The sequence below is a fragment of the Mesorhizobium sp. WSM4830 genome (genome assembly GCF_055811495.1).
Genome location: NZ_JBVVQI010000015.1, coordinates 55412 through 112308 on the forward strand (window position 1 = coordinate 55412; position 56897 = coordinate 112308).

At 62.0% G+C, this 56897-nt stretch carries 53 protein-coding genes and 1 pseudogene (2 of these 54 running past the window's edge); 30 read left to right on the forward strand and 24 right to left on the reverse strand.

Translation table 11 applies throughout. The annotated features are described in order from the left end of the window. The 6 genes from AC0L2Y_RS19680 to AC0L2Y_RS19705 all read left to right on the forward strand — a co-directional run. On the forward strand, nucleotides 1-228 hold the end of the coding sequence (locus AC0L2Y_RS19680) for a respiratory chain complex I subunit 1 family protein (RefSeq protein ID WP_352488879.1). The gene continues 729 nt to the left of window position 1, outside the view; the window shows 228 of its 957 coding nt (coding positions 730-957); the start codon falls outside the window, past its left edge; the stop codon is at nucleotides 226-228. Then, nucleotides 228-890, forward strand: a complete 663-nt coding sequence (locus tag AC0L2Y_RS19685; protein ID WP_352488877.1) for a hydrogenase-4 component E — start codon at nucleotides 228-230, stop codon at nucleotides 888-890. Before AC0L2Y_RS19680 ends, AC0L2Y_RS19685 begins: the two co-directional genes overlap by 1 nt. Further along, nucleotides 887-2338, forward strand: a complete 1452-nt coding sequence (locus AC0L2Y_RS19690) for a hydrogenase 4 subunit F (protein WP_473558807.1) — start codon at nucleotides 887-889, stop codon at nucleotides 2336-2338. The genes AC0L2Y_RS19685 and AC0L2Y_RS19690 overlap by 4 nt, the downstream gene beginning before the upstream one ends. A 17-nt stretch (nucleotides 2339-2355) precedes the next feature. After that, on the forward strand, nucleotides 2356-3873 hold the full coding sequence (locus tag AC0L2Y_RS19695) for a hydrogenase large subunit (protein WP_473558810.1): 1518 nt from the start codon (nucleotides 2356-2358) through the stop codon (nucleotides 3871-3873). A gap of 12 nt (nucleotides 3874-3885) precedes the next feature. Then, nucleotides 3886-4425: an NADH-quinone oxidoreductase subunit B family protein gene (locus AC0L2Y_RS19700; RefSeq protein WP_352488872.1), complete on the forward strand. Its 540-nt coding sequence runs from the start codon at nucleotides 3886-3888 to the stop codon at nucleotides 4423-4425. A 337-nt stretch (nucleotides 4426-4762) separates the two neighbouring features. Next, the gene (locus tag AC0L2Y_RS19705; protein WP_473558812.1) at nucleotides 4763-5020 is read left to right on the forward strand and encodes a hypothetical protein; all 258 of its coding nucleotides are present in this window, start codon (nucleotides 4763-4765) and stop codon (nucleotides 5018-5020) included. 165 nt (nucleotides 5021-5185) lie between these two features. On the opposite strand, the gene AC0L2Y_RS19710 is transcribed toward AC0L2Y_RS19705, so the two are convergent. From AC0L2Y_RS19710 to AC0L2Y_RS19725, 4 genes are read right to left on the reverse strand one after another with little or no spacing between them, the layout of a single operon-like run. Further along, nucleotides 5186-6490, reverse strand: a complete 1305-nt coding sequence (locus tag AC0L2Y_RS19710) for an NAD(P)/FAD-dependent oxidoreductase (protein ID WP_473558814.1) — start codon at nucleotides 6488-6490, stop codon at nucleotides 5186-5188. Next, nucleotides 6490-7875, reverse strand: coding sequence for a glutamine synthetase family protein (locus AC0L2Y_RS19715; RefSeq protein WP_473558817.1), 1386 nt, complete (start codon nucleotides 7873-7875; stop codon nucleotides 6490-6492). The genes AC0L2Y_RS19710 and AC0L2Y_RS19715 overlap by 1 nt, the downstream gene beginning before the upstream one ends. After that, nucleotides 7868-9163 (reverse strand): nucleotide disphospho-sugar-binding domain-containing protein, encoded by a 1296-nt coding sequence (locus AC0L2Y_RS19720; protein WP_473558939.1) that lies wholly within the window; start codon nucleotides 9161-9163, stop codon nucleotides 7868-7870. The genes AC0L2Y_RS19715 and AC0L2Y_RS19720 overlap by 8 nt, the downstream gene beginning before the upstream one ends. A 5-nt stretch (nucleotides 9164-9168) precedes the next feature. Continuing rightward, nucleotides 9169-10248, reverse strand: a complete 1080-nt coding sequence (locus tag AC0L2Y_RS19725) for a GntR family transcriptional regulator (RefSeq protein WP_473558819.1) — start codon at nucleotides 10246-10248, stop codon at nucleotides 9169-9171. A gap of 94 nt (nucleotides 10249-10342) precedes the next feature. Between AC0L2Y_RS19725 and AC0L2Y_RS19730 the strand changes: the two genes are divergently transcribed. From AC0L2Y_RS19730 to AC0L2Y_RS19765, 8 genes are all read left to right on the forward strand, one after another. After that, entirely contained in the window at nucleotides 10343-11407 is a 1065-nt protein-coding gene (locus AC0L2Y_RS19730) for a polyamine ABC transporter substrate-binding protein (protein ID WP_473558820.1), read from the forward strand. A 105-nt stretch (nucleotides 11408-11512) separates the two neighbouring features. Beyond that, on the forward strand, nucleotides 11513-12355 hold the full coding sequence (locus AC0L2Y_RS19735; protein ID WP_473558940.1) for an ABC transporter permease: 843 nt from the start codon (nucleotides 11513-11515) through the stop codon (nucleotides 12353-12355). After that, complete coding sequence (locus AC0L2Y_RS19740; protein WP_352454154.1) at nucleotides 12348-13142, forward strand: ABC transporter permease; 795 nt, start codon at nucleotides 12348-12350, stop codon at nucleotides 13140-13142. The genes AC0L2Y_RS19735 and AC0L2Y_RS19740 overlap by 8 nt, the downstream gene beginning before the upstream one ends. Next, on the forward strand, nucleotides 13139-14212 hold the full coding sequence (locus tag AC0L2Y_RS19745) for an ABC transporter ATP-binding protein (protein ID WP_473558824.1): 1074 nt from the start codon (nucleotides 13139-13141) through the stop codon (nucleotides 14210-14212). The genes AC0L2Y_RS19740 and AC0L2Y_RS19745 overlap by 4 nt, the downstream gene beginning before the upstream one ends. 17 nt (nucleotides 14213-14229) lie before the next feature. After that, complete coding sequence (locus tag AC0L2Y_RS19750; protein WP_473558826.1) at nucleotides 14230-15504, forward strand: glycosyltransferase; 1275 nt, start codon at nucleotides 14230-14232, stop codon at nucleotides 15502-15504. Beyond that, nucleotides 15501-15848, forward strand: a complete 348-nt coding sequence (locus tag AC0L2Y_RS19755) for a cupin domain-containing protein (RefSeq protein WP_473558829.1) — start codon at nucleotides 15501-15503, stop codon at nucleotides 15846-15848. Before AC0L2Y_RS19750 ends, AC0L2Y_RS19755 begins: the two co-directional genes overlap by 4 nt. Nucleotides 15849-15871: 23 nt before the next feature. Beyond that, the gene (locus AC0L2Y_RS19760; protein WP_473558831.1) at nucleotides 15872-16216 is read left to right on the forward strand and encodes a cupin domain-containing protein; all 345 of its coding nucleotides are present in this window, start codon (nucleotides 15872-15874) and stop codon (nucleotides 16214-16216) included. Between the two features lie 20 nt (nucleotides 16217-16236). Next, a complete protein-coding gene (locus AC0L2Y_RS19765; RefSeq protein WP_473558835.1) occupies nucleotides 16237-17745 on the forward strand; it encodes an aldehyde dehydrogenase family protein in 1509 nt (502 codons plus the stop codon). 139 nt (nucleotides 17746-17884) lie between these two features. Here the strand turns inward: AC0L2Y_RS19765 and AC0L2Y_RS19770 are convergent, their stop codons facing one another. Continuing rightward, nucleotides 17885-19234: a PQQ-dependent sugar dehydrogenase gene (locus AC0L2Y_RS19770; RefSeq protein ID WP_473558836.1), complete on the reverse strand. Its 1350-nt coding sequence runs from the start codon at nucleotides 19232-19234 to the stop codon at nucleotides 17885-17887. Nucleotides 19235-19630: 396 nt separating this feature from the next. On the opposite strand from AC0L2Y_RS19770, the gene AC0L2Y_RS19775 reads away from it, so the two are divergent. Next, on the forward strand, nucleotides 19631-20590 hold the full coding sequence (locus tag AC0L2Y_RS19775) for a DMT family transporter (RefSeq protein ID WP_473558942.1): 960 nt from the start codon (nucleotides 19631-19633) through the stop codon (nucleotides 20588-20590). Nucleotides 20591-20659: 69 nt separating this feature from the next. On the opposite strand, the gene AC0L2Y_RS19780 is transcribed toward AC0L2Y_RS19775, so the two are convergent. Further along, nucleotides 20660-21898: an ROK family transcriptional regulator gene (locus tag AC0L2Y_RS19780; protein WP_352975041.1), complete on the reverse strand. Its 1239-nt coding sequence runs from the start codon at nucleotides 21896-21898 to the stop codon at nucleotides 20660-20662. A 101-nt stretch (nucleotides 21899-21999) separates the two neighbouring features. Here AC0L2Y_RS19780 and AC0L2Y_RS19785 point away from each other — a divergent pair, with 101 nt between their 5' ends. The 9 genes from AC0L2Y_RS19785 (at nucleotide 22000) to AC0L2Y_RS19825 (ending at nucleotide 30339) form a co-directional block, all read left to right on the forward strand. After that, entirely contained in the window at nucleotides 22000-23265 is a 1266-nt protein-coding gene (locus AC0L2Y_RS19785; protein ID WP_352664528.1) for an ABC transporter substrate-binding protein, read from the forward strand. A 57-nt stretch (nucleotides 23266-23322) separates the two neighbouring features. Next, a complete protein-coding gene (locus AC0L2Y_RS19790; protein ID WP_473558839.1) occupies nucleotides 23323-24261 on the forward strand; it encodes a carbohydrate ABC transporter permease in 939 nt (312 codons plus the stop codon). Then, nucleotides 24254-25156: a carbohydrate ABC transporter permease gene (locus AC0L2Y_RS19795; protein ID WP_352488851.1), complete on the forward strand. Its 903-nt coding sequence runs from the start codon at nucleotides 24254-24256 to the stop codon at nucleotides 25154-25156. Before AC0L2Y_RS19790 ends, AC0L2Y_RS19795 begins: the two co-directional genes overlap by 8 nt. A 10-nt stretch (nucleotides 25157-25166) precedes the next feature. Beyond that, nucleotides 25167-26261, forward strand: a complete 1095-nt coding sequence (locus tag AC0L2Y_RS19800; protein WP_352488850.1) for an ABC transporter ATP-binding protein — start codon at nucleotides 25167-25169, stop codon at nucleotides 26259-26261. A 4-nt stretch (nucleotides 26262-26265) separates the two neighbouring features. Then, the gene (locus AC0L2Y_RS19805; RefSeq protein ID WP_352488848.1) at nucleotides 26266-27039 is read left to right on the forward strand and encodes an SDR family NAD(P)-dependent oxidoreductase; all 774 of its coding nucleotides are present in this window, start codon (nucleotides 26266-26268) and stop codon (nucleotides 27037-27039) included. A gap of 37 nt (nucleotides 27040-27076) precedes the next feature. Further along, the gene (locus AC0L2Y_RS19810; RefSeq protein ID WP_352488847.1) at nucleotides 27077-28078 is read left to right on the forward strand and encodes a sugar phosphate isomerase/epimerase family protein; all 1002 of its coding nucleotides are present in this window, start codon (nucleotides 27077-27079) and stop codon (nucleotides 28076-28078) included. Next, nucleotides 28075-28887, forward strand: coding sequence for an SDR family NAD(P)-dependent oxidoreductase (locus tag AC0L2Y_RS19815; RefSeq protein WP_473558843.1), 813 nt, complete (start codon nucleotides 28075-28077; stop codon nucleotides 28885-28887). The genes AC0L2Y_RS19810 and AC0L2Y_RS19815 overlap by 4 nt, the downstream gene beginning before the upstream one ends. Nucleotides 28888-29109: 222 nt before the next feature. Continuing rightward, nucleotides 29110-29463, forward strand: a complete 354-nt coding sequence (locus AC0L2Y_RS19820; protein ID WP_473558845.1) for an FAD-dependent oxidoreductase — start codon at nucleotides 29110-29112, stop codon at nucleotides 29461-29463. A gap of 18 nt (nucleotides 29464-29481) precedes the next feature. After that, nucleotides 29482-30339, forward strand: a complete 858-nt coding sequence (locus AC0L2Y_RS19825; RefSeq protein WP_473558847.1) for an NAD(P)/FAD-dependent oxidoreductase — start codon at nucleotides 29482-29484, stop codon at nucleotides 30337-30339. An 85-nt stretch (nucleotides 30340-30424) separates the two neighbouring features. Here the strand turns inward: AC0L2Y_RS19825 and AC0L2Y_RS19830 are convergent, their stop codons facing one another. Then, entirely contained in the window at nucleotides 30425-30865 is a 441-nt protein-coding gene (locus AC0L2Y_RS19830; protein ID WP_473558850.1) for a DUF2267 domain-containing protein, read from the reverse strand. 301 nt (nucleotides 30866-31166) lie between these two features. On the opposite strand from AC0L2Y_RS19830, the gene AC0L2Y_RS19835 reads away from it, so the two are divergent. Continuing rightward, nucleotides 31167-31538: a VOC family protein gene (locus AC0L2Y_RS19835; RefSeq protein ID WP_352488841.1), complete on the forward strand. Its 372-nt coding sequence runs from the start codon at nucleotides 31167-31169 to the stop codon at nucleotides 31536-31538. Between the two features lie 74 nt (nucleotides 31539-31612). Here the strand turns inward: AC0L2Y_RS19835 and AC0L2Y_RS19840 are convergent, their stop codons facing one another. From AC0L2Y_RS19840 to AC0L2Y_RS19860, 5 genes and pseudogenes are all read right to left on the reverse strand, one after another. Then, nucleotides 31613-32809, reverse strand: coding sequence for a glycoside hydrolase family 172 protein (locus tag AC0L2Y_RS19840; RefSeq protein WP_473558852.1), 1197 nt, complete (start codon nucleotides 32807-32809; stop codon nucleotides 31613-31615). A 24-nt stretch (nucleotides 32810-32833) separates the two neighbouring features. Then, complete coding sequence (locus tag AC0L2Y_RS19845) at nucleotides 32834-33676, reverse strand: carbohydrate ABC transporter permease (RefSeq protein WP_352863338.1); 843 nt, start codon at nucleotides 33674-33676, stop codon at nucleotides 32834-32836. Next, nucleotides 33669-34595, reverse strand: a complete 927-nt coding sequence (locus tag AC0L2Y_RS19850; protein WP_473558855.1) for a carbohydrate ABC transporter permease — start codon at nucleotides 34593-34595, stop codon at nucleotides 33669-33671. The genes AC0L2Y_RS19845 and AC0L2Y_RS19850 overlap by 8 nt, the downstream gene beginning before the upstream one ends. 27 nt (nucleotides 34596-34622) lie before the next feature. Next, a pseudogene (locus AC0L2Y_RS19855) lies at nucleotides 34623-35977 on the reverse strand (ABC transporter substrate-binding protein). A 69-nt stretch (nucleotides 35978-36046) separates the two neighbouring features. Beyond that, the gene (locus AC0L2Y_RS19860) at nucleotides 36047-37051 is read right to left on the reverse strand and encodes a LacI family DNA-binding transcriptional regulator (RefSeq protein WP_473558857.1); all 1005 of its coding nucleotides are present in this window, start codon (nucleotides 37049-37051) and stop codon (nucleotides 36047-36049) included. Between the two features lie 894 nt (nucleotides 37052-37945). Here AC0L2Y_RS19860 and AC0L2Y_RS19865 point away from each other — a divergent pair. After that, a complete protein-coding gene (locus AC0L2Y_RS19865) occupies nucleotides 37946-38416 on the forward strand; it encodes a hypothetical protein (RefSeq protein ID WP_473558859.1) in 471 nt (156 codons plus the stop codon). 39 nt (nucleotides 38417-38455) lie between these two features. On the opposite strand, the gene AC0L2Y_RS19870 is transcribed toward AC0L2Y_RS19865, so the two are convergent. From AC0L2Y_RS19870 to AC0L2Y_RS19880, 3 genes are all read right to left on the reverse strand, one after another. Next, entirely contained in the window at nucleotides 38456-39130 is a 675-nt protein-coding gene (locus tag AC0L2Y_RS19870; RefSeq protein WP_473558861.1) for a LuxR C-terminal-related transcriptional regulator, read from the reverse strand. After that, complete coding sequence (locus AC0L2Y_RS19875; protein ID WP_473558864.1) at nucleotides 39127-40434, reverse strand: sensor histidine kinase; 1308 nt, start codon at nucleotides 40432-40434, stop codon at nucleotides 39127-39129. Before AC0L2Y_RS19875 ends, AC0L2Y_RS19870 begins: the two co-directional genes overlap by 4 nt. A gap of 283 nt (nucleotides 40435-40717) precedes the next feature. After that, complete coding sequence (locus AC0L2Y_RS19880; RefSeq protein WP_473558866.1) at nucleotides 40718-42235, reverse strand: S10 family peptidase; 1518 nt, start codon at nucleotides 42233-42235, stop codon at nucleotides 40718-40720. Nucleotides 42236-42513: 278 nt separating this feature from the next. On the opposite strand from AC0L2Y_RS19880, the gene AC0L2Y_RS19885 reads away from it, so the two are divergent. After that, on the forward strand, nucleotides 42514-43011 hold the full coding sequence (locus AC0L2Y_RS19885) for a hypothetical protein (protein ID WP_352488829.1): 498 nt from the start codon (nucleotides 42514-42516) through the stop codon (nucleotides 43009-43011). A 113-nt stretch (nucleotides 43012-43124) separates the two neighbouring features. Here AC0L2Y_RS19885 and AC0L2Y_RS19890 read toward each other — a convergent pair whose 3' ends face one another. Both AC0L2Y_RS19890 and oiaX read right to left on the reverse strand, forming a co-directional pair. Then, nucleotides 43125-44459: a four-carbon acid sugar kinase family protein gene (locus AC0L2Y_RS19890; protein WP_473558869.1), complete on the reverse strand. Its 1335-nt coding sequence runs from the start codon at nucleotides 44457-44459 to the stop codon at nucleotides 43125-43127. 4 nt (nucleotides 44460-44463) lie between these two features. Then, the gene (gene oiaX, locus AC0L2Y_RS19895) at nucleotides 44464-45726 is read right to left on the reverse strand and encodes a 3-oxo-isoapionate-4-phosphate decarboxylase OiaX (protein ID WP_473558871.1); all 1263 of its coding nucleotides are present in this window, start codon (nucleotides 45724-45726) and stop codon (nucleotides 44464-44466) included. 183 nt (nucleotides 45727-45909) lie between these two features. Here oiaX and AC0L2Y_RS19900 point away from each other — a divergent pair, with 183 nt between their 5' ends. Continuing rightward, nucleotides 45910-46623 (forward strand): transcriptional regulator NanR, encoded by a 714-nt coding sequence (locus AC0L2Y_RS19900; protein WP_292663135.1) that lies wholly within the window; start codon nucleotides 45910-45912, stop codon nucleotides 46621-46623. Between the two features lie 297 nt (nucleotides 46624-46920). Beyond that, entirely contained in the window at nucleotides 46921-47889 is a 969-nt protein-coding gene (locus tag AC0L2Y_RS19905) for a GlxA family transcriptional regulator (RefSeq protein ID WP_473558874.1), read from the forward strand. Nucleotides 47890-47939: 50 nt separating this feature from the next. Here AC0L2Y_RS19905 and apnL read toward each other — a convergent pair whose 3' ends face one another. The 7 genes from apnL to AC0L2Y_RS19940 form a co-directional block, all read right to left on the reverse strand. Then, nucleotides 47940-49847: a D-apionate lactonase gene (apnL, locus tag AC0L2Y_RS19910; protein ID WP_473558876.1), complete on the reverse strand. Its 1908-nt coding sequence runs from the start codon at nucleotides 49845-49847 to the stop codon at nucleotides 47940-47942. Beyond that, nucleotides 49844-50878, reverse strand: a complete 1035-nt coding sequence (locus tag AC0L2Y_RS19915; protein WP_473558878.1) for a Gfo/Idh/MocA family protein — start codon at nucleotides 50876-50878, stop codon at nucleotides 49844-49846. The genes apnL and AC0L2Y_RS19915 overlap by 4 nt, the downstream gene beginning before the upstream one ends. Nucleotide 50879: 1 nt before the next feature. Beyond that, the gene (locus AC0L2Y_RS19920) at nucleotides 50880-51944 is read right to left on the reverse strand and encodes an ABC transporter permease (RefSeq protein WP_352488819.1); all 1065 of its coding nucleotides are present in this window, start codon (nucleotides 51942-51944) and stop codon (nucleotides 50880-50882) included. Then, on the reverse strand, nucleotides 51941-53485 hold the full coding sequence (locus AC0L2Y_RS19925; RefSeq protein WP_352488818.1) for a sugar ABC transporter ATP-binding protein: 1545 nt from the start codon (nucleotides 53483-53485) through the stop codon (nucleotides 51941-51943). Before AC0L2Y_RS19925 ends, AC0L2Y_RS19920 begins: the two co-directional genes overlap by 4 nt. Then, entirely contained in the window at nucleotides 53482-54135 is a 654-nt protein-coding gene (locus tag AC0L2Y_RS19930) for a DUF2291 family protein (RefSeq protein WP_473558881.1), read from the reverse strand. The genes AC0L2Y_RS19925 and AC0L2Y_RS19930 overlap by 4 nt, the downstream gene beginning before the upstream one ends. 113 nt (nucleotides 54136-54248) lie before the next feature. Continuing rightward, a complete protein-coding gene (locus AC0L2Y_RS19935; RefSeq protein ID WP_352488816.1) occupies nucleotides 54249-55190 on the reverse strand; it encodes a D-ribose ABC transporter substrate-binding protein in 942 nt (313 codons plus the stop codon). Between the two features lie 263 nt (nucleotides 55191-55453). After that, nucleotides 55454-56281, reverse strand: a complete 828-nt coding sequence (locus AC0L2Y_RS19940; RefSeq protein WP_352488815.1) for a phosphogluconate dehydrogenase C-terminal domain-containing protein — start codon at nucleotides 56279-56281, stop codon at nucleotides 55454-55456. A 340-nt stretch (nucleotides 56282-56621) separates the two neighbouring features. On the opposite strand from AC0L2Y_RS19940, the gene AC0L2Y_RS19945 reads away from it, so the two are divergent. Beyond that, nucleotides 56622-56897 carry the start of a DUF2161 domain-containing phosphodiesterase gene (locus tag AC0L2Y_RS19945; protein ID WP_352565162.1) on the forward strand. 399 nt of this gene lie beyond the right edge of the window, so 276 of the gene's 675 nt are visible here — the first part of the coding sequence; it begins with the start codon at nucleotides 56622-56624; its stop codon lies beyond the right edge, outside the window.

The following is a 56897-nucleotide window of genomic DNA, read 5'->3' on the forward strand; positions in this document are numbered from 1 at the left end:
TGCGTCTTCCTACCTTGGGGACTGGCGAGCGCCGGGGCAGGACTGGAATCCCTTGCTCCGGGTGTCGTCGCCTATGTCGGCAAGCTTGCCGTCTGTGGCGTTCTCCTCGCTGTTTTTGAGACCGCCATCGCCAAGATGCGCGTCTTCCGCGTCCCGGATTTCCTCGGGGCAGCGCTGATGCTGGCCCTGCTCGGCACGCTCCTGCTGTTCGTCTCACGGAGCCTCTGATGAACGGCCTGACCTTCGACATCGCTCACCTGCTTGCCGGCGGCCTGGTGCTGGTCAGTTTCATGATGCTGTATCAGGATCGCCTCTTTGCGCTGATCAACGTTTTTGCGCTTCATGCAATCGTGCTGGCCCTGTCCGTAGCTTGGCAGGCATACATTCAGGACGCGCATCATCTCTACGTCACGGCGGCGATCGCCCTCGTCTTCAAGGCGATCGTCATTCCTGTCGGGCTTCATCGCATCATTCAGCGGCTCGGCATCCATCGTGACGTCGAGACCGCCGTCGGCATCGGTACGACCATGCTTGCGGGGATAGGCCTGGTGGCCCTGTCCATGGTCCTCATGCTGCGCGTCACTCCCGAGGCTGATCCCCTCGCCCGCGAGGACCTGGCTTTCGCGTTGTCCATCATTTTGCTGGGGCTGCTGGTGATGGTCACCCGCCGCAACGCCGTCAGCCAAGTTGTCGGATTCATGTCGCTCGAGAATGGTCTGGTCCTCGCCGCCACTGGGGCCAAGGGCATGCCCCTGGTCGTCGAGATCAGTGTCGCCTTCTCGATCCTTATTGCCTTCATCGTCATCGGAGTCTTCCTGTTCCGCATCCGCGAGAGGTTCGACTCGGTGGATGTCGGCGCGCTCGACGACTACAGGGGAGAACACCGTTGACCGCGTTTTCTCTCGATGCGGTGGCCGCCATTTTGCTGATACCGGTCTTCGCGGCCGCACTCCTGGCGGTGCTGCCGAAATACCGGCTATCGGCGGGCGTCAATGTCGCTGCGAGCTTGCTGACCTTGCTCGCCGCACTGTCGCTTCTTGTCACCGACCGCCCGCAGCCCGGGCAGTATCTGCTCGTCGACGATCTCAATATCGTCTTTATCGTGCTCAACACATTCGTCGGCTTCACCACCAGCGTCTTCAGCGCTTCCTACATTGCCCACGAACTGGAGATCGGGCGGCTGACAGTCCCGAACTTGCGGTTTTATCACGCAATGTACCAGGTCATGATGTTCGGCATGAACCTGGCGTTCGTCTCGAACAATATTGGCTTGATGTGGGTGGCGGTGGAGCTTGCCACGCTGACCACCGTGCTCATGGTCGGCATCTACCGCACGCACGAAGCGCTGGAGGCAGCCTGGAAATATTTCATTCTGGGCAGCGTCGGCATCGCGCTCGCACTGTTCGGCACCATCCTCGTCTACATGGCTGCACAGCCGGTTGTTGGCGAGGGGACGAATGCGATGGTCTGGACGGTGCTCATCGCTCACGCCGCGCGCTTCGATCCGGCTCTGCTCAATGTCGCCTTCATCTTTCTGCTGCTCGGCTACGGGACGAAGGTCGGCCTTGCGCCCTTGCATGCCTGGCTGCCAGACGCGCATGCTGAGGGTCCAACGCCGATTTCCGCAGTGCTGTCGGGCTTGCTGTTAAACGTCGCGCTCTATGCCGTGCTGCGCTTCAAGCTGTTGCTCGCGGCAAGCCCGGAAGCGATCGCACCTGGGCCATTGATGATCACGATGGGACTGACTTCGCTTGTTTTCGCGGCCTTCATGCTCTACCGCCGCCGCGACATCAAACGCCTGTTCGCGTACTCCTCGATCGAGCACATGGGCATCATCGTGTTCGCTTTCGGCATAGGAGGCCCGCTCGCCAATTTTGCCGGCCTGCTGCACATGGTCATGCACAGCCTGACCAAGTCGGCGATCTTTTTCACGGTCGGCCACATTGCCCAGGTCAAGGCGACACAGAACATCGCCGAAATCCGGGGGCTGACGGAGACGCATCCTGCGCTTGGCTGGGCGCTCGTCATCGGCGTCGTTGCCATTGCCGGCCTCCCTCCGCTCGGCATCTTCATGAGCGAATTCCTGGTCGTGAGTTCGACATTTGCAAGACACCCCCTTTTGGCGATGCCGTTGGTTTTCGGGATTCTGCTCGCTTTCGGCGCCCTGCTGCTTCGACTGACCGGCGTCGCTTTCGGCGAACCGCGCGGCAGCACGGCACCCGCCGAGGCGTCCTACATTCCGATGTATTCCCATTTGGCGTTGGTGTTTGCCGCCGGCATCTATCTGCCGCCACCGCTGGTCACATGGTTCCAGCACGTCGCAAGTATCCTGGGGTGAGAGAGGAGAGAAAGAGCATGCCCGCGCTGATCGATCTCATCCTTGCTGGCCAACGTGTCGAAAATCATTTCCCGTGGTCGCGCGCCGTGGTGACTCCGAAAAAATGGGGCTTTGCCGTCGAGCAATTGGCCGAGGGCCACTGGAGCCTGCTCGGCCTATGGGGTGAGCCAGGCGCCGTCCACATGGCACTTCTCGATGAAAGCGCCGGGGACATCGGCGTTGTCAGCCTGGAATGCCCCAGTGGCCGCTACCCATCGGTCGCCCGGCTGCATCCGCCCGCATTGCGGCTCGAACGTGCGGCTGCTGACCTGTTCGGGCTCCTGCCACAAGGCGCGCCTGATACGAGACGGTGGCTTGATCATGGCCATTGGGGTGTCAGCTATCCGTTGAGTACCCGCGTCCGGACGTCTGCTGCGACAGCCTCCCCCTACAGTTTCCTGCCTGCCGAGGGGGAGAGCCTGCATCAGATCCCGGTCGGACCCGTGCATGCTGGCATCATCGAGCCGGGCCATTTCCGGTTCACGGCGAGCGGCGAAACGGTCGTCCGGCTGGAGGAGCGCCTCGGATACACGCACAAGGGCATAGAAGGCCTGATGGCGGGGTCCGACATCGACCGCGCAGCCAAACTGGCGGGCAGAACCTCCGGCGACAGTACCGTGGCATACTCGCTCGCTTTCGCCCGCGCGGTCGAGGCGGCGCTGGGTGTCGAGATTCCCCCGCGCGCGGTCTGGCTGCGAGCCCTCATGGCCGAGTTGGAGCGCCTGGCCAATCATCTGGGCGACATCGGCGCTATCTGCAATGATGCCGCCTTCGCGCTCATGCATGCCCACTGTGGGGTGCTGCGTGAGCGCGTATTGCGGGCAAGCGATGCTGCCTTCGGTCATCGTTTGATGCGCGACCGCATCGTGCCCGGAGGCGTGGCAAGCTTCCTGAGCGATGAGGGCACGACAGCGCTCAGGTCCCTGATCGCAGAGATCAGGCAACGGTTTCCCGCGCTGGTCGAGCTCTATGATAACACGGCGTCGCTGCAGGATCGGACTGTCGCAACTGGCCGGCTGAAGGTGGAACTCGCCCGACAGTATCGCGCCGGAGGGTATGTTGGCCGGGCCTCCGGTCGGGACTTCGATGCCCGCCGCAATCTCGCTTATCCACCCTATGGCGAACTCGCCTTCGATGTGCCTCTACTCCAGGAAGGCGACGTGAACGCCCGTGTCTGGATTCGTATCCGCGAGGTCGAACAGAGCCTGTCCCTGATCGAACAAGTTCTGCGACAACTGCCAGACGGACCGATCCGTGTCGATTTCGCGCAGACAGACCAACCGCATGAAGGCATGGCGCTAGTCGAAGGTTTCCGCGGCGACATTCTGGCATGGCTGCGCATTGGCAAGGGCGGCTTGGTCGAGCGCTGTCACCTCCGTGATCCGTCTTGGTTTCAATGGCCGCTCCTTGAAGCGGCGATCGAAGGAAACATCGTTGCCGACTTTCCGCTGTGCAACAAATCGTTCAACTGCTCTTATTCGGGCCATGATCTCTGAAGGCACGCTGTCATGCGCAAGCTTCTTTTTGAAAGCCTGATACGCCCCCCTCTCACCGAGCGTCCGCCGTTGGCAAGCAGCACGGCGGTCGACGAACTCGCACGCGCGCTCGACGGGGCTGCTCACAAACGATTGGGGCGAAGCCTGTCGATCCGGGCGATCGATGCCGGTTCCTGCAACGGCTGCGAACTTGAGATGCACGCGCTGAACAATGCCTTCTATGACATCGAGCGTTTTGGGATCCGGTTCGTCGCATCACCCCGCCATGCCGATGTACTGCTCGTCACCGGGCCGGTCACAAAAAACATGCGCGAGGCATTGAAGCGGACCTACGACGCAACACCCAACCCAAAATGGGTGGTCGCACTCGGAGATTGCGCAGGTAATGGCGGCTGTTTCGCCGGCAGCTATGCCGTGGTGCGCGGAGTGTCCGAGGCCTTGCCTGTCGATCTGCACATTCCAGGTTGTCCGCCGCCGCCAATCGAAATTCTGAAAGGCCTGCTCGCCTTGCTTGAGGGCGTGAATTCCAAGACTGGTGCTGCCCGAAGGTGACTATGCAGAGGCTTTGCCAAGGTTGGCCTTGTCGCTGCATAGATCCAACCAATGCGTAGCCGTGAGTTTAAGGGCATCAGCCAACCTGTGTCCCAAAATTGGAAGGCGCTCGGCGGCGGGAACGGCTAAAGCGCCTGCTTTTTCGACGGCGGCTCAGCCCCATTCCGTCGAAGGGTGAACCCGTTCCCTAGTCCGAAATGGTTACTTGCGCTGCAGCTAATGTAGTTACAATCTTGTGCCGTCGGAAGCTGCATTGGCCGGGCAGGCGTGAGTACCGTCTTCGCCGGCGACTCAAAGCAGTCGACCACACTTTTGCGGTGCACTAAGAGGGAAATCGATGAGATTGACGATTGTTTGCGCGGCAATTTTGATTGCCGTATCCACCGCCGCCATTGCGCACGAGAAAAAGAGGGTGGTCAGTACAGAAGTAACGTCGGCCTGCGCCGACCTGTCGGGCAGCACGATCAAGAAAAACAGGGAAACAAAATTGGATTGCAGTTCAACCGGAACTGTCTCCAGCGCGATTTCGAAAGACAAATCGGAGCCGCGCCTGGGCTATGAAACGGTTAATCCTGCAATCATAACGATCTATTAGCTGAGGAAACAGCAGCAGGTCTATCGGAGCTCAGGCTTCGGGAGCAGGGCAAGGACCGACTCGCGGCCATTACCTGCGGACCACATTCAAGCATCGCTTGGTGGCGGCGCGCGGCCTCATTGCGCAGGCTTGATCCTGCGGGTCGGAAATTGCCACTGCCTGCGCTCAATGTTTGATGCGGTCACGCATTGCATACCAAAGCATGCCGAGCACATAGAGCGGGCCGCGCAGCGCCGTGCCGCCGGGGAACGGAAGCGGGCTTAGGGTCGAAAACAGATCGAACCGCGAAGCATCACCGGTGATCGCCTCAGCGAGCAGCTTGCCCGACAGCGTCGACAGGATCACTCCCTTGCCCGAATAGCCATGCGCAAAATAGATCTCGCCATAGCGACCGACATGCGGCAGGCGCGATGTCGTCACCGAGACCAGCCCGCCCCAGGCGTGATCGATGCGGCGGCCGCGCAATTGCGGAAAGGTCTTTTCCATGTGCGGCCGCACGAAGCCGGCAATGTCCGCGGGCGCCGACGGCGTATAGCGCTCGCCGCCGCCGAACAGCAGGCGTCCATCCGCCGACAGCCGGTAGTAATTGACGACGAAGCGTGTGTCGGAGACGGCCACATTGGTTGGGATGGCGTCGCTCGTGTCGCCCAGCGGCTCGGTGGCGATAATGTAGTTGCCGACCGGCATGATGCGGCTGTTGACGCGCGGCTCAAGCCCGTGGAGCAACGCATCGCCGGCCAGTACGACATGCCTGGCCCGGACCGAGCCTTTGGCCGTCGAAACCCGGGGGGAAGGTTCCCGCTCCAGCCGCAGCGCCACCGAATTCTCGTGGATGGTGACGCCCGCCGCAGCCGCGGCGCTAGCAAGACCGAGCGTGTAGTTCAGCGGATGCATATGGCCACCGAGCTTCTCGTACATCGCGCCGTGATAAGGTGTGTTCACCATTCCGCGCGCCTGCGCTGCCGACAGCATCTCGACATCATGAAAGTTCATCATCGTAGAAAGGCACTCGGCCTCTTCTTCGAGGTCGCGCAGGTCGGAACCGTTGACCGCACCGGCCAGATGGCCGGTGAGCCTGAGGTCGCAATCGATGGCATGGCGCTCGATCAGACCGAGCACCAGGGCCCGCGCCTCGAAGGCGAGATCGAACAGCGCCCTCCCCCGTTCCGGCCCATATAGGTTGACCAGCCCCTTGGCGCCCTTGCGCAGGCCGGGGATCATCTGGCCGCCATTGCGCCCCGACGCCCCCCAGCCGATCTTGCCGCCTTCGAGCAGCACCACCTTCAGGCCGCGTTCGGCTGCATGAAAGGCCGCGGAGAGGCCGGTACAACCGCCGCCGACCACCACCAGATCGGCGTCGACGTCGCCCTGCAGCGCCGGATGGTCCGGAGCCGGATTGGCCGTCGCGACATAGTAGGATTTGCCGATATCCAGGCCGGAGTTGAAGCCCCCAGAATTGAAGCCCATCATCACACCTTGAGCAGCAGATGGTCGCGTTCCCAAGAGGTGACGACGCTCTGGAACAGGTCGAGCTCAACGCTCTTGACGCGCAAATAGGTCTGGAAGAAATCCTCGCCGAGCACCGCCCGAACCGGATCGCACGCAGCGAAACGGTCGAGCGCTTCTTCCATGGTTTTGGGCAGCGTGCTCCTGCTGCGATAGGCATTGCCCGACGCTTCCGTCGAACGAGCGATCTTCTCCTCGACGCCGAGATAACCGCAAAGCAGCGAGCCGGCTATCGCCAGATAGGGATTGGCATCGGCGCCGGGCAGCCGATTTTCCACGCGCCGCGCGGTGCGCCCGCCGGCCGGCACACGCAGGCCGCAGGAGCGGTTGTCGTGCGACCACTCGATGTTGGCGGGTGCACTGTGGTTCGGCCGGATGCGGCGGAACGAATTCACGTTCGGCGCAAACAGCGGCATCACCTCGGGAATGTATTTCTGCAGGCCGCCGATGAAATGCCCGAACATCTCGGTGTCGGCGCCGTCACGCCCGGCAAACAGCGTGTTGCCGGCCTCGTCGACGACTGACATATGGAGATGCATTGAGCTGCCGGCTTGTGCGGCTATCGGTTTGGCCATGAAGGTCGCCTGCATGCCAGATTCCTGCGCGGCCTGGCGCGTCATTCGCTTGAACAGCAACACCTTGTCTGCCAGCGGCAGCGCGTCGCCATGCAGGAAATTGATCTCCAGTTGGGCCGTGCCCGATTCATGGATCAGCGTGTCGAGCGGCAGTCCGGCCGCCGCAGCATAGTCATAGAGGCGCCGGATCACCGGCTCGAATTGCTCCAGTGCCGCCATGTCATAGGGATGCTGCACGCTTTCGGAACGGCCATTGCGCCCGACCGGCGCCGTCACCGGCCGATCGGGATCGGGATTGGGCGCGGTGAGATAAAATTCAAGCTCCGGCGCCACCACCGCCCACCAGCCGCGCTGGCGATAGAGATCGAGCACGGCCCGCAACACGTGCCGCGGCGAAGCCATCCACGGCCGGTCGTCCATGTGGAACGCATCGGCCAACACATAGGCCTTGCCTGGTCCGCCACCGGGCGCCAGACAGAGTGTCGCGACATCCGGCACCATCCGCATGTCGGGGTCCTGGTAGGCGAACCCCTCGTCGACGGAACCGGAATAGCGGCCGTCGATGCTGACCAGGAACGCGCTGCTCGGCAGATAGAGTGCTCGGTCCTCGATTGCCTTGAGGAACTTGGCCGCTGGTAGGGTCTTGCCGCGCAGCACGCCGTTCATGTCGGGCACCAGGCACTCGACCTCGCCGACAGCGTGAGCGGCCAACCAGTCTTTCGGGTCGTTGGTGCCGTTCATGGTCGAGGCATCCGTTGTTGTGGTGTCAAGCATCAGGCCGGGTCCTTGCGAGAGCGAGAATGGCTTCGGCAGCCACGTCCGTTCCGGGTGTCAGCGCCATATGCACTGCATTCTCCCGCAGGCGTGCGCGCATTGCAGCATCGGCCATCAGGCCGAGAATGCTTCGCTCCAATTCGTCTTCCGTCCAGCCGTCGCGGCTGATGTGGCGCCCGACGCCGGTTTCCTCGGCACGTTGCGCATTGTCATGCCCGTCCCAGCAATAGGGCATGACCAGCGACGGCACGCCGAAACGCAATGCTTCGCAAAAGCTGTTGTTGCCGCCGTGATGAATGAAGAGGTCGCATTTCGCCACGACGGAAGGCTGTGGAAACCAGGCGTCGAGATAGACATTGTCCGGAACGGCGCGATAGCTGTCGCGCAGACCTCCGGCATTGACAATGAAGCGGGCCGGCAGCCTGTCGAAAACGGCGAGCATGCGCTGGATCAGGCCGACATCCATGGCGCCAAGACTACCGAAACTGACATAAACCAGCGGTCCGCCATTTCGCGGGAAGACCGGTACATCGAACGGCCCTTCCGAGCGGACGCAGCCTTCGAGATAGACGAAGCTGGCAGGGTCGAGCGGCTCGGCGCGCTGCCTTCGCACAATCGTTGGGGTCAGCAGCAAGTTGAGGTCGGGCGAGGCTTCGAGGAACAGCCCCTTTGGCAAGGGCGCAAGACCGGCGTCGGTCCGAAGCCGATTGAACCGGTCGTGGGCCGGAGCGACCGCTGCCAGGTAGCGCGCCTCGAACGCCGCGCGGCTCGGGTCGTCGGCGGCGAGACCGGACAGATAGGGTGGCACATTGGCATCCGGAAGCTCGGTTTCGGCGCAGGAGACGACGCGCACCCACGGGCAGCCGGCTGTCGCCAATGCCGGGAACATGACGACGTTGTCGAGCACCACGGCGTCCGGCTTCAGCCGCGCCAGCAATTGGCGCAGCGGCGCCTCGGCATTGACGGCAGTGTCTACGATTGCTTGCCAGGTCGGGGCAACATAGGTTTCGAGCTGATCGATGGGGCTCAGCCTGAAATGCGGCAGATGACGGCGCACGAAGGCCTGCCAGTAGCTCTGGCGTTCGCTGTCGGTCAACGGATCGTCAGTCGGCAACTGGTACTCCTGAAACCCATAGTCGGCGAACACGCCAGAAAAGCCGGCATGGCAGATGAACACCGGACGGGCGCCACGAGCGCGCAGGGCCTGCGCTATGCCAACGCAATTCAGCGCAGCGCCGAAGCTCGCTTCCGGAAACAGTGCGATGGTCGGGCTGCCTTTGCGCATGATCCTCGTTATTCCGGCCGGCTGATCATGCCGAACAGCGCGGGCGCCCCGCGACTGGCCGCCTGCGGTCGCTGGCTGCGGGAAAGCCGCAGATGGACCCGAAGCAGATCGGCTGCAACCTCGTACTGCTGGCTCTCCAGATGGTCGAGTATGGTCAGATGCTCGCGCAATGATTGCTTCAGCCGGAAGACATTGACGCCGGCATACGTTCCCGGCAGCCGGCGCAGCCTGAGATGATCGGCCAACGCCTCGGCGACGAAGCGGTTGGCGGAACCACCGGCGATCATCCCGTGAAAATCGATGTCCAGCCGTTGGAACTCTCTGGAATCGAATGCCGCGTCGGGCAGAGCCAGCAGCATTTCCATGCCCTGTCGCAAGGCTGCCGCGCGCGTCCCATCCAGCCGGAACCCAGGCGCCAGAAGGGCGGCGGGTTCCAGCAACAGCCGGAATTCATAGCTCTCCCCTTGTGCGCCAGGATCGTCCGGCACTCTCCTGAAAAGCCAGGACTGCCCCGGCGCGCGGTCCAGAAGATTTTCCTCGGCCAGTTTCTTCAGCGATTTTAGTACTGTCCTGCGCTCGGCACTATACCGTCGCATCAGCGCGCCGACGGTGACCGTCTGGTCCAACCGGCGCGCCGAGCGGTCTCGCAGGATCATGTCGGCAAGTTCATCCTCCTCGGCGCTCGGCAGGTCGGCGGCGACGGTCGCCTGGCTCGTGAGGTCTAAGGCCAAGCGATAGCCGGACTCAGCCTCCCATTGAACTACGCCTTTTTCAGTGAGCAGACGCAACGCGGCCCGCACCGGAGTTCGGGATACGTTGCAGAGCGAAGCGATCTGCTGCTCCGGGAGATGAGCGCCGGGTTCAAAGCCGCGTTGCCGGGCCACATCGAGAATGCGCTGTGCAAGGTCGAGATGGTTGGTGCGGGGACGTCGGGCTGCAACTTGCATGGCAATTCTCATGAAGGACTTGGCGGCTGAGGTTTGGCCGATTGCCCTTGCGGATGCGGTCGGCCGGGATTCCCCCGTGCTTTGACAAATTATGGATTGACGTACTTTTTTCTGCAATAGTACTGTGAGATCAATCGGCAATAAAAAGACCGGGGAACAGGATCGAAGCGGCCCTACGGCTGCAAGCGCTGGTCCGACGACTAAGTTCGATGATCAACCAGAATGGGAGTCTGTCATGACCACCACCACCCTGCGGCACCGTCCGTTAAGGAAATCCTTGATCGCACTTGGCCTTGGCCTGGCGCTATCAGCGCCGGCGGCTGCCTCCGACCTCGTTATCTCCAACTGGGACGGCTACATGGCGCCGGATGCCATGAAAGCTTTCAAGGCGGCGACCGGTGTCTCCGGCGAAGTCGTGGTTCACGCCACCAACGAGGAGATCATGGGCAAGCTCGTCGCGTCCGGCGGCAAGGGCTATGACGTGGTCTTCGTCTCCTCGCCCTTTGCCGAAGTGCTGAACAAGCTCGGCCTGATCGAGGCGATCGACCATGCCAAGATCCCTAACCTCGCCAATCTCTATCCCGAGGCGGCGAAGCTGCCGCACGACGCCGGCAACAATTTTTCCGTGCCCTACACTTGGGGCACCACCGGCCTTTGCTACCGTTCGGATCTGGTGAAGGCGGAGCCGGTGAGCTGGAACGACCTTCTCGCCCCGTCCGACGCGCTCAAGGGCAAGACGACGATGCTGGCGACCGACCGCTGGCTGCTTGCTGCCGGCCAACTCGCCAAGGGCTATTCGGTGAACGAGACCGATCCGGCAAAGCTCAGCGAAGTCAAGGACCTGCTGATCTCGGCCAAGAAGACCTTGCTGGCCTATGACGACACGACCTTTTATTCAAAGCTGGTCTCGGGCGAGGCGCTGATGGTTCAGGCATGGGATGGCTGGTGCAATTACGGGATCGCCGAGAATTCACAAATTAAATACACCATACCGAAAGAAGGCTCGGATCTCTGGGTCGATACAATGGTCGTGATGAAGGCATCGGCCAACAAGGACGCCGCCTTCCAGTTCATCAACTTCATGCTGGACGCCAAGAACCACGCCTGGGCGGCCCAGAACATCGACTACAAGGTACCGAACAAGCCGGCTATGGAAAGCCTGCCGGCGGATCTTCTCGCCAAATTTCCCAATATGAGCATGCCGGTGGCAGAGTTGGTCAAGTTCGAGCAGTTGCGCGATGTCGGCGATGCCCAACGCGACTACTCGAAGATCGTCAGCGAAATCAAGGCCGCGCAATAACCGACATCAAAATCAGAGATCCCGGTCGACGGCGGGGTTTTCGCCGCCGACCGTTGAATGCGGTACCCAATCTTGTCCCAAACCAGACTTCGCTCATCCTTGCTGATGACGCCGGCGCTGGCCTGGCTCACCGCCTTGATGGTCGTGCCATGCGCGCTGGTGCTGGCGCTCGCCTTCTTCCGGCGCGGCATCTATGGCGGCATCGATTACACTTTCACGCTGGAGAATTTCGGGCTGGTGTTCGACCCGCTCTATGCCGGCATCTTCCTCAATTCGGCGCGCATTGCCGGCACGGCAACCCTGGTCGCGGTGGTGATCGGCTATGCCGCCGCCTATGCGATCGCGGCAGTACCCCGCCGGCTGCAGCCGGTGTTTCTGTTCTTTGCCGTCTTGCCCTTCTGGTCCAATTACCTGATCCGTACCTATGCCTGGATCGTGCTGCTCAACCGCGAAGGGCTGATCACACAACTGTTGCGCTGGTTCGGCTACACCGGCGAGCCGCCGTCGATGCTTTATACCGAAGGCGCCGTCATCGCCGGTCTGGTCTACAACTATCTGCCCTTCGTCATCCTGGCCTGCTACGCGCCGCTGTCGCGGCTCAATCCGGAACTCGCAGAGGCCTCGCGCGATCTCGGCGCGTCGGCCGTGACCACATTTCGCCGGGTCATCCTGCCACTGACCGTGCCGGGTATCGCCGCCGGTGCTGTTTTCGTCTTCGTGCTGTCGATCGGCAATTTCGTGACCCCTGCTCTGCTCGGCGGCGGGCGTTTCCAGATGATCGGCAATGTCGTCTACGAGCAGTTCCTGACCGCCAATGACTGGCCGTTCGGTGCGGCACTGGCAATGGTGCTGATCGCCATCATGCTGCTGGTGCTGACGGCGCAGGCCCTGGCTGCTGATCGCGCCTTGGGCCGTACCGCCGAAGCGAGAGGAGGCGCCGATGGCTGAGCGCTCCCTCGCGACGAGGCGCGCGCTCTGGCTCGTGCTTTCACTGGTCCTGGCCTTCCTCTACATCCCGATCGCCGTGCTGGTGGCGCTGTCGTTCAACCAAGGCGGGCTGCCGACCGTCTGGTCGGGCTTTTCGCTGAAATGGTATGTCTCGCTAATCGGAAACGCCGCAATCCTTTCTGCCGCCCTCAACACACTGATCGTGGCGCTTGTCTCGACCGCCATCGCCACGCTGCTCGGCACACTGCTGGCGATCGGCGTCGAAATACGTCGGCAATACGGCAAAGGTCTCGAGGCGCTGATCTTTGCGCCGATGATCATTCCCGACATCGTGCTGGCGATCGCGCTGCTCAGCTTCTTCTCGATGCTTGATCTCACCTTGGGCCTGCACACCATCATCCTCGCCCATGTCGTCTTCAATCTCGCCTTCGTCTGCTCCGTGGTGCGCGCGCGGCTGAAAAGCTTCGACTGGTCGATCGTCGAGGCCTCTGCCGATCTCGGCGCTTCCGCGCTCACAACATTTCGGCGGGTGACGTTGCCGGTGATCCTGCCTGCCGTCGTCGCCGGCGCGCTGCTCGCCTTCACCCTTTCGGTCGACGAATTCATCATCGCCTTCTTCACCGCCGGCGCCGGCCGCGCCTCGACCACGCTGCCGATGCAGATCTATTCGATGATCCGCTTCGGCATCACGCCGGAGATCAATGCCTTGGCGACTATCGTCATGGCGGTCTCGATCACCGCGCTGACCCTGTCGCAGCGGCTCAACCGTGGGGTGATCGGCCAATGAACGAGCCCCGCACGCTGCTGGCGATCGACAACGTGTCGAAGAAGTTCGGCCGGGTGACGGCGGTCGACGGCATTTCACTGGATATCCGCGAGAACGAGTTCTTCGCCTTGCTTGGACCTTCGGGCTGCGGCAAGACAACGCTGCTGCGCATGCTGGCCGGCTTTGAGACGCCCAATGACGGGCGCATCCTGCTCGACGGCCGCGACATCGCCAGGACCCCGCCCAATAAGCGGCCGGTTAATCTGATGTTCCAGTCCTATGCGCTGTTTCCGCATATGAGCGTCAGGGCCAATGTTTCCTACGGCCTCGAAATGGAACGCTTGCCTGCAAAGGAAATCCGCTCCCGTGTCGACGCCATTTTGGCGACGACCGAACTCGTTGCCTTCGCCGACCGCAAGCCGGAGCAATTGTCCGGCGGGCAGAAGCAACGCGTCGCGCTTGCCCGAGCTCTGGTCAAGCGACCACGACTGCTTCTGCTCGATGAGCCTCTTGGTGCGCTCGACAAGAAATTGCGCGGGGCCATGCAACTGGAGTTGAAGCGGCTGCAGCACGAGGTCGGCATCACCTTCGTCATCGTCACCCACGATCAGGAGGAATCGCTGGTCATGGCCGACCGTATGGCAGTGCTCAGGGACGGCAAGCTGCTGCAATGCGATACACCCCATGCGGTCTACGAGCATCCGGGGGACCGTTTCGTCGCCGACTTCATCGGCGTGATGAATTTCGTACCGGGCAAAGCCGTCGGCGACGGCGTGCTGGCGGCCAATGGCGCGCGGATCACGGGCAAGGTCCCGGCAACACTTTCGCCCGGCGCTGCGGCGGTAGCTTCAGTGCGGCCCGAACGCATCCGGCTGTTCCCGTCGGCAGAAACGGCCAACCGTATCTTCGGCGCGGTCGAGGCGCTGGCCTATCAGGGACTCGATCTGCAACTGCATGTCCGCACCGCCCTGTCGCCAAAGCCGTTCCTGGTGCGCATCACCGCCGACGCCGCCGACCGCCGCCCGGTCTCGTCGGGCGATACAGTCGAGCTCGGCTGGGATGCGGCTGACGTCAGAATTTTCGCAGATTGATCGAAGGAGAACCTCTCATGGCGCAGAAGACGATCGCGTTCTTTCCGGAGGCCGCTTATGGCCCCGCGCTCAATTCCGTCGGCATAGCCCAGGCGATCGAGGCGCGCGGCCACAGAGCGGTGTTCCTGTCTGACCCGGGCTTCGTCGACGTCTACAAGGGCTACGGCTTCGAGGCTCATCCGGTAAACCTGTCCGAGCCGATGCCGCCGGAACAGATGGCCAAGTTCTGGGAAGACTTCATCAACGGCCACATCCCGAACTTCCGCAAATCGCCCTACGACCAGGTCGACAATTACGTGAAGGATTGCTGGACGGCGATCGTCGACAGCGCCAAATGGGCTGAGAAGGATCTGCCTGGCGTGCTTGCGACGATCAAGCCTGATGTCATCTGCGTCGACAACGTCATCCTGTTCCCGGCGATCAAGCAGTATGGCAAGCCCTGGGTGCGCGTCATCTCCTGCTCGGAAAACGAGATCGAGGACGAGGACATTCCGCCACATCTGTCCGGCTGCGGCGAGAACGACCACGCCTGCCATCAGCGTTACCGCGACCATTTCAACGCCGTCATCAAGCCGATCCATGACGACTTCAATGCGTTTTTGAAAGCGAACAACGAAGCGCCGTATCCGATCGGCCAGTTCTTCGAGGCCTCGCCCTACCTCAATCTGCTGCTCTACCCCGAGGCGGCAAAGTTCAAGCGCCGCTATCCGCTCGACCCGGCAAAATTCCAATATCTGGAAGGCTGCGTGCGGCAGGAGAAGCCCTACACCGTGCCGGTTTTTGCGAAGAATAATGACGGGCCGCTGCTCTATGTTTCCTTCGGCAGCCTTGGCGCCGGCGATGTCGATCTGCTGAAGCGCATCGTCGCAACGTTGGGCAAGACGCGCTACCGGGCGCTGGTCAATGTCGGCGGCTACAAGGAGCAGTACGCGCAAGTGCCCGAAAACGTCATCATCGACAGCTGGTTTCCCCAGCCCTCGGTCATCCCGCAGGTCGATGCGGTGATCCACCACGGCGGCAACAACTCGTTCACCGAGTGCCTGTATTTCGGCAAGCCAGCGATCATCATGCCCTACGTCTGGGACGGCCACGACAATGCGACGCGGGTCGAGGAAACCGGCCACGGCTTCGGCATGCCGCGCTACGACTGGAGCGACGCCGAGCTCATCGCCAGGATCGAAACCTGCCTGACCGACCGGGCAATCAAGGCCAAGCTGGCCAAGACGTCGGCCCAGATGCAATCGCAGAATGGCCCCGAAAAGGCGGCTGGTTTGCTGGAGAAATTGCTGTGACCTCCGCCCCACACCTCCACCAAGCCTCGACCCGCACCGACCTCGTCGACTGGGGCACCCAGCCCGATGCGCTGGAAGGCGCTTCGCACTCCACCGGCAGGCTGGTGCACAAGGGGCCGAACAACCAGCCGGAATCCGGCATCTGGGTCTGCACGTCCGGTTGCTGGCGGCTGGCGATTCCGCGCGACGAATTGTGCCATTTCGTTGCCGGCCGCGCGACCTACAGATCGGACGACGGCGAGGTGATCGAGGTATCCGCCGCCACGGTTGTCATGTTCCCGGCCGGTTGGACCGGCGAATGCACCGTCCACGAGACCATCCGCAACGTTTACATGCTGGCCTAAAGCCGGCCACTGGAGCTCCCGACATGCCGACACCGATCATGAAATCGCCGCTCGCCATCACCGACCTTGTCGACTGGGGTGTCATTCCGACAATGATCGAAGGTGAATCCCGCACCTCGGGCAAGCTGCTGCACAAGGGGCCGGAAGGCCGCTCCGAGTGCGGGCTATGGGTCTGCACCCCCGGCAAATGGCACTGCCATGTCACCCGGGACGAATTCTGCCACTTCCTCGAGGGACGCTGCACCTATGTCCATGAATCTGGCGAGGTGATCGAGATCGAGCCGGACACGGCGGCGTTCTTTCCGCAGGACTGGAAAGGCGTCTGCACCGTCCATGAGACGATCAAGAAGGTCTACATGATCCGCTGAGCGGGCTTGAAAGGACGACCATGGATTTTTCCGCTGACCGGCCGGCCTTTTTCGTCAATCCGGATTATCGGTCGATGACCGGCACGAAAAAACCGGTAATCGATCCGGCGACACTGGAGACCGTCGGCGTAATAGCCGCCGCCGCCGACACTGAAATCGACGCCGTGCTCACCGCAGCGACCAAGGCGCAAACGGCCTGGAAAAGGCTCGACGCCAAGAGCCGTGCCCGGCATCTGCACGCCGTCGCGAACGCCATCGAAGCGGCTGACTTCATGCGCTGTGCCGAGCTGATGGTGCGCGAGATGGGCAAGCCCTATCCGGAGGCGATCGGCGAGATCGCCAATTGCGCGCCGATCTTCCGCTACTATGCCGAGATGGCGCGCGATGACGCCGGCAAGGTCGCCGGCACGACGCAGGCCGGTTCGTTCCAATATGCCCGCTATGAGCCCTACGGCACGTCGGTGCACATCATGCCTTACAATTTTCCGATCCTGTTGATGTGCTGGACCGTCGCCGCCTCGCTTGCCGCCGGCAATGCCTGCGTGATCAAGCCCGCCGAAGCGACGACATTGTCGACGCTGGATTACATGACCGTGTTCCGCTCCCTGCCGGAGGGCCTGGTTTCCTGCATGCCAGGTGGAGCAGCAACGGCGCAGGCGCTGATCGCCTCGGACCGCACGCATGCGGTTGCTTTCACCGGTTCGGTCGCCGCCGGCAAGGCTGTCGCCGTCGCATGTGCAGAGCGCATGAAGCCTTGCGTCATCGAGGCCGGCGGCAGCGATCCCCTGATCATCAGCGAGCACGCCCCGCTGGACGTGGCGGCGGCCGGCAGCGTCACTGCCGCGTTCCATCTTACGGGCCAGGTCTGCACTTCGGCCGAACGGTTCTTCGTGGTTGATGCCGTTCACGACCGCTTCGTCGATCTGTTTGCCGAGAAGACGCGCGCGCTGCGTATCGGCAACGGGCTGGACAAGAGCGAGATCGGACCGCTGGTCAGCGAGGCCGCGCGCGCGAAGGTCATCCGGCTGGTCGACGATGCGATCCGCAGCGGTGCCAAAGCGATCACCGGCGGACGCATTCCGCCGGCACATAATGTGGGCTGGTTCTACGAGCCGACCATCCTGACCGGCATCACCCCCGACATGGCAATCGTGCGCGAAGAGTGTTTCGGGCCGGTCGCCGCGATCTGCCGGGTCAAGGATTTCAACGAGGCGATAGAGCTTGCCAACGACAGCCCCTTCGGTCTCGGCGCCTCGGTCTTCACCACCGATCTTGCCGAAGCGCATGAGGCCGCGGAGCGGCTCGAGGCCGGCATGGTCTGGGTGAACAATCCGCTGATCGACAATGACGCGTTGCCGTTCGGGGGCTGGAAGGCTTCGGGCCTCGGCCGCGAGCTCGGCCGCCAGGGTCTGGATGCATTCCGCCGCTCGAAGATGGTCATCATCGACCACAGACCGGAGATTCAGGGCTGGTGGTATCCCTATCCTGACAGCTGGTTCCGCGAGGCAGGCGGGCGCAAGCATGTTTGACACGACTATCTTCAGGCGTGCTGCCAGCTAATTGTTTAGGATATCCGTCTCCGAATACCTGGCATATGCATCGAAACCGTAGCCGAATGGAGCCATATCGGGCGTGGCGTTGTAGCCGGAGTCGGAAAGGCACCTGCGCTCAACGGCCATTCGCCCGGCGGACCCGCCAGATGACGTTACCGACGTCATCGGCGACGAGCAGTGCGCCGGTCCGATCGATAGCAACGCCGACCGGACGGCCCATCGCCTCGCCATTACGCCCGACGAAGCCAGTGACCACATCTTTCGGAGGACCGCTCGGTTTGCCACCATGGAACGGCACGAAGATCACCTTGTAGCCGCTGTGCACGCTTCTATTCCACGAGCCGTGCTGGCCGACGAAGGCGCCGTTACCGTAGGCCGGACCGAGCCGGGCGCCTTTGGAGAAGGTCAGTCCCAGCGAGGCGGTATGAGAGCCCAGGGCGTAATCGGGTTTGATCGCCGTCGCCACGAGATCGGGGCGCTGCGGCTTGGCACGTTCGTCGACGTTCTGTCCGTAGTAGCTGTAGGGCCAGCCATAGAAGGCGCCGTCACGAACCGAGGTCATGTAATCCGGCACAAGGTCGTCGCCGATCTCGTCACGCTCGTTCACGGCGACCCAAAGCTCGCCAGTTTCAGGATTCCAGGAGAGCCCGTTCGGGTTGCGCAGGCCCGAGGCGAAGACCCGAGTGCGGCGGGTCGACCGATCCACTTCAAGGACAGCGGCGCGGTTCTTCTCCGCGGCTATGCCGTTTTCTCCAACGTTGCTGTTGGAACCAACGGTGACATAGAGCTTGCGTCCATCCGGAGTTGCGATCACGTCCTTGGTCCAATGATGGTTGAGGTCCCCGGCCGGCAAGTCGATGATCTTTTCCGGCGACGTGCTGACTCGGGTCTGGCCATTGGAGTAGGGGAAAGCGACGAGCGCGTCGGTATTCGCGACAAAGAGCTTGCCTTTGGACAGCGTCATGCCGAAGGGCGAATTGAGGCCTTCCGCGAACGTCGTGCGCACATCCGCAATGCCATCGCCATCGGTGTCGCGCAGAAGCGTGATGCGGTTGGCGCTTTTGGTCGCCGCGCCGGCCCGCTTCATAGCCAGATCCATGAAGACCTTTCTAAGACTGAAGCCTTCGTCATGCTTGGCAGGGGCATTGGTTTCAGCAACCAGAACGTCGCCGTTCGGAAGCACATGCAACCAGCGCGGATGGTCGAGGCCGGTGGCGAAGGCGTTCACTGTCAGCCCCTTCGCCGGGGTCGGCATACCGCCTTTCTGCCAGCCTTTCGCTTCGGCTATGTTAACAGTCGGGATCAGCGTCGGTCTTGGTTTCGGCAAGGTGGGGTTGGGGCCATAGCCGGTTATTGCCCCGGTTTTTTGCGCCGGCCCGGTTTTTTGCGCCGGAATGCCAGCGCAGCTTGCCACGACGGCGCCCAATACCGCTACGAGTACGCTTCCTCGGAAGCCGGCATGCATTGGACGTCCTCCGCATGGATCTGTGTCGCGCTCTTTGTGTAAACGCAAGTCAGGGGCTTATTCTTCCAATTGGTTCGAAGCAGCGGCACTCGTGATCCGAGGGCCAGGAATTCGCGACAGATCTGCTCTCGGTAGAAATATGGCGCAAGAAGATTGCGGCAACCGCGCGAATATTTGTCGCGATATGAATCTCAGATTCGTATCGCGCGAAATCGATACGGCTTGCGCTTTTCGGTATCGAGTTGCTCATGGGCCAACAGGCGTTCGAATGGAACGAGACCATGAACGGCGGGACCCACAATGACCCACCGATTGCACCAGTTGGTCAAACAGCTGTTGTTGCTGCTTAGCAAGACGCTGCAAATCTGCTAAAGTCTGCGGTGGGAGGAGACGGACATCCAATCGCTGCCGATAGTACATCCAAGTGTAGCGAAGGCGACACCCGGCGCATCACTTCCGCTCGCCTATTCCCTCGCGACGCTCTGCTGGCTCCTGTCGGCCGGCGTCTATATCGCTGCCAAGTGGGTTGCCCCCGAGATGCCGCCCTGGGCGCTCTGCTTCTGGCGGCTGACGCTTGCCTGCGCGATCCTGCTGCCTATCGTCCATCGTCATCACGGGGCGATGCTCGTGCTGATCCAATCCCGGGTGATCGAGGTGCTGGTCATCGGTGCCATCGGGCTGACCTTGTGTCAGGGCATGATCTACACGGGCCTCAACTACACCAACGCGACAACTGCCGGCATCATCATGGCGCTGTCGCCGATCATGACCATGGTGCTTGCCCGTTTTGTGCTCGGCGAGTCCCTCGGTGTCTGGAAAGCGCTTGGAGCGCTGGTCGCTCTGGCCGGCATGGTGGTGATCGTGGCGCGCGGCGACCTTGCTGCGCTGACGCAGCTGCAATTCAATCCCGGCGAGTTGTGGATCGTCGGCAGCGCGTTTTGCTGGGGCCTCTACACCGTGCTGCTGCGTCGCGCCAAATTCGCTATCGAGCTTCTGCCGATGGTGGTCCTGCTGCTGGGAGCCGGCGCGCTGGCCGCACTGCCCTTCTATCTCTGGGAACTGTTTTCCGGGGATCGTTCGGCGCTGCATGCGAACGGCCTTCTGGCTCTCGCCTATGTGGCTGGCCCGGGCGGCGCTCTGATGTACTATCTCTACAACCGTAGCGTCGAGACGCTTGGCGCGGGGCGCGCCAGCATGCTGCTCTATCTCCAGACCGCCTTCGTCGCCGTTCTCGCTTATCTGTTCCTTGGCGAAAGCTTGCAAGACTACGATCTCGCCGGTGCCGCCCTCATCGTCGCCGGCCTGCTGCTCGCCACCGCGATCAAGCCGAGGCAGCGCACGGTGCGTGTCGCGTAGTGAACCTCACCTCCGCCGGAGCGGCGAGGCAGCTCGCAAAATCAGAGCACCACCCGAAGCGAAGCCGGGTCACTGAAGCCGGCTGTTGTGGCGCAGCACGAGGCCGACCGCGCCGAGCAATGCATCGTTCTCCGTGTGCTTGCCAACGATTATCCGTGTGCGCAACGCGGGTGCCACATCGCGGGACTTGATGAGCGTATGGCGTTCATATGACGCGATCAGCGGTGCCAGGAGAATGTCGCCCGCCAACGCCATGCGGCCGCCGATGATGATGAGCGGCGGATTGAGCACCGAACCGATCAAGCCAAGGCCACGACCGGCGAACTCGGCGGTGTCCTCGATCATCCGCAGCGCCCTCACGTCGCCCTTCTCGGCCATCATGATCACGTCGTCCATCGTGACCGGCCGCCGCACGATGCGCGAAATCTGCTCGAGCGGCCGGGCAAAGCTGGCATAGAGCTCCAGGCATCCTCGATTGCCGCACCGGCAAAGGTCGCCACCGGGATCGATGCTGATGTGCCCGAATTCGCCGGCGCCGCCGGCGATGCCGCTCACCAGCCGGCCGTGCTGGACAATGGCCCCGCCGACGCCCAGATCGACCTTGAACAGCACGAAATCGTCCTGGCCGACGGCCGCACCCCACATCAGCTCGGCAATGGCCGAGCAGTTGCTCTCATTGTCGGCGAAGATCGGCTGTTCGAGGACCGGCCCGAACACATCGCGGATGTTGACCCCGGCCCAGGTCGGAACGATACTCGCGCGCAGCACCACTCCTTCGCGGCTGACTGGGCCCGAGACGGAGACCCCAACCCCCAGGAGCCCCGCCATCGGCAGACCGTTCTCTTCGTAGCATCGGGCAATTACTGACTTGGCAAGCTGGGCCGCCTGTTGCGGCTGGTAGTCCAGACCCATGGGGATAGTTTGTTCGGCAACGAAAGAATGCGACACGTCGGCGACGACACACCGCATTTCGTCGAGGCCCAGATGGATGCCGACGCAGGTGCCCGCAGCGGGATTGAGCGTCAATGTCGTGGCAGGCCTGCCAATACCCCTGGCCGCGTCATGATGGGCCGAGGATTCGATCACCATCCCCGACTTTCTCAAGCCGTTGAGCGCAGTTGAAACCGTCGACCGCGCCAAACCGGTAATGCGGGTAATTTGCGACGCAGAAAGCACGCCGCGCTCACGCAGGCATCGGACGATCAGGCTCTCCGGCGACGCAGACGGCCTGTCGATCAGCCAATTTCTAAGCGAAGGTTTGTTCATGATGAGCACAAAGCACGTTGACTGATAGCCCAAATATGTCATCTTGGAAAGAACGGAGATTACTGCATCTCGCCGGCCACGACCTCAAATCGCGGGCCACAAGCGGTCGATACGAACCGTGCATCACATATGGGAGTGAAACGATGAAATACCTGAGGACGGCCTTTGCGGCCGCTACCGCCTTCACTTTGATTACCGGAACAGCGCTCGCAGAGCCGAAGACCAACCTCTTGCATCAATGGGCCACCGGATCGGACGCCCAGGCTATCGCCAAGCTCGGCGAGATGTTTACCGCCAAGGGTGGCACCTGGCAGCAGACCTCCATCGCAGGCCATACGGCCAATACCCTGGCCAAACTGCGTGCCGATGTGATCGCCGGCAACGCACCTCCCGCTGTGCAGCTCAAAGGCCCCGAGATCGCCGAATGGAACGAGACGGGCATGACAGCCAATCTCGACGACCTGGCGAAGGCGGAAAATTGGGAGAAGGTCGTCGCTCCCGAATTACTGCCGGTGATGAAGCCGACCGGGAATTGGGTGGCCGCGCCGATGAACATCCACCGCATCAACTGGCTGTGGGCATCGCCGAAGGTCATGAAGGACGCGGGCGTCACCGAGATGCCGAAGACATGGGCGGAATTCAACGCCGCCTGCGACAAGATCGTGGCCAGCGGCAAGATCTGCATTTCGCACTCGACCGCCGACTGGACCGACTCGACCGTCTTCGAAGTGGTCGTGTACGGTCAGGACCTCGATCTCTACAGGAAAGCTTTCGTCGAGGGCGACGTCGATGCCATGCGCAGCGATGGCATGGTCAAGGCCTTCGAGCAGTTCCGCACCATGACCTCGAAGTACATGGACCCCGGCATGAACGGGCGTGACTGGGATACCATGTCGCATCTCGTCGGCCGCGGCGAGGCCGCCTTCCACATCATGGGCGACTGGACGATCGGCCTGCTGACGGCCGGCGGCTTCAAGGAGGGCACCGACTATGTCTGCGCCCAGGCGCCGACCGATTGGGGCAAGCCGGGTTTCATCTTGAATTCAGACTCGGTCGTGTTCTTCAAACAGAAGGACCCGGACTATATCGAGGGACAGAAGCTGCTTGCCAGCATCATCCTGTCGCCCGAATTCCAGACCATTTTCAATCAGACCAAAGGGTCCATTCCGGCCCGCCTCGACGTCGATCTTTCGAACGGCTTCAATCCCTGCCAGCAACTCTCGCAAAAGGATCTGCAAGCCTCGATCGCCGCCGGCACGCTCGTGCGTTCGATGGCGCACAACATGACGGTTCCGCAAAAGGTCCGCGGCGCAATAATGGATAGCATCACGGAGTTTGTAGCAACGCCGGATATGAGTGCGCAGGACGCGGCCAACGCGATGGCGGATGCGGCCGAAGCGCAGAAATGACGCTGCCGATGATGGCCGGGGGCGAAGCTCCCGGCCAGACCTCGCCGGAGCAGCCCGATGTCCACCCATGATCTGATTGTACCAGCTGCAGCTGCCGCGGCCCGACCGTGGCGCGAGCGCCTGGGCACGATGGTGCCCATTCTGGTGCTGGCGCCGTCGATAGCTGCGAGTTTCATCTATGTTTTCGTCTTCACGCTCTGGACGCTCTACATCTCGCTGTCCAATTCGTCGCTGTTGCCGACCTATGGGTTCGTCGGCTTGGACAATTACGCTTCGCTCTGGGCAAACCGGCGCTGGAACATCGCCTATACCAATCTCTTCCTGTTCAGCGGCTTCTATATCGTTGGCTCGATGGCGGTTGGCCTGCTGCTCGCGATCGCGATCGACCAGCGCGTCCGCGGCGAGGCGGTTTGGCGCACGATCTTCCTCTATCCGTTGGCGGTGTCCTTCATCGTCACCGGTACGGTGTGGAGCTGGCTGTATAATCCTGTCGACGGTATCCAGGCCTTCGTTCGAGGGCTTGGCTGGACCGACTTCAGCTTCGCCCTGACGGCCAACCGCAACACGGCGATCTATGCTGTGATCATAACCGGTATCTGGCAGTCGTCCGGCTTCGCCATGGCACTTTTCCTGGCCGGTCTGCGGTCCGTCGATCCGGACCTCGTCAAAGCCGCGCAAATCGACGGCGCGTCGATTTTCCGGACCTATCGGAGGGTCATCCTGCCAACCATCGCCCCGATATTCCTGGCGGTGGCGGTCATTCAGATACAATTCGCTATCAAAACCTTCGACCTGGTTGCGGCGTTGACGCGAGGCGGGCCAGGTGTGTCCACCACCTTCCCCGCAATCTATGTCTACGACCTGATGTTCCAGCGCGGCCAAATCGGCGAAGGTGCCGCCGCGGCGATGATGATGCTCGCGGCGGTCGCGGTGGTGCTGGTGCCGTACTCCTTGTGGATCGTCTGGCGCCGGCGGGCGGAGGGCCGCGATGGCTGAAATTACCCCCAATGCCCGTTTTGATCCGGAAGAAGCCGCGGCCACGCGCCGGCATTTCTGGAGCCGCTTCCTTGTCTATGCGGTGCTGACGCTGTTTGCGGTCGTCTATCTCGTGCCATTGCTGGTGGTGATCTTCAACTCATTGCGCGAGCAGTCGGAGATTGCCCGCAACGGCCTCATCTCCGTACCGCGCAGCTTCCGCCTCGACGCGTGGGCGCAGGCCTGGGGATCCTACTGTGTCAGCGGTACCTGCGAGGGAATGAAGCGCAATTTTTTCAACTCGCTGGCGATGACGATCCCCGCCACCATCATCTCGACCATTCTCGGCGCCATGAACGGCTACATCCTCTCCAAATGGCGCTTCAGGGGCTCTGAACTGATCTTCAATCTGATGCTGCTCGGCGTATTCATGCCCGGCCAGATTTCGCTGATGCCGTGGGCATTCCTGCTCGGCAAGCTCGGCCTGACCAATTCCACATATGGGCTGGTGCTGATCCACGTCGTCCAGGGCATCTCGTTCACCACCCTGTTCTGCCGCAATTTCTACGTCAGCATACCGGACGACCTGATCAAGGCGGCGCGCATCGACGGCGCCGGCTTCTGGCGGATCTTCCGCAAGATCATCCTGCCCCTGTCGCCGCCCATTCTGATCGTCACCGTCATCTGGCAGTTCACCGGCATCTGGAACGAGTATTTGTTCGGCGTCGTCTTCACATCTGGCCAGCAGCAGCCGATCACGGCGGCGTTGGTAGCACTCACGGCCGGCGGCACGACCGCGCGTGCTTACGATGTGATGAGCGCAGCCGTGCTGATCGGCGCGCTGCCTCCGCTGCTGATCTATCTGTTCGGTGGAAAATACTTCGTGCGCGGCCTCACCCAGGGCGCCATCAAATGAGGCGTCACCCATGTCCGCGTTGATGATCCGCAACCTTCACAAGAGCTACGGCTCGCTCGAGATTCTTGCCGGCATCAATCTCGAGGCTAAGACCGGAGAATTCGTCGCCCTTGTCGGCCCGTCAGGCTGCGGCAAGTCAACCTTGCTCGCCATGATCGCCGGCCTGGAAACCGTCACGTCGGGAGAGATCTGGATCGGCGACCGGCTGGTGAACTCGGTGCAACCTAAGGACCGCGACATTGCGATGGTGTTCCAGTCATACGCCCTCTACCCCACGATGACGGTGCGCCAGAACATCACCTTCGGCATGGAAAGCCGCGGCGTGCCAAAAGCGGTGCAAGCAGAAGCTGTCCAGCGGGTTGCCGCCCTTCTGCAGATCGAACAGCTGCTCAAACGCAAGCCCGGCCAGCTCTCGGGCGGCCAGCGGCAGCGCGTCGCGATGGGGCGTGCCCTCGTCCGCGACCCGAAGCTGTTTTTGTTCGACGAGCCCCTGTCCAACCTCGACGCCAAGCTGCGCGTCGACATGCGCACCGAAATCAAGAAGCTTCACCATCGCGTCGGCAAGACCACGGTGTATGTCACCCACGATCAGGTCGAGGCGATGACGCTTGCATCCCGCATTGCGGTGATGAACCAGGGCTCGGTACAGCAGTTCGACACGCCGAAGCGGATTTACGACCGGCCGACCAACATGTTCGTTGCCGGTTTCATGGGATCGCCGGCGATGAATTTCATTCCCGCCCGGCTTACTGGCCCGACCAGCATCTCGGTACGCGCCGCTGACGGCAGCGACGCCAGCCTCGCCCTTGCCGCGCCGATGCCCGGTGCGCCAAAGGACGTCGTGCTCGGTATCCGGCCGGAACACATCTACCGTTTCACGACCGACCTGAAGTCGCGCAAACCGGCTGTGGCGTCCATGCAGGCGCCGGTCGAACTGGTCGAGCCGACCGGGGCCGAGACGCTTGCCGTGCTCAGGCTGGGCGACCTGGAGATCACCGGCCGTTTCGAGCCGGACGACGCTCCCGTCATGGGCGAGACGATAACGCTGGGCATCGACATGTCGCGCGCCTGCCTGTTCGATCCAACAACCAAGGCGCTTCTGTAATTTGATGTCCGTACAATTCGCAACCTATCCGAGCTTGGCCGATCGGGTCGTGCTGATCTCCGGCGGCGCCTCCGGCATCGGCGCCGATATGGTCCGCGCCTTCGCCTCGAATGGCGCCCGGGTGGCCTTTCTCGATGTGCAGGATGAGCCAGCTGAGGCGTTGGTGCGCGAGCTCGGTGGTGCCGCCGGGCAGGGTCCCTTGTACCTCCATTGCGATGTAACCGACGTCGACGCGCTAAAGGCGTCGGTAGCAGGCGTGCGCATGCGGCTTGGTCCGATCGCCGTCCTGGTGAATAACGCTGCCAATGATCAGCGCCATCCCATCGACGGGGTAACGGCCGAATATTGGGACCGCAGCTTCGACGTCAATCTGAGGCATCACTTCTTCGCCGCCCAGGCTGTGCATCCGCATATGAAGGAACTCGGCTTCGGCTCGATCATAAACTTCTCCTCCATTGCGTGGCGTTTCGGAGCGGACCAGATGGTGGCCTATGCCACAGCCAAGGGGGCCGTGGTGGCGCTGACGCGTGCGTTGGCGCGGTCGTTCGGACCGGATAACATCCGCGTCAATGCGATCGAACCCGGCGCCGTCATGACCGAGCGGCAGCGCGAACTGTGGTTCAAGACGCAGGAGGCAGTCGACCAGACGGTGCAGCGGCAATTGATCCGCCGCGTCCTGCTGGGTGAGGAGATTGCACGCACCGTGCTCTTCCTGGCAGCAGACGACAGCCGCATGATCACCAAGCAGTCCATCACCGTCGATGCCGGTCTGCGCTAGTGACCCCTCCCCGCCCTCCACTGGAACCGTCAAGCTGATGCTTCGTCTCGGCCTCAACCCCTACGGACTGACCTACCATCTCGGCCTGCAGGGCCGCGGCACGCCGCGGCACAATCCGGACGGCGCGGGGCTGGAAGGCTTCATAGCACTGGCGCAGGAACTGGGCGCGCGCACGCTCGAGATCTACGAACCCTGGTTGACCGACTTGACGGACGCCGAAATCGTCGCCCTGCGCAGGCGTCTTGCCGCGCTGGATATCGTCCCGGTGGTGAGCGGCGGATTGCTCGTGGCAGGTCCGCTGGACAACGCCTTTCGGGCTGCGCGCCTGCTCGAGGCGACGACGATCCGCATCGCACTGACGCCCGTCCTGTGCGGCGACCGCAATGCGTGGGGTCCGAAATGGAGCGAGTTCAACGCAATGATTCGCGCTGCCTTGACGGAATGGGGGCCGCGTGCGGCGGCCGAGGGCCGGGTGCTCGGCATCGAGAACCATCAGGACTTCGGCAGCGACGAACTGGTTGCGTTCTGCGAACTCGGCGGGCCGGGCGTTGGCATCACCTACGACACCGGCAACACCTTTCCTGTCGGCGAGGCGCCGCTTGCCTTCACGCGCCGGATCGCGCCCCATGTCCGGCACGTTCACCTCAAGGATTATCGCGTCCAGTTCACGGATGAGGGCTACCGCCTGGTCCGCTGCGCGATCGGCGACGGCGCCGTGCCTTTCGCCGAACTGGCAGCCATCCTTGGCGAGCACCACGGCACGCTGACGGCGGTGCTTGAGCCAGGCGCGTTGGAGGCCCGTCACGTTCGCTGTCTCACCGACGACTGGTGGAACGGATATGCGCCGAAGACCGCCCGCGAATTCGCGGCCTGCCTGAGTGCGGCGCGCCTGAACCGCCTTGCGGACGACGCCGACTACCGCACGCCATGGGAGCGCGACGATGACGGTGCGCTCGTTTCGTACGAGCTCGACATGATCCGGCGCAGCGCCGCCAACATGATGAAGTTCGATTTCATTGCAATGGAGAAACCAGCATGACTGCGCGAGAACTCAGCGGCCTGACCGCCTTCGTCACCGGCTCGGGACGCGGCCTCGGCCGCGTGATGGCCTATCGCTTGGCCGAACTTGGCGCAAACATCGCGGTCCACGACCTCGATTGGGCCCGGCCATCTCAATATGGCGAATTCGCGGACCTCGGCGACTCTGCCAGGGGCTTGGAGAAGCATGGGACGCGCATCACCGCGGTCACCGGCAACATCGGCGACAAGCAGGCCGTCGCCGAAATGAAGAGGAAGATCGAGGCGGATCTCGGCGACGTGCACATTCTGGTGAACTGCGCCGGCGGCGACATCGGCGCCAAGGGCGTAAAGCCCAATCCCAACAACGCACTCGACATCGACTACGAAGACATTAAGGTTCTGACCGAGAACAACCTCATCGGCACGATGCTGGTCTGCCAGGCGTTTGTTCCGCCCATGGTCAAGCGCGGCTCGGGCTCGGTGATCAACATCGCCTCGGCGGCAGCGCATATCGGATGCTCGCCCGAAGTAGTCTACTCGACGCTCAAGGCAGCCGTCGTCCATTATACGCGCTGCCTCGCCAAGGAACTGATCGACGAGGGCGTACGCGTCAATGCGGTGAGCCCTGGCGCCACCAAGACGGCACGGTTCCAGGCGAGCCGCGTGGTCGATCCGCAGCGCATGGATTCGAGCAAGAAATCGCTGAACCGGTATGCGGAGCCTGAAGAGATCGCCGAAGCGGTGGCCTTCCTCGCCGGTCCGCGCGCGCGCTTCATCAACGGACAGGTAATCCGCGTCGACGGCGGCTTCACCCTCTTTCCAGGTTAAGCCGCGACCGTTGCCGGTTTCGGATGAGTATTTGGTTGTGCCGTGATCCGATAAAGCTGTTATCGTGCCCTCGCATCGGGGGCGAAGCCATGCAGATCGCGGGGATGGGTTCAGGCAGGATCGGCGCTGTTTGGCGGTTGTTCGCCGGCCAAGGCGTTACGCTGATGGCGTTGGTGCCGCCTCGAATCGCTGCAACGGCGGTAGCATCAGGATCCGCGGCAAATGAGGGACAACGCCAACATCCTTGATGCGGTGGTGGTCGGGGCCGGTTGGGCCGGCCTGGGCGTCAGCTATTCGCTGGCACGGCAAGGCTTGCGCCATGCCGTATTGGAGCGAGGCCGCATCGGACAGACCTGGCGCACCCAGCGGTGGGTTTCTTTCCGGATGAATACCCCCAACGTTCAGACCGTCATGCCAGGCGACTTCTATAACGGTTCAGATCCGTTCGGTGCCCTGACGCGCGACCAGTTCGTCGCCCTCCTTGAGGATTTCGCCAGGCGAAACGAACTACCGGTCGAACCGGACACTGTTGTGACCGAGCTCTCCGTGGGCACGGGAATGGCGTCTATAGGTTGACCACCTCGCGGCACAGTTTTGGCACGCAACGTGGTGATCGCCAGTGGCGACTTGAATTGTCCGGTGCGCCCAGTTTTCGCCGCTGCCTTGCCGCCAGGCCTGCGCCAGATCGATGCTTCTGATTATCGCAGCGCCGCTGATCTCCCGGCTGGAGCGGTGCTGGTGGTCGGAAGCGCCCAGTCCGGTGCCCAGATCGCGGAAGAACTGGCGGAAGCAGGCCGAAGGGTCTTCCTTGCCACCCGCCGGGTCGGGCGGCTCTCGCGGCGCTACCGAGGTCGCGATATCATGCTCTGGCTCGTCGAAAGCGGGTTTCTCGACGTGCGTCGAGACGAGATCATTCGACTTGCGGGGCGCATTCCACCTCGTGGTCTGCTTGGGGTAAGCCTGCAAGGGCTCGGCGCCCAAGGTGTCGTGCTGCTGGGGCGGTTCGCAGGCGTCGAAGATGACGGCCGTCCGTCGTTCGCCGACGATCTCGAAGAGCATGTTCGTTTTGCGGATGAGGCCTCCGCCAACGTTAAACGCTATATCGACGAATACATCAGCCGCTCCGGAATCGATGCCCCCGTTTCGGAACCCGACCCAGCGGAGACTGTCGCAGCGCAGCTGCCGAATCCGGCTGTCCGTTCTCTTGATGCTGCCGAGTCCGGCATCACGACCGTCGTGTGGTGCACCGGCTTCAGGGGTGACTTAAGTTGGGTGAGGCTTTCCGGTCTGCTCGACCCGGAAGGACAGCCTGTTCACGAGGATGGCGTAGCCGCCCTGCCAGGCATCTACTTTGCCGGGTTGGATTTCGCCTCCACGCGCAAATCAGGCATAATATTGGCGATCGCCGAGGAGGCACATCGCCTTGTGGAACACATCGTGCGGCATTCGTGACGACCTGGACACCGTCGGCAGGTTTCTAAACGTCAGCTTTTCGAGGCAGTTGGTCGGTCGCGCGTCCGCATGAGCGGGATCGCCACTATTTGACGCCCACGCTTTCAGGCCAGAGAGCCTGGATTTCCTTTGGCAGCGCATCCCGTACCTTTGCCGACTGGCCAAGGTCGATATGCCGTGCAAGCACACGCAGCACTGAGCGTGCCGCATCCTCGGGATCGACAGGACGGGTCGATTTCAATTCATCGGCGATGTGTAGCAGGAACTTCTCGAGCGAGCGTGTCTTGTCGGGCATGTCGGCGGGCCGATAGCGATCGTAGTAGGCGCCCCGCACGAGCAGCGGCAGTTCCGCTCCCAATTTAGCCGCCAGTCCGATCTGTAGCCTGTCCCGAAGAGTTCGCAGAACGGCGCCCAATGCATGCCAGGCGACGTGTCGATCCGGACCAAGATCCGCCATGATCTCGTCAAGCCAGATGTTTGTTATTTGCAGCGTTTTGTCAAAAACGTCCAAGCCGGTTGCGCTCATCGTCGCCTCCTCGAAAGGTTCTGCGGGCAAAACGGCGACCGGAGATAATTGTTTCGTGGTCCTGTGAAAATCGCCTGGCAAAGCGGCAGAGGCCGGTTCGGTCGGAGAGCCTGCCGGCGCTCATCGGTTCCGAACGCCGTCAGCAATGAGACCCGTCCTCACGTTGCCCGAATCGGATATCGCTTGCCGGTCATCTCTTGACTGACTGAGCGGCCCGCGCCGACAATGGTATTGGGAAGATGGCGGGATTTCGCCCACGGTGTTCGGCACCACTTGGCGATCAAGCAGCGAAAGGGCTGTCATGGATTGGAAGCTGGAACTAGTCCCGGTCCCCGTATCGGACGTCGATAGAGCAATCGGCTTTTATGTTGGCAAGGTCGGCTTTCATCTCGATCACGACCACACCGTAAGCGACGAGATACGTTTCGTGCAGTTGACGCCGCCCGGTTCGGCCTGTTCGATTGCCATGGGCAAGGGCCTCGTCGACAGTCCCCCGGGATCCTTAAGGGGCCTGCAACTGGTCGTGCCCGACATCGACGAGGCGCACCGGTACTTGGCCGCTCAAGGCATCGAGGTCAGCGATATCAACGATTTTCCCTGGGGCAGATTTGTCTTCTTTGAGGACCCCGACGGCAACACCTGGTCTGTCCAGCAACTTCCACCTCGCAGCTGAGGCGGCGCGCTACGGCAGGGTGATCCCGACGTAGATAGCGCGGGATGCATGGCTCAATTCGAACGCATGCCGGCCTAACGCCTCTTCTCGTCGAAGGCGGCATTCCAATTGTGATAAGGCGCGCGAAAGGTTGGGATGCGGTCCTCGACATCGGCAAGCGCTTCGAACGGCTTGTGCGGTTCGGCCTGATACCAGAAGGCGACCGACGAGATGTCGTCCGAGCGGCGATTGGCGTGACCGTGCTCGATGGTTACCCGGATGCGTTTGTGGAAGATGACCGGGTCCTCTATGTGCCAGCGATAGAGCGTAACCGGCTCGGTCCAGTTCGGCCCGCCGGCAGCGATGATGCCGTGATAGGGCGCGCTGTAATCCTGTGTCGGGCACCATGCCGTGTTGAAATAATCCTCGGTGCCGGTGCCGTGCAGGGTCGGCGGCCAGGCATCGTTGGCGCCGGGGCTGGTCTCGCCGCGATCGCCGATCGGTTCGGCCTTCGGTCCGATGCGCGGATCGGGCTTGCGCACCGTATCCGGCACGGAAATCCCCGGCTCGCCGTCGACGAAGATCATGTCGTCGCCCTCGCCGTACCAGTCCCAAAGAGCGGAGCGGCGGCGCGAATAGACGGAATAGAGCACGCCGACATAGTGGCCGTGACCTTCCGCCTCGAGGATGGTGTAGTTGCCGTTCCCGTCGGTATTTTCGCCGCCAAACAGGACCTGCTCGTTAGCCAGCCCCGTCTCGTCTATGCCATCAGGTCGCTGCTGCCTGTATTGGGCGTGGAAGCGGCCCAGGCCTTCCTCGAGTTCCTCATGCAGTTCGAGATCGACATAGTAATAGAAAAGTAGGTCGTCCTCGGCCTCGTTGGTGACGGTGAAGCGCATATGGCTGGCAAACGGCATCGGAAAATAGCAGTTGAAGGCCTTGCCATCCTCTGGACTTGCCTGCACCGGCAGGCTGGCAAAATTGCGGGTGCGAGCATGCCCCATGCCGAAGAAATCGCCGATCGGCGTTTCGATGCTCGGATGTTCCTCGCCATCCCAGTACGCGCGCAGCACGATCTTGCGCAGGAACGCCTCGCTCTTGCAGGCGAGCGTCGCCCAGATATGCGTGACGATGCCGGCACCGTCGTGCTCGGCAATCACCACCGTCTGGCCAGGTTCTATATGCAGCCGGTCGTCATTGCCGCCGGTACGGTCGTAGCTTGAAAACCGGCGGGTTTTGGCGTCGCGCAATTTGGCGAGCCCGCGAAGCGGCGACAGGCCGGCATTACCCATGTGTTTCTCCTCTTGCTTCAGCGGTTATTTCAGGCCGCTTGTCTTGATGGATTCCATGATCTGGCGCTGGAAGATCACGAAGAGGACCAGCATCGGCACCGCGACGATGGTCGAGGCGGCCATGACGTAATTCCAGGCGGCGGCGTACTGGCTCTTGAAGTTTGCAATGGCAACCTGCACCACCCAGAGGTTGAGGTCCGATGTGATCGTCAGCGGCCACAGGAAAGCGTTCCAGTTGGCGAGGAAGAACAGGATCGCCAGCGCCGACAGGATCGGCCGGCTGAGCGGCAGGATGATGCTCCAATAGATGCGCCAGTAGCCGGCGCCGTCCATGATCGCGGCCTCTTCCAGTTCCCTGGGCAGCGACAGGTAATATTGCCTGAGCAGAAAGATGCCGAATGCGTTGAAGATCGCCGGAATGATCAGCCCGGCATAGCTGTCCAGCATGTGCAGCATCCGCGTCAGGATGAACAGCGGCACGATGATGACCGGAAGCGACACCAGGAAGGTCGAGAACATGGCGAGGAACAGGGTGTCGCGGCCCGGAAAACGCAGCCGTGCGAGCGAATAGCCGGCCATCGAATGGAAGAACAGCGCAGCGACCGTCACCGTCGCCGACACGAAGAACGAATTGAAGAGATAGCGCAGGAACGGCACCTCGGTCAGCACATAGAGGAAATTGCCGAGCGTCGGGCGTTCCGGAATGAGGCTCGGCGTGAAGACGTCGCTCGCCGGCTTGAGCGAGATGACCAGCATCCAGACAAGCGGGAATACCGTCATCAGGCCAAGTGCCGCGGTTGCCAGCATCCAGGCAAGTCTCGCCGCCCGTATCTGCGAACGGCCGGAAGGAGTTCGACCGTCAGTCATGCTCGAAGCGTCCGCCGCGCGTCAGCACGAAGAAGAAGACCGTGACCAGCATCAGCGCCAGCACCAGCAGCGATGCCATCGACGACGCATAGCCGAAGGCGCCGAACTGGAATGCCTGCTTGTAGATGTAGATGATCAATACCGAGGTCGAATTGACCGGACCGCCCTTGGTCATCACATAGATCAGGTCGAAGACCTGGCCGCCGGCGACAGAAGCGACCAGCGAGACCAGGAGGACGAAGAAGCTGGTCGGCTTGAGCAAGGGCAAGGTAATGTACCAGAAGCTGGTCACCGGCCCGGCGCCGTCGATCTTCGCGGCTTCGTAATACTCCGCCGGGATGTCCTGGAGCCCGCCGAGGAAGATCAGCATGTAGAAGCCCATCAGGAACCAGACGCTGACCAGCACCAGCGTGAACAGCGCCAGGTTTGGGTCGCCGAGCAGCGAGATTCCGCCGAGGCCGACGAGCGGTGCCAGCCGGCTGACGATGCCGACCTTTTCGACCAGCATGAGCTGCCACACGAGCGCCACCACGACCAGGCTGACCATCTGCGGCGCAAAGAACATCGAGCGCATCACCGCGTTGAAGCGGTTGGTCTTCTGCACCAGAAGCGCCAGTCCCAGTCCGGCGACGTAGAGTGCCGGCACCAGCATGACGGCATAGGCTACCGTCACCTTCACGGACGACCAGAACAGCGGGTCGCCCCACATGCGCCGATAATTGCCGAGCCCGACGAATCTATAGCCGCCGAAGCCGTTGACTTCGAAGAACCCGACGGCGAGCGAAAGCAGCATCGGCACGCCGACGAACACCAGCAGGCCGAGCGCATCGGGCAGGACGAACAGCCATGCGGCGCAGAGTTCCTTTTGCTTGGCGGTAAGGCCGTGAGCGGATTTGGTGCTCGCGGCTGGCGGTTTCATCTGGTCCACATGCATGTTGGAAAGCGCCTAAAGGATCGGCGCGCCGGAATAGGAGGCGAGGAACGCGTCTAGTTGCTGACTGGCCGTCGTCGCCGCCTGCTGGGCATCAACCCCGCCAAGCTGTGCCGACTGGATGGCGTCGGAGATGATCTTGTAGGCTTCCGGCGGAACCCGCGGCTCGGCGCGCGTCCCCGGATGGATCTCCTTGGCGAAGGTGCCGAACTTACCCGTGCTGAAGACATCGGCGCCGGCCTTCAGGGCGCTGTTGCGCGGCGGCATGTCGCTCTTTGCGACCGTGCACCAGTTGACGACCCGGTCGATCGAGGCCTGGTCCATCGAGGCCAGCGCCCAGGCGCAGAACTGGGCGGAGGCATCCGGGTTCTTGCCTCCGGCATTGGCGACGAAGGCCCAGCCGCCGCCGACGGTGACGTATTTGCCATTGGCCGGCGTCGGCAATTTGAAGATGCCGTAGGGCACGTCCTTGGCGTTGTTGTCCATCGCCGAAATGCCCCAGATGCCGCAGTTCTGCATGGCGCACAGCCCCGCCCCGAGATTGGCGACGATGTCGAAGCCGCCGCCGACCACCTGACGCGGCGCCACGCCGGTATTGGTGGCGTCCTGCCAGAGTTTCAGCGCCTGGACGGTGGCCGGCGAATCGAAGGCGCTCTTGCCGTCCTTGCCCTGGAATTCGCCGCCGCCCTGCCACAGGAACGGATACCAGGTGAAGTTCTGGTAATAGCCGGGAGTCGTTTCGAACAGCACGCCGTAGCGGCTGGGCGTCGTCAGCTTTTTGGCGACCGCCAACAGCTCGTCCCAGGTCTTCGGCACGTCGTTCTCGTTGAGCTTTGCATCCTCGAACGCTTTGACGGAATAGTAGAAGGCCATCGGCTCGACTTCCATCGGCACACCGTAGATCTTGCCGTCCACCATGCGGTTGCGATGACGCTTTCCGGGAAATCGGCTTTGGCGGCATCCTCGATATGCGGCGTCAGGTCGGCAAGCACGCCGCCATTGTAATAACGCAGGAAATCGCCGGGGCTGATGAGGAAGATGTCAGGGCCCTCGCCCGACGCGAAGGCCGTAGCCAGCTTGGAACCGGAGATGTATTCGCTGTTGACGACATATTCGAGCTCGACCTTCTGGTCGTGCCCGTCGTTCCAGTCGGCCACCAACTTTTCGAACCACCGGACCTGCGGCTTCACGTCTCCGCCAGGCGCATAGAACTGCCAGAATTTCAGCGGCGCTTCCTGAGCGCGCACGGCCATCCTGTTGATGAACGGGAAGCCTGTGAGGCCGGCGGCAGCGAAAGTGGCGCCGCCCTGGATCAGCCGACGGCGGTTCAGGCTGGCCGATGGCCGGTCGCGGGTCGTTTTGTCAGTCATCAATTCCTCCCTTGGGTGTTGTTCGAACGTTGGCGAAGGGACCTCCGTTCCCTTTGCCGGCATCTGGCGTCACGCGCTGTCGAATGGGCTCAGCGCGCATGGGATCACTTCGGTGCGCGGCGCGCCCTCGACTTTGCCACCCAGCCGTTCGAGCAGCATTTCCGTGGCGCGCTTGGCAAGCATTGTCGGACTGTTGCCGACACGGGTCAGCTTCGGCCTGACATATTCCAGTTGAGGCAGGTCATCGAAGACTGCGATGGCGATATCCTGAGGGATATTGGTCCCATGGTCGTAGAATTCGGTCAGCGCACCGGAGGCCATCAGATAGTTGGCGAAGAACATCGCCGACGGCAGGTTTCCGCCGTGCTTCTCCTTGAGCCAGGTGACCGCTTCCCGCCCTGACGGGGCAAGATAGCTTCCCTCGAACCGCAGATCGGCGGAGATTGGCACGCCATTGTCGGCGAGCCCTTTTTCGAAGCCGGCGGCACGCGCCATCGCCTCCTTGAAAAAGGATGGCCCGGTGACATGGGCGACGCGGCGATGGCCCCTCTTCGCCAGATACTCGCCCATCAGATAGCCGCCGCCGAAATCGTCCAGCTGGACGCTGTCGACAGCATGGTTCGGCAGATGGCCGATGAAGACGGCGGGCAGATCGAGGCTGAGCAGTTCGCTGTGCATGCCGTGCAGCGCGAAGTCGGCAACGATAACGCCGTCGACCCGCTTGCGCCCGATCTGGCGTAAATATTCGCGGCCGTGATCCTGTGAATGTCCGCCCGGCACGTCGGTGTTGAAGATCAGCATGTCGAGGCCGACCACTTCGAGCGTCGACTGCGCCGTTTTCACCAGCTCCGGATAGAATGGGTTGCGGATGTCCGGGATCAGCATCGCGATGATGTTGGTGCGGCCGGTGCGCAGGCTTTGCGCCTGCGGGTTCGGCGTGTAGCCGAGTTCGTCGATAGCCGCTTGCACGCGCTCACGCAGCGATTTCGACACCCGGTCGGCATGGTTGATGACATGCGACACGGTCGTGCGCGACACGCCCGCTCGCGTAGCAACTTTGGAAATCGTGCTCATGGTTTGGTACGTTATGAGCACGTGAATGCATTTGCAAATCGATTTTCACAGATGTCTCGCAAATTAGGGCCGTCAGGCGGATTGCGCAAATGCCAAAAGAAAAGGCCGGACTGTTAAGCCCGGCCAAGTGTGAAGGTCTATAACCTCCAGAGGGGAACGCGCCGGACGCAATGGGAGGAGACATCCGACGCAATTTGCATATGGGTCTGTGTTGGGGGCGTTTCAACGATGCGGCAGTAGACCAACGGCGTTGCTGCCATAGAGCCAGAAACGCAAAGCGAAGGGGGCGGTGGATCGCAACTGCCAGTTGGACACAAAGGTCGCCGAATGCAGGGTGGCTCCTGGCATAGGGACTTCAGTCTGTAGGCCTATCGACCAAGGACCCGCGCAGCCAAACTTTGGTCCGAGGCTGCTATCGCAAAAGCCCGAAATGCGAGAGTTTCAGGAACTGAGTTCCGAGGAGCCCCGTTGCGATGCCGACTGTTACAGGAGGCCGCCATGGACCCGAGCATTCACCAGGCACGTTGGCTGCTTTTTCCGTTATTTGGCCTGTGTTTCGGGGTCGCGGCCATTGGATTTATTGTTGGCTGACGGTGGAAGTCGGCGCTACCGCGGAGAGACGCTACCAAGGGAAGGCAAAAGACTTGCGCAGTAAATAGTCCCTTCCTGCGCTAGCGAGACCCACCAGTTACCATCGTGGGACTGGTGGGTCTTGACCTTACCGGATACAAACCATTGTTTTAAGCATCAAACGAACTCGAACAGGAGGCAGCACGACAGGTCCGTATGATTAAAGGGATTTCCGACATGCGACTGGCAAGTTCATTGATGACGACCCGGAGACGAAGGACCGGATCTTCACGAGGACGTCGTGTCGGCATTTCTGTAGTCGTCGTGACCTTCGTTCTCGTCGTGAACCCCTATCGCGTCGTATTCGATGGACCGTCGCAGCCGCTCGGCCCGCAGGCTGCCTGGGCCAAAGACGGCGGAAACGGCAACGGCAATGGCGGGAACGGGGGCGGGAACGGGAATGGGAACGGCAATTCGGGCAATTCGGGTGGAAACTCCGGCAATTCGAACTCGAACGCCGGTGCCGGCAAGGGCAAAGCAAAGTCGCAGGACGACAATCTCCCTGATCCCGCCCCTGCGGTAAACCCGGACAGCAGGCCAAGACTCTTTATCAATGCAACCACGGGAGACCGGGTCGAGGTAAGTGGGCCGAGCATTGGCGTGGTGCATTCGAACGGCCTCAGCGAGCGCATTGATAGCGGCCAATATGAAATGCGGGATGCCAAGGGTCGCACCATCATTCGGCGCCTGGCGACGCGTTCCGATCGGGACAGATTGCTTGAAATGATCAACTGAGGCTCAGCACACATCGCCGCGCCGTGCGGCAATTTCGGCTCAAGCATGATCGCGAACAGTCGGATGCTGGCGCTCAGTCGCATCACGCAAGGTCATCGCGGCTTCGGTCCTGTTGCTTACGTTGAGCTTGGCCAGGATTCGCGTCATGTGGTGCTTTATCGTTTTCTCATGCAGGTTCAGCCGAAGCCCGATCCGTTTGTTGCTCAGTCCCGCGGCAACCAGCGTCAGGATCTCCCTTTCGCGGCTGGTGAGTTCGGCAAGTCCGTCAGCTTTCGCCGGCTCTTTTGATTGAGCCGACAGATCGGCCAACAGACGCGCCGACAATTGTGGACAGACATATCGTTCGCCCGACGCTACCGTGCGCAGGATCGCAGCCAACGTCCTCGACCCGACCCCCTTCAGTACATAGCCCCTTGCCCCGCTCTGCAACGCGGTCATCACGTGCTGGTTTTCCTCCGAAACGGTCAGCATCACAATTTTCAGTGCCGGGTCCCGCTCCAGGGCCGGTCCGATCACGCCAAGGCCACCTCCAGGAACCGAGATGTCCATCAGCAGAATGTCGGGACGCTGGTCTTCGATTATCCGCAGGGCATCGTCTCTGCTGCTTCCTTCACCGACGATCTCGAACCCGCCGATCTGATCGAGCGTGCGCACAACGCCTTCCCTGAACAGCGGGTGGTCGTCGACGATGGCGAGCTTGATGGCTACTGTCACGTCTGCCCCATTTCAACGATGTTGAGGGCCATTCTTACGACTGTGCCACTCTGTGAGGAATTCACGGTAAACTGACCCCCGAGGCTTTCCACCCGCTCGCGCAGCCCAACGAGTCCCAGTCTCTCGGGACGCACGATTCGCGGGTCAAAACCAGCGCCGGCGTCGGCCACTTCAATACAAACGCGCTCGCCGTCGAAATGTTTCTCGACCGACTGACCTTCACCTCCGGCATGACGGAATCCATTGTTCAGCGCCTCCTGGACGAAGCGGAAGATGCAGATCTTGGCCGCCGGCGACAACGGGCTATGACCGCCGGTCATCGATAATCTCACTTTGACGCCGGTTCGTTCTTCGTGCGCCTGTACGGCTAGCTGGAGAATTTCACCCAGCTCGGCATGCTCGATATGCGGCAGGACAAGGCCCTTGCTGATGCTCCTGATCTCGCGCATGGCATCGTCCAGATGTGCTTTGATGGCCAGCAATTCCTGTGCACGCTTCGATTGCGGCGTAGCGGGATCGGCAATGACGGGGCTGTCGATCCCCAGCGCCGCGAGAGCGACCAATTGCGCGGGGCCATCGTGCAAGTCCGCACCGATGCGCCTGAGATAGCGTTCGTTAAGTGCGGTGGCACGCTGCGAGGCACGCTGCACCCGCAGCCTCAACAGTCTGTTTTGAGCAAGCAGATCGGAAAGCTCGGCAATGCGCTGCTTCAACGAGCGGCTCTGCGAACTGATCGTGCGGCTGCCACGGAACACGATTGCCGACAGCCCGAGAAAGAAGGCCGCCGTGACGGCGGCAACGTCCAGCCAGGTTCGAATGAGTGCCTGATGCAGATTTCTTTCAAAATCAGTGGCGACCTCGTAGAATTCGGAAACGGCCACCACTTCCCCCGACCATGGCTGCAGCACCGGATTGTAGATCTCGAGGAGATGCAAGCCGCTGGCTCTTTCGGCCTCGCTGTCCGGATCGTCGAGCTTGTCGAACTCCGAAACCATTTGGCCTGCGAATGCCGCCCGGAGATTGTCGCCGGGTTCAAAGCGCTTGCCGATCAATGTCTTGTCGGTCGAATACAGGATGGTTCCGTCGCGACGCCAGAGCTTGAAGGATTCGAGCCTTGTGCCGAGTGCCCCTTGTCCCAGCGTTTCATCGAGCGCATGGGCGACGCTCTCGTCGAGGACTTCGCTCTTGCGCATATCCGGAAGCAGCGGCGCAATAACGCTATCCACGTAAAGAGCCGTAGCGGAAGCCGAATTCTGCGTGACCACGGTTTCTATATGGTTCGTGACGGAAATCCCCACCACCACCATCGCCGACAGGGAGAATAGACCGCCCGCGAGCAGGAACTGCGTGGCCAGCGACAGCGCATTCCACCGGTCGACAAGGCTTGTCAGCCTGTGTGGCTTGGTGTTCCGAATGGCCCGCTCGGCAACACGCCGCGCCAGTGGCGCGATTCTGGAGAGCCGGCTAATCCGTTGTCGAACGTCGCTGAAAGACGCCATCCTAGGTGTGTAACCGATCAATCGCGATGGAACTAGGGCCTGATGAGCGGGCGAACAGCGTATCCGGCGCTTTTTTGGGCAAACCGCCTCATTGCGTCGTTCGGTAAAGCTCGGACGCAGCCTGCTTCAGTGCCGCCCGTCCATCCGGCCTCAGATACATCATGTGCCCGCCCTCCAGCACCTCGGTGCGAATGGGCTTTGCGCCGGCAAGCGAAGGAATTTGACCAAGCAGGTAGCGCGAGCCCATGTACGGTGTCACCAGGTCGCTGTAGCCGTTGACGATCAGCACGCCGAGCCTGGGGTTCAGCACGCGCGCCTGCTGAAGGTCGTCCATGACACCCGCATAGCCCTGACGGGTCGGGCTCGTTCCATAGTCCCAATTGCCGCTGACTTCGTGGTTGAGAAGCCGATAGCTGATATCCGTGCGGAAGTTCAATTCATCACGCACATAGCCGACGAAAGCGGAGGTGAGCGCCGGCACGCTTCGATCGAGCACCGGATCGGGACCCTCGACTCCCAGGCTCTCTGGCGCCACGTCCGCTGTCGCGATATTGCCGTCATAGGCGCTCAGAACATTGCCCTTTGCCCGTGCAAACTCCTTGGCGAACAGCCCTATGGGAATGCGTGCAAAGTGCCGCTGGACGAGATCGAGCGGCAGACCGGTGATTGCGGCGACACGCTGGCTCGCCAGGCGTCCACCCTGCTCCAGCCCACCGGCCAGCGCGGCCAGATAATCACCGAGCGCATAGCGTTCGACTTCCGCCAGCCGCTCCTGCAGGGCCGGGCCGGAAACGCCTTCGCTGTGCAGGCGCACTGCCGCCAGCGACGGCAGTTCCAGCGCCCAGTGGAGCGGCTGGAACTCGTCCGGGCGCACCAGCGTGAATTCGAGCGCCGGCGAGATCAGCACGACGCCACTCGGGCTGATGCCGATGTCTTCCTGAAGCTTCCTGGCGAGCAATGCTGCTCGAAAGCCGCCATAGCTTTCCCCAGCAAGGAAGACGGGCGATGCCGTACGGTTGGTCTGCGCCAGATAGAGCCGGATAAACGCGCCTATCGACGCGGCGTCCTGGCTGACGCCCCAGAAGCTGTGTGCTTCCGTGCCGGGCGCTTCACGGCTGTAGCCGGTTCCGACAGGGTCCACAAAGACCAAGTCGGTCATGTCGAGCCAGGTGTCGGGGTTATCGAACAGCCTCTGCGGCGGCGGCAGGAAACTTCCATCGGCCGCCGTCGCCAGGACCCGCGGACCGAGCGCGCCGAGATGAAGATAGGCGGAAGCTGCTCCCGGACCGCCATTGAACACGAAGGTGATCGGGCGGCGCGGATCCGGTCCCGTTTCTTTCCCGGAATGCAGTGCATAGGCGACATAGAAAATCTCGGCGGTGATATCGCCTTTGCCGGACGGTAATGACAGCGTGCCGGCCTTGGCCTCGTAATCGAGCGTGCGTCCGGCAATGACGATCGAATGATCGGAAGTCTGCGGCGATGGCAAGAGCGAGAGAACCCCGCCTGTGGGCGGCGGCCGCTGGGCCGTCTCTGCATTACCGACCCCAGCTTCGGCAACCAACAGCAGAAGAGCGAGGGCGATTTCTTGCAGCTTGATAGGCATGACGTCTCCGGAGCAATGGCTGGAAACTAGCACACCGTCGGCCGAACCAAAGTCACAGCACCGTGCGCCAGTACATCTGACAAGAAGGGGTCGGGTTTGGAAATCCGATGCCCAGGCGGAAGATAGGGCGCGACGGTCACGGCGGCAGCCTCAACCTCTTGCAGCAGATGCGGCGGCGGAATGGCGGACCAAACGACTTCGTGAATTTTCTGCCGGTTGACTCGATTGGCCCACTTCCTAGGTTGGCATTCGGGGCTCCCGCGCAATCCGAAGTTGGTATGACATCTTTCCACACCCGAAAGCTTGCCCTTCTCCTTCTATCGGCAAGCGCCGCCATCCTGTCATCCTGCGTCATGCCTGACGACACGTCGAGCACTGCAAAGGAGGACGCCACGGCGGCGGCAGCCCGCAGGGAGATGGTCGGCCTTAGCGAGGCGGACGTTCGAATGTGCGCCGGCTTTCCGACCGCCACTGCCGATGTCGGCAAATCCGGTCAGATCTGGACCTATCAGCGCGTCGTTCAACGCGGCAATCTCAACATTGCCGTTCCGACGGTGGCCATTGGCCCCGTCCCGGCGCTCGGAGGTTCCGTCAACGTCGCCCCCGGCGGCTATTGCAACACACAAATTCGAATGGTTGACGGTCATGTTGCCGAGGTTGCCTACGCCGGCGACAACAACCTGCCGAACAACCGCGATGCGCTCTGTGTCAGCACGGTAGACGCCTGTGTCGCCTATGCCCGTCGGTATCGTCCAAGCAGGGCAATGGGCAGATAGCGGGATGAGTGGCATCGCCGCCGACCTGAACGCCTGAAGTTTCTGGTTTGCCGGCTAATTATTACCTTAGATCTCGATTGAGCATCACCGATTTGACCCGATATTCCCCGCTCTCAACCGCCGACGCCATCGCGAATAGCGGAGAAATAGCGGTCGGTTCCGACCTGCCCGCCCTTGAGGGCAATTTCCAGCCCATCGATCGCCTTAACGCTTGAATGCGCCACACAAAGCGGCGAGCCCGGCGATGCGGGCAGCGGCATTCGCACAGTCAGCGCGTCGACGCCCATCTGGCCAAGTGCATGGCTCGACGTGTCGCCGCCGGCGATGACCACGCGCAGCAGCTTCTCTTGAAGCGTCAGTTCGCGGAGAACCTCGCCAAGGCCACGGCCGAGCTTATGGCGGGCGCCTTCCCGGAGATCGATTTCAGCACCGCGGTCGGCCGCAGGTCCGAGCGCGGTGTAGAGGATGACGCTGCGCCCAGCCTGTAGGCTGGATCGCCCGGTTGCAACCGCGCGCGCAATAGCGTCGTTCGACGTCTCGGAAACCAGTTCGACCGGGTCGAGCTCGATCCCGTCGAAGCCATCGGCCAGAGCATGCCGGATCTGTCGTTCCGTCATCGGCGAGCAGCTCCCCGAGACCACGGCGATCCTGTCGGCAGCGCCCGGCGGCGAAAAGGCAGGTTTGGCATCCACGATCCGGTTCGATGCCCATTCGACCAGCAAGGCATATTCGATGCCCGAAGAGCCGACGACGAAATAACCGCCCGGCTTGCGAGCGCGCCAGATCTCCTTGCCGGCCAGCGCCTGGGTTTCCAGGCTGTCGACATCGACAAGCACGATACCTGTGCCATTCTCTACAAGCCGGTCGAATGCTTCCGACCGCAACGCAGACTGCAGCGTCGCCAGGTCGACCAGGCCCGAGCTGAGGTCGGTCTGGCGCGACAGATGGATCAGCAGGTCGGATTCGTCCATAGGCGTGGTCGGATGGCGGCTCATCACCGGATGGCGGTCTATGCGGAAATATTTTTCGAGATAGGCCGCGAACAGATGACCGAAGGCGGTGTAGCGCTTCAGCTGCGGTGCGCCGACCACCAGCGGCACGCTGTCTTGCCGGAAAACCGAGCGGCCGATCTCGATCGCCCGGCCGATGCTGCCGATCGCCGGGCTGGAATCGAAGGTCGAGCAGACCTTGTAGTGGCAGATCTCGGCGTCGACGGTCTTCAGCCAGGCGAAGGCATCTCGCAGATACGTGTCCATCCACAGCGGTGTCTCACTGCGGCTGGTGCCGGCAAGCCCGAGGGCGCGGCAATGCGCGAATTGTGAAAGCAGCGCCTCGTCCGGCCGGCGCATGAACAGCACGGTCGGCACGCCGCCGAGCTCGAGCGCCTCCATGACGTCGGTGGAGCCGGTCAGGTCGTCGCCATAGTAACTCAGAAGCAGGTTTTGCATGGCGTCAGGCCGCCTCGCCGCCGCCGAACTTCTCGATCGACCGCGCCAGCTCGACATGGCCCAAGGCATAATCCGCCAACGGAATGTCTTGGACCGCTGCTTGCCAGGCTTGCTGCACGGCGCGGACGCCGGCACCCGGCCCGTCCGGATGGCTGACGATGCCACCGCCGCAGAGATAGAGAAGATCGACCGTCCGGCCGGTTCGCTGGAAGGTTTCAGGCGCCTGCCCGCCCCACTGGCCGGAGCCGGCGACCGGCAATGCGCAATCGGCCGGCGAAAAGATCGGCGTGGTCACCGCCTTGAAGGATTCGACGAAAGACCAGTCGGGTTCCCAATATTTCGAGGCGATGCCGTTGATCTGGAACTGGTCGACGCCGAGCAGCCGCCAGAACTGCTGCCAGACCTTGAAATCCATGCCGAGGCCGGGATGACGGGTGAGAATGTCCCAGCCATTGCGGTGGGCATGGAGCACCAGGCTGGAGCGCTTTCGGAGGTAAGCCATGCCACCAAAGCCGATCGAATTGATGTTGACCACCGCGCAATTGCCGCCGGCCTTTGCCACCAGATCGTGGTTTCGCATCATCTCGTCGGGATCGGCATGTGAAATGCCGAAGGCATACATGACCTTCTTGCCGGTCTTCTGCTCGTGATCGAGGATCAGCGGCATGATTGCCCTCACCCGCTCCGACAGCGGTGAATAGGCCGGGCTCATCAGCTTCTCGTCGTCCTTGATGAAATCGACGCCGGCGACAATCAGCTCTTGCACCATCGCGGCCGTCTCGTGCGGACGGAGCCCCAGCGCCGGCTTGACGATGGTCCCGATGATCGGACGATCCGCGACACCGGTCAGTCTGCGGCTGCCCGTGACGCCGAATTGCGGGCCCGGATGCGCGCCCCGGTATTCCTCGGGTAGCTTCATGTCGACAACCCGGATGCCGGACAGATCCTTTATCGAAAAGGTGCCGCCAATGGCGATGGTCATCAGCGCCGACAGGTCGGTGCCGATGGCGTCCAGCGGAAAGGCGATGTCGACGTCGGCGCGCTTGACCGGGCCATTGTTTGCTTCGGGGCCGGGTTCCGGAAGAGACGGCCGATCCGCATCCGGCAGATGCCGTATCGCCAGGACGCGCGCCGCGACCCTGGCCTTGAGCTCTTCGGTCTCGCCGGCCAGCGCGACGAAGGTTCCGGTCGACTGGTCGCTTGCGATCTTGGCCGCCAGCGCCTCGATATTGCCCGGCGTTTCGATGCGATAGGTGAGAACAATCATATTCGCGCGGCCTGCCGGGGTGGTTCGAAAAAGGTTCCTTGGCCCTCGAAATCTGGTATAATGAGTACATAAGCATTGCAAGCCCTATCCGGCTTGGCAGGTAAGGGCGAGCCGGCAACAGGCGTTCCGGAATTCACGGCGGAAATGCTAGGTATAGGTCGGTCAAAGGAGTGATTCGCGACGATGAACCGTTCGGAGCCGATCGTCCGGCGCAAGCTTTCCGACGAAGTATTCTTGAGACTGAAGCGCCTGATCACCAGCGGCGAATTGCTGCCGGGTGACGACATGCCGTCGGAGCGCGAATTGATGGAGCGCTTCGAGGTCGGCAGGCCGGCGATCCGCGAGGCGATGCAGGCGTTGAGCAATATGGGGCTGGTCGCGATCTCGCATGGTGAGCGTGCCAAGGTGCTGCAGCTGACCGCCAAGTCGATCATCAAGCAGGTCGATGGCGCAGCCAAGATCATCCTGTCGTCATCGAAGGACACGCTCGAGCACCTCAAGAATGCGCGTATCTTCTTCGAGCGCGGCATGGTCAGGGAAGCCGCGGAGAAGGCAACTGCCGAGGACGTGCAGCGGTTGCGGGCAACGGTCGCAGAACAGCGCAGCCATCGTGGCGACTCGGAAGCCTTCATTTCCGCCGACATGAAATTCCATACCCAGATAGCGGCAATATCCGGCAACCCGATCTATGTCGCCGTCAGCGAGGCAATGCTTGGCTGGCTAAAGGAATACCACACCGAAATGCTGATCTGGACCGGCAAGGAAAAGTTCACGCTGACCGAGCACGAAGAGATCATCGGACGCATCGAAGCCAAGGATGCGGATGGCGCCGAGAAGGCGATGATCAAGCATCTCGAACGCTCGCGCGCGCTTTACGTGATGAACTCCGGCAGCTGAACTGGAGTAGAGGCCGGACCGGCGTACCGGCCAGGCCGTGTTCGCGGCCTACTGACTAACCACAGACCTGAGCCCGGACCGGCGCAGTTTCTGTTGCCGTCTGAATCCGATGTATGTGCCGCGTGTTTTCACTCAACGAGCATTTACATCTTCCCACCCATGGATTTCCGCGGGCCGCTTCGTCGGCAGCCCGCACGCGGCCATCCTGGAGGCGCCGCGCTTTTTCTGGAATTGGCAATTTTGACAAAAACTATGCTAGACGTGCCACTCGACGAGAACGCCTCCGGGAGAACCGCAATGGCTGACAGAAGCCTCCACGTCGTGATCTGGCTGCCGTCGAATTTCTATTCGGCCGTCGTCTCGACGCTCGTGGAAATGTTTCAGCTTGTGAATGACGTCTGCCGTTCACAGGTCCTTTCATGTGAGTTCGTTTCAAGGGGCGCGCCGTCGACATCAAGCACAGGAATTTCCTTCCCGACAAAGGCTCAACCATCCCGGAAAATGGATGTCCTGATTCTCATTGCGATGCCGGGTGTCGAGATCTCGGAGCTTCTGCGCTCACTGGACGACGAGAGTGAGCATTCAAAACCGCTGATCGCACTCGCGCAGCAGCAGGACGCAATCATCGCAGCACATTGCGGCGCGTGTTATCTGCTCGCCAATTCGGGACTATTGGACGGTAAACGCGCGACGATATCCTGGTGGCTGAAAGCCGAGGCAAGCCGCCGGTTTCCGCAAGTGCGATGGGACGCTTCCCGCCTGCTCATTCGCCAGGACCGCCTTTACACATGCGGAGGCGGGTTTTCCGGACTCGAACTCGCCAGGGCTTTACTCATCGATCTGGGCTTCTCGAAGGAGGAGCGGATCATTCGAAAACTTCTGGTTCTTCCTCCACCGCGCACATTCCAGAGTCCCTATGAATTTCCTCTCGACGAAATTTCGAACGAGGCCAGCCCATTCGAGAACAAGCTGCGCGAGCTCTCGAAAGACAAGATGGCGGAAATCGATCTGAAATTTCTCGCAACCGAATTGGGCATGTCTTCGCGAACCCTGTCTCGCCGATTTTTCGACGAACTCCAGACAACGCCGGGAAAATGGATCCAGGAAAGGCGGCTGGAGTTGGCAAAATCCATGCTTGAGGAAACGAAACTGAGTGTTTCAGAAATTTGCTATCGGGTGGGATATCAGGACGTCGCCTCGTTCAGCCGTCTTTTTTCCAAGACAACTGGAATGGCACCAGGCGAGTTTCGAAAGCAAATCCGGTGACAAGTCGGCAACGGAAGTGTTGCGGCTATCCATGAGCCTCGGCAATGAGTTCAGCCGATCCGGACGATTGCGTAGGGCGTCATCACAAGACGGTCTCGGCCCGGCGCGTTTCGCTGGATTTGGCGTGACGTTCGTCCATCCCAGATCTTTAGAGGACCCTGATCTGAGCCGAGCCCGGAAACGTCGACCGGAAAATCGTCCGGGGTAAGGTTCGCGAGCCAGACGATGATCTTGCCCATCTGGGAGCGGCCGGCCAGTGCCAGCACCCGCGTCTCATCAGTCGTTGTCGCCGCCACATGCGCATGGCCGGCCAGATCGCAAAGTCCTTTCACCGCGTGGAAAATCGGCCGGGGTGCACCTTCTTCGACAGGCTCGCCCGACGAGGCCAGTACGCCGAATGGTCCGGTGAAGTTGCAGAGCGTGAGCATTTCGAGCCCGGCCGGCGCAACGCGCGCGGCATAGCCGATCGTCCATGCGGCCCCGAACAGCCCCACATGGCGAGGGTCGCGGTCGGCCATGGCGATGCGCTGACGGTCGGGATTGGGCTTGGTCGCACCGCCATAAGGGTTCTGGCGCATGGCAATGGTCGACGGCCCGATCCGGTAAGGTTTTGTTCCGAAGATCGTCCTAACTGACGCCGTCATGAAAGGCAGTGTCTCCAGCGATTGCAAGACGCTGAGATCGTCGGCGGCATGCACGATCGGGCAGGTGCAATGCGTGACGAAATCGAGCGGATCGGCGGGGACGCGCTTGCGGTTCAACTCAGTGAAATAGCTGAACATGCCGCCGCCGAGGCGGATATCGGGGAAGGCGCGGCGGGCGGCAGAATAGACGTCTTCGAGCGGCGGGCATTGCGGCCACGCGCTGCCCGGTGGCGTCGACTGCCGGTCGACCGAGGGCGAGACGGCAATGGCCGAAAGCTTGAGCCCGGCCTGGCGCACCCTGTCGGCGACGCCTGAAAGCTCGGCGTCGAGATCGCCGTCGCCGGCAATGACACATTCGAGGGTTGTCCGGACCGGATAGGCGGCGGCGAGCCGGGCATAGGACCGCAAGGCGGCGAGCCCGTGGCCGCGCGTCGGGTCATAGTGGAACATCAACTGCTGCGGGCCAAGCTCGGACAGCACCGACAGCTTGCCCAGCGCCGCCTCGACCTCATCAGGGTAGATGATAACGCCGATATCCGGCAGCACCGGTCCAGCTTGGCCGAGCCTGACACGAATCGGTTCGGCGCTTGCCACGGCGGCCGGCACTTTCCCGGGACCCTCTACCCGCAAGCTGACGGTTTGGCGGAAGGTCTCGCCGGCCGGCAGCACGTATGGCCATGGCAGCGCGAGCGGCCGGACATAGGTCTTGTAGGAGGCATCCGACCAGTTGCGCTGGTCCTCCATCTCGAAGGTATCGCCTTCCATCCGGCATTCAGCGGTGACGCCGGGCCGGACCTCGTGGGTGATCGCCCGCAGATCCTTGAACGGCTGCCAGGGATCGATCAGCTCTGGAAGCCTGGTCGCGACCACGCTGCCATCGGTATGCTCGACCGTGACCGGGCTGCCGGCTAGGCCGGCGATCGGATGCAGGATGCAGAAACCGCAGCGATTGGTCTCGAAATCGTCGTCGGGAAGAGCGCTCACGTCGAAGACCAGTCGGCCATCGGCGGCGCCCTTGATGGTCGCACGGAAGTCGAGCCGGCTTCCCTCTGGCCCGAAACAACCTGCCGAATAGCTGACGGAGAAAGCGTCATCGCCCTGGTCGATTTCCAAATCGGTGAGCGTCGGCTCGTAGGTGCCCCAGTCGCGATCCCTGACGATGTAGGCGATGGCGCGCAGGACTTCGGTGTCGCCGTGCCGGATGGTGCGCAGATTGCCGTTGACGAAGTCCGCCGTCAGCGCGCCGGCGCGCAGCCTGACCGGTTCGGCTTCAACAGCACGTGTGCCATAGAGGAGGAAGGCGTCGGCTGTCATTTCAGCAAGGTGTCGAGTTGCACCGGCTCCCGGCTTGCGGCGCCGGCGTACGCTGCCTCGACCAGCGCCAATGTCTTGAGGTTGTCCGCGCCCGAGGTCGCGGGCTCGGTTCCGTTGGTCAGGCAATCGACCCAGTGCTTTTGAATGGCGACGACGCTTTCCTGGATGTTATGCCACGGCCGCGATGCCCAGGCCAGCAGCGGTGGCGAGACGTCGCTCACGACTGTCCCGCTCCGGCCGGTGACAGTGAGGCGGTAGCCCTGCGCCAGCCGGATCGTGCCGTCGCTGCCGTCGATCTCGATCAGCGTCTCGGGGAACGGCTCGGTAGCGAGCTTGCTGGCGTAGCTGCAGTCGACCACGGAAGTGGCGCCGCTCGTATGGTCCATCAGCATCGTCGCAACGTCCTCGCCGGCAATGCCAGGGTTGATGCGCGCCGTTCGCGCGGTGACCGTCGAGACGTCGCCCAGCAGGAAGCGGGCAATGTCGAGGCTGTGGATGCCGAGATCCTCGATGATGAAGCGCTTGCCCGTCGCCAGATAAGGCTGGCCGGAGAACACGTCATAGGCAGATCGGAACGAGATCCGGCCGAAGAAGGGAGCGCCGATTTCGCCGCTGTCCAGCACGGTACGCACTGCCTGGATCGGCGACTGCCAGCGAAAATTCTCATGCACCATCAGCGGCACGCCGGCGTCGGCGCAGGCCTTTACCATCGCCTGGGCGTCGGCAAGCGTCGGTGCAAACGGTTTTTGGCAGATTGCCGGAACGCCGTGCTGCGCCGCCATCTCGACGAGCATTCTGTGGCTTGGTGCGGTGGTGGCGATGTCGACGAAATCCAGCCTTTCGCCGGCAAACAGCGCTGACGCGTCCGTATAGCGCCGCGCAATCCCAAAATGGTCGCCGACGATCCGCAGCCGCTCCGGATCGCGGTCGCAGATGGCGGCGATCGAGGCACCCTCGACGTCACGCCAGGCATGCATCTGGTTGACGGCAAAGAAGCCGCAGCCGATCAGCGCTCCACGCAGCTCCGCCATATCAGCCGGCCTTTGCCATCTGCATCAGCGTCACCCGGCTCTGCAATCGGCGCTGTGCCTGGTCGACGACGACGGCGACGATGATGACGAGGCCCTTGATCACCATCTGCCAGAACGAGCTCACCCCCATCATCACCAGCCCGTCCGAAAGGATGCCGATGACGAAGGCGCCGACAATGGTACCGCCGATCGTACCACGTCCGCCCGACATCGAGGTGCCGCCAAGCACTGCCGCGGCAATGGCATTCAACTCGAAGCTCTCTCCAGTCGCGGGATGCGAGGCCATCAGTTCGGACGAGATGATCAGCCCGACGATCGCCGCGCAGAAGCCGGAGAACATGTAGACGAACATCTTCACCATGTTGACGCGGACGCCTGAAATCCGTGCCGCCCGCTCATTGCCGCCCACGGCGAAGATGTGGCGGCCGAGCGGGGTATATTTGGCGAGATAGGCCGCCCCTAGCGCAACGACGAGCAAAATCCACAGCGCGACCGGCAGGCCGAGCAACCGGCCGGCGCCGAGGAAGCCGAACCCGGTGGTACCAAGCTCCGGCTTGCCGACGAGATTGGGGAAGGTACGGCCGTCCGACGACAGCAGCGCCAGGCCGCGCGCGACATAGAGCACGCCGAGCGTGGCGATGAACGGCGCAACGTTAAGCCTGGTGATCAGCAAGCCGTTGACGGCGCCGATCAATATGCCGACGGCAAGCGTGATCAGTGCGATCTCGAAGACGTTGAAATAGATGGTGTAGCCGACCTGCAGGTCGATGCCGTTGAGCACGAGATAGCCGGCCACCATGCCGCACAGGCCGACGATCGAGCCGACCGACAGGTCGATGCCGCCGGTGATGATGACGAAGGTCATGCCCATTGCAAGGAATGCGTTCAGCGCCACGTGCTTCGACATCAGGATAAGATTGGCGGCCGATAGGAAATTGGGGGCAGCTATCGAGAAGAATAACAGCACGGCGATCAGCGCGATGAACGTCCTCGCCTTCATCAGCATCAGCAGGACCGAGCCGCTCGACTTCGAGGTGACCGCCGCCTTGGCTGGGATGTCAGTCATGCGCCTTGCTCTCCGTGCGAGACCGGTCCGTGGCCGAGGGCCGAGGCAGCGACGAGCGCGGCCTCCGTCGCCTCTGCGCGATCGAACATGCCGGTCAATTTTCCATTGCTCATCACTGCGATGCGGTCGGACAACGCCATCACCTCATCGAGATCGGAGGTGGCAAACAGGATCCCCAGGCCGTCGCGCGACAGCTTGCGCATGGTCCGGAACACGTCGGCCTTGGCGCCGACGTCGATGCCGCGGCTGGGCTCGTCCATCAGCAGCACCTTCGGTCCGGTGAGCAGCGCCTTGCCGATCACCACCTTCTGCTGGTTGCCGCCCGACAGCGACGAGACTTCCTGCGCCGGATCGGCGACCTTGATCGCCAGTTCGCGCACCGTCCGGGTCACCGCCTGTCTTTCGGCGGCACCACGAATGTGGAATAGGCGCACGAAACGTGACAGGCTGGCCAGCGTCAGATTGCTGGCGACGGAGAGGATCGACACCAGCCCTTCGCGCTGGCGGTCTTCGGGGATCAGCGCCAGGCCGCGCCGGATGCGCCGCGTCGTGTCGCGCTCGTGCACTTTTTTGCCGGCAATGAATATCGTGCCGGTCGAATGGCCGTGGCGGCCCATGATGCAATCGAACAGCTCGCTGCGTCCGGCGCCCATCAGGCCATAGATGCCGAGGATTTCGCCGGCGCGCAGCGATAGCGAGACGTGATCGACCGCAAGCCCGCCGGTGACGCGCGGCAGGCAAATGTCCTCGGCGCGGAATATTTCCTCGCCCGGCACATGACCGTCGGCCTTGGCGAAGTCCTTGGCGTCCGAGCCGATCATCTGCCGCACGATCCACTGGGTGTCGACGTCTTTCATCTCCGCCTGGCCGGTGATGCGCCCATCGCGCAGCACGGTGATGGTGTCGCCGATGCGGATCAGTTCCTCGAGCCGGTGCGAGATGTAGACGATTGCCACGCCACGCGCCTTGAGGTCGGCAATCACCTTGAACAGGATCTCGACTTCCGCCGCGCTGAGCGCCGAGGTCGGCTCGTCCATGATGAGGATGCGCGCATCGAGCGAAACCGCCTTGGCGATCTCGACCAGCTGCTGCTGGCCGATGCGCAGATCCTCGACCAGCATATCGGGCCGGATGCCGGCTTCCAGGCGTTCAAGGAACTCCGCCGCGCGGCGCTCCTGCTCCTTGCGGTCGATCTTGCGGAAACGATTGGTGATCTCGCGGGTGGCGAAAATGTTTTCGGCGACCGTCAAATTGCCGAACAGGTTCAGCTCCTGGAACACCATGCCGATGCCGCGGCTTACAGCATCACCCGATGACGAGAAGGAAACCTCCTCGCCGTCCAGCAGGATGCGCCCGAGCGTCGGTTGCTCGACACCGGCGATGATCTTCATCAGCGTCGATTTGCCGGCTCCGTTTTCGCCGACCAGCACGTTGACCGCGCCTTTGCGCACCTCGAAATTCGCCCGCTTGACCGCGACGGTGCCGGAATAGACCTTCGAGACATCCTCCAGCTTCAGGATGACATCTTGATCGCCGCTCATGGCTTCGGCCCGATCTCTGCCTCCGCCGGCGTCACCAGCGGAAGGTCCTGGCCAGTGCCCGGCGTATAGGCGCCAAGTACCTCGACGCTGCGGCCCTGGAGTGTCTCGCGCGGCAGCTTGGAAAGCACGGTCTTGTCGGCGTAGGCGTTGAAAGCCTTGCCGAACTGGGCGAAGTCGATCTGGTTGGTGAAATCGTTGAACTGGATGAAGTCGAGGCTGTCGCGCAGCGCGGTTCCGCGCATGGCGGGTCCGATCTGCACCCGCGCATCCGCCTTGCCGTCGCCGTCGGCATCGATGTCCATCGTCGCCGCGCGTGACTGTGTATTGGCTGCAACGACCTTGCCCATGAGCCGAACCGCGAAGGTCCATGGCGAATTCGCCTGCTTCTTCGGATTGCCGTATTTGGCGCCGGCGGCGGCGGGGTCGGCCTTGGCCAAGGCATGCACCTCGGCAAACGGCCCGGCCTTCTGCTGCAGATAGGGTACCACTTTCGCCGCCCAGATGTCCTCGACCATCTTGTCGGGATTGAACGCGGAGCCAGTGCCGCCGTTTTCTGCTGACGGTGTCGGCAGGATCTTGCAGGCGGTCAGGCTGACTATAGCTGCAAGGAGCGACGTGACAAGGATCGGCCGGGTCAGCGTGTTGAACATGTCGGCTCGTTCGGCATGGCGGTCAGGAGCACCCAGAGAAATGGAAGCAAGGGCGAAATGGAAGCAAGGGACGAACCGGAGGCTCGTCCCTTGCTGCTTGATGTTACGCCGGCTCAGTTGGTGAGCGCGAACGTCTCCAGCTTGGCGGCATTGTCGCCATTGACCAGGACGCAGTCCATCAGCTGTTTTTCTTCGGCGGGAGTCTTTTTGTTCTTGATGAAGTCGTTGGCCTGCTCGACAGCCATCTGCGCCTGCGCGAAGGCCGGCTGCAGGACTGTCGCCTTGATGCCGCCGGAGGTGATCGAGTCGCGCACGTCGTTCGAGCCGTCGAAGCCGACGACGATGACGTCCTTGCGGCCGGCAGCGGCAAGTGCCGCATAGGCGCCCATCGCCATCGTGTCGTTGCCGGAGATCACGCCCTTGATATCGGGATTGGCCTGGAGGATGGATTCCATCTTTGAATAGGCCTCGGTCTGGCTCCAGTTGGCCGACTGCTGCGCCACCATCTTCAGGTCCGGATAGTCGTCGATGACGTCGTGGTAACCCTTGGAGCGGATGCCGGCATTGGTGTCGGATTCCTTGCCGACGAGCTCGACGAAATTACCCTTTTCGCCCATCAGCTTGACGAATTCCTGCGCGCCGAGCTGGGCGCCCTGATAATTGTTGGAGACGATCTGCGCGACGGCAACGCCGGTGGCATTGATCTCGCGATCGATCAGGAAGGAAGGAACGCCTGCGTCCTTGGCCTTCTGCACCGCGGCGACGGTGGCGTCGGCGCCGGCATTGTCGAGGATGATCGCCTTGGCGCCGCGGCCGATCGCGGTGTCGATCAATTCCGACTGCTTGTTGGCGTCGTCGTCATGGACGAGCACCAACGCCTCGTAGCCGAGTTCCTTGGCCTTGGCCTCCGCGCCGACAGCTTCCGCCTTGAAGAACGGATTGTCATGCGAGGGCGTGATGATGGCGATCAAATCCGCCGCATAGGCGGGTGCGGCGGTGCCAAGCGCCAGCATGCCGGCAAAAGCTGCAAGCGTCATTCTGCGTGTCAGTTTCATGTATTCCTCCCGTTGAAAATCCGTGCCTTGTCGCAAGGCTATATGCATTCGATTTCGTTAGCGGGCGTAGACGGCGGGTCGCGTCAGATTCACAAGCCTTGGCCGGCTTCACCCCGACGGACCGCTTCCCCTATCCTCCACTCATCCAGCTCCTGAGCCTGCTGCGAAGCTTGACGATCCGATCCATCGAACAGCTAAGCCAACTGGTATAATGAGTCAATGACAATTTCAGGTGACATGTTCCGGTGAACGCGTCGCTGCCCTCAAGTGATGCGCTGAATGCTCGCGGCAATCTCCTCCGGCTCGAACACCCGCTTCCAGTCGTCGCGCATCAGCACCGGCTTGCCGAACTCTATCGCCTTGTTGCAGGCGTCGGAGAACACACCTTTGGTTTCGCCGAAGATGACGGCGCCAAGCACGTTCATATGGCCTAGCAGGAAATCGAGCGCCGCCTGCTTGTCGACCCCGCGCGCCACCACCTCGTCGACCGCCTCTTTCATGACGACGAGCAGCGAGGCGCATACCGTTTCCGAAAGGCCGGGCTCGAGCAGCGCCATCTGATCGACAGTGACGCGATGGGAGCGCATGACCGGAGCCCAGATGATCTTGGCGATCGCCTCACCCTTGGCGAAATCTTCCTCCGGTCCCTGCATCAAGGCGCTGACCATGTGCTGCTTGGCCTTGACGCCGCCGAAATAATCCTTCTTGGCCGCCATGTCGGTCTCGTCGTTGAAGATCGGCGGATGGCACGGGTGGGTGACGAAATAGGTCAGGTCCGGCCGCTCCGGCAAATGCCCGGCGAAAGGTGCCGCGGCGTCGAGCACGACGACCATCGTGCCTGATGCAAGCTTGCTCTCGACACTCGCCGCGACCTTGCCGATGTGCGTGTCCGGCACCGCCAGGATCACCACATCGGCGCCATCAAGCGCCTCATCGGCGCTGACGGCATCGATGCCGAGGCCCGACTTCAGCCGCTCGCGGCCGGCGTCGCTGACCTCGACATGGCGTATTGTATAGGGAGATCCGCGAAAATTGGTCGACAGACGGTAACCCATTTTGCCGCCCGCACCAAACAGCGCAATCGTTGTCATGTGTCCGTTACTCCTGAATTCCAACGACGGCCCTGCCGATCGTCATCCCATTGACTTGTATGCACATTACCGCCGGTTGGCGGATTAGAAAACGCAGGGGAGCCGCCGCTCGAATGACGATGCCATGGACGATGTCTCGGGCGCCCGGATGTCCAGCACAGCGCAGCTACGCGGAGCATGCTACCTCAGGTACACATTATACCAGCATACCAAATTGGCAAGCGGCCATGGCACGGCTCTGACCACTTCTTGGCCGTCGTTTACCTCCTGTTCAACGGCAAGGAGCGATCATCGCGCTGAACTGCCGACCGGCGGGATGATTCGCAGCCGACAAAGGCCCATGCTCGAAACTTCACTCTACAGCCCGGTCAAGGCCTTCCTGGAAGGCCTTGGATTTATGGTCAAGGGCGAGATCGGCGGCTGCGATCTGCTGGCGCTGAGTGCCGACTCTCCACCGATCGTCGTCATCTGCGAGCTGAAGCTGACGTTCAACCTTGAGCTGGTCCTCCAAGGGGTCGACCGTATGGCGGCGAGCGACGAGGTCTGGCTCGCGGCATGCATGTCGGCGCGTGGCAAGGGCCGTGAGAGCGATGTGAGATACCGCAATCTCTGCCGT

Coding starts and splice junctions, on each gene's coding strand:
- AC0L2Y_RS19685 (WP_352488877.1), top strand. CDS start 228: ATGAACGGCCTGACCTTCGACATCGCTCACCTGCTTGCCGGCGGCCTG.
- AC0L2Y_RS19695 (WP_473558810.1), top strand. CDS start 2,356: ATGCCCGCGCTGATCGATCTCATCCTTGCTGGCCAACGTGTCGAAAAT.
- AC0L2Y_RS19700 (WP_352488872.1), top strand. CDS start 3,886: ATGCGCAAGCTTCTTTTTGAAAGCCTGATACGCCCCCCTCTCACCGAG.
- AC0L2Y_RS19705 (WP_473558812.1), top strand. CDS start 4,763: ATGAGATTGACGATTGTTTGCGCGGCAATTTTGATTGCCGTATCCACC.
- AC0L2Y_RS19710 (WP_473558814.1), bottom strand. CDS start 6,490: ATGATGGGCTTCAATTCTGGGGGCTTCAACTCCGGCCTGGATATCGGC.
- AC0L2Y_RS19715 (WP_473558817.1), bottom strand. CDS start 7,875: ATGCTTGACACCACAACAACGGATGCCTCGACCATGAACGGCACCAAC.
- AC0L2Y_RS19730 (WP_473558820.1), top strand. CDS start 10,343: ATGACCACCACCACCCTGCGGCACCGTCCGTTAAGGAAATCCTTGATC.
- AC0L2Y_RS19735 (WP_473558940.1), top strand. CDS start 11,513: ATGACGCCGGCGCTGGCCTGGCTCACCGCCTTGATGGTCGTGCCATGC.
- AC0L2Y_RS19740 (WP_352454154.1), top strand. CDS start 12,348: ATGGCTGAGCGCTCCCTCGCGACGAGGCGCGCGCTCTGGCTCGTGCTT.
- AC0L2Y_RS19745 (WP_473558824.1), top strand. CDS start 13,139: ATGAACGAGCCCCGCACGCTGCTGGCGATCGACAACGTGTCGAAGAAG.
- AC0L2Y_RS19750 (WP_473558826.1), top strand. CDS start 14,230: ATGGCGCAGAAGACGATCGCGTTCTTTCCGGAGGCCGCTTATGGCCCC.
- AC0L2Y_RS19760 (WP_473558831.1), top strand. CDS start 15,872: ATGCCGACACCGATCATGAAATCGCCGCTCGCCATCACCGACCTTGTC.
- AC0L2Y_RS19765 (WP_473558835.1), top strand. CDS start 16,237: ATGGATTTTTCCGCTGACCGGCCGGCCTTTTTCGTCAATCCGGATTAT.
- AC0L2Y_RS19770 (WP_473558836.1), bottom strand. CDS start 19,234: ATGCATGCCGGCTTCCGAGGAAGCGTACTCGTAGCGGTATTGGGCGCC.
- AC0L2Y_RS19780 (WP_352975041.1), bottom strand. CDS start 21,898: ATGACATATTTGGGCTATCAGTCAACGTGCTTTGTGCTCATCATGAAC.
- AC0L2Y_RS19785 (WP_352664528.1), top strand. CDS start 22,000: ATGAAATACCTGAGGACGGCCTTTGCGGCCGCTACCGCCTTCACTTTG.
- AC0L2Y_RS19790 (WP_473558839.1), top strand. CDS start 23,323: ATGTCCACCCATGATCTGATTGTACCAGCTGCAGCTGCCGCGGCCCGA.
- AC0L2Y_RS19795 (WP_352488851.1), top strand. CDS start 24,254: ATGGCTGAAATTACCCCCAATGCCCGTTTTGATCCGGAAGAAGCCGCG.
- AC0L2Y_RS19800 (WP_352488850.1), top strand. CDS start 25,167: ATGTCCGCGTTGATGATCCGCAACCTTCACAAGAGCTACGGCTCGCTC.
- AC0L2Y_RS19805 (WP_352488848.1), top strand. CDS start 26,266: ATGTCCGTACAATTCGCAACCTATCCGAGCTTGGCCGATCGGGTCGTG.
- AC0L2Y_RS19810 (WP_352488847.1), top strand. CDS start 27,077: ATGCTTCGTCTCGGCCTCAACCCCTACGGACTGACCTACCATCTCGGC.
- AC0L2Y_RS19815 (WP_473558843.1), top strand. CDS start 28,075: ATGACTGCGCGAGAACTCAGCGGCCTGACCGCCTTCGTCACCGGCTCG.
- AC0L2Y_RS19820 (WP_473558845.1), top strand. CDS start 29,110: ATGAGGGACAACGCCAACATCCTTGATGCGGTGGTGGTCGGGGCCGGT.
- AC0L2Y_RS19830 (WP_473558850.1), bottom strand. CDS start 30,865: ATGAGCGCAACCGGCTTGGACGTTTTTGACAAAACGCTGCAAATAACA.
- AC0L2Y_RS19835 (WP_352488841.1), top strand. CDS start 31,167: ATGGATTGGAAGCTGGAACTAGTCCCGGTCCCCGTATCGGACGTCGAT.
- AC0L2Y_RS19840 (WP_473558852.1), bottom strand. CDS start 32,809: ATGGGTAATGCCGGCCTGTCGCCGCTTCGCGGGCTCGCCAAATTGCGC.
- AC0L2Y_RS19845 (WP_352863338.1), bottom strand. CDS start 33,676: ATGACTGACGGTCGAACTCCTTCCGGCCGTTCGCAGATACGGGCGGCG.
- AC0L2Y_RS19850 (WP_473558855.1), bottom strand. CDS start 34,595: ATGAAACCGCCAGCCGCGAGCACCAAATCCGCTCACGGCCTTACCGCC.
- AC0L2Y_RS19860 (WP_473558857.1), bottom strand. CDS start 37,051: ATGAGCACGATTTCCAAAGTTGCTACGCGAGCGGGCGTGTCGCGCACG.
- AC0L2Y_RS19880 (WP_473558866.1), bottom strand. CDS start 42,235: ATGCCTATCAAGCTGCAAGAAATCGCCCTCGCTCTTCTGCTGTTGGTT.
- AC0L2Y_RS19885 (WP_352488829.1), top strand. CDS start 42,514: ATGACATCTTTCCACACCCGAAAGCTTGCCCTTCTCCTTCTATCGGCA.
- AC0L2Y_RS19890 (WP_473558869.1), bottom strand. CDS start 44,459: ATGCAAAACCTGCTTCTGAGTTACTATGGCGACGACCTGACCGGCTCC.
- oiaX (WP_473558871.1), bottom strand. CDS start 45,726: ATGATTGTTCTCACCTATCGCATCGAAACGCCGGGCAATATCGAGGCG.
- AC0L2Y_RS19900 (WP_292663135.1), top strand. CDS start 45,910: ATGAACCGTTCGGAGCCGATCGTCCGGCGCAAGCTTTCCGACGAAGTA.
- AC0L2Y_RS19905 (WP_473558874.1), top strand. CDS start 46,921: ATGGCTGACAGAAGCCTCCACGTCGTGATCTGGCTGCCGTCGAATTTC.
- apnL (WP_473558876.1), bottom strand. CDS start 49,847: ATGACAGCCGACGCCTTCCTCCTCTATGGCACACGTGCTGTTGAAGCC.
- AC0L2Y_RS19915 (WP_473558878.1), bottom strand. CDS start 50,878: ATGGCGGAGCTGCGTGGAGCGCTGATCGGCTGCGGCTTCTTTGCCGTC.
- AC0L2Y_RS19920 (WP_352488819.1), bottom strand. CDS start 51,944: ATGACTGACATCCCAGCCAAGGCGGCGGTCACCTCGAAGTCGAGCGGC.
- AC0L2Y_RS19925 (WP_352488818.1), bottom strand. CDS start 53,485: ATGAGCGGCGATCAAGATGTCATCCTGAAGCTGGAGGATGTCTCGAAG.
- AC0L2Y_RS19930 (WP_473558881.1), bottom strand. CDS start 54,135: ATGTTCAACACGCTGACCCGGCCGATCCTTGTCACGTCGCTCCTTGCA.
- AC0L2Y_RS19935 (WP_352488816.1), bottom strand. CDS start 55,190: ATGAAACTGACACGCAGAATGACGCTTGCAGCTTTTGCCGGCATGCTG.
- AC0L2Y_RS19940 (WP_352488815.1), bottom strand. CDS start 56,281: ATGACAACGATTGCGCTGTTTGGTGCGGGCGGCAAAATGGGTTACCGT.